Raw genomic sequence first — 57,671 nt, forward strand, 5'->3', positions numbered from 1 at the left:
CACCGGATCCTGTGTCGCGACGCCCGTCGGGCAGCGGCCGGTGTGGCACGTTTGGGCCTGAATGCAACCGACCGCGAACATGAAACCGCGCGCCGCGTTGACCCAATCCGCGCCGATCGCCAGCGTCCTGGTGATATCGAATGCCGTAATCATCTTGCCGCTTGCGCCGATGCGGATACGCTGACGCAAGCCGATGCCGACCAGTGTGTTGTGCACCAGCAGCAGGCCTTCCTGCAACGGCACGCCGACGTGATCGGTGAACTCCAGCGGCGCCGCGCCCGTGCCGCCTTCCGCACCGTCGACCACGATAAAGTCCGGCAGAATGCCCGTCTCCAGCATCGCCTTGGCAATGCCGAAAAATTCCCACGGATGCCCGATGCACAGCTTGAACCCGGTCGGCTTGCCGCCGGACAGCGTGCGCAAGCGGTCGACGAATTCGAGCAGGCCGCGCGGCGTCGAAAACTCGGAATGGGTGGCGGGCGAGATGCAATCGCGGCCCATCGGCACGCCGCGCGTTTCCGCAATCTCGGGCGTGATCTTCGCGGCCGGCAGCACGCCGCCGTGGCCGGGCTTCGCGCCTTGCGAGAGCTTCACCTCGATCATCTTCACTTGCGGCTCGGCGGCCTGCTTGGCGAATTTCTCCGCGCTGAAGGTGCCGTCGTCGTTACGGCAGCCGAAGTAGCCCGAGGCGATTTCCCAGATGATGTCGCCGCCGTGCTCGCGGTGGTATTTCGACATCGAGCCTTCGCCCGTGTCGTGCGCGAAGTTGCCTTTCTTCGCGCCGAGGTTCAGCGCCATGATCGCGTTCGCCGACAGCGAGCCGAAGCTCATCGCGGAGACGTTGAAGATCGACATCGAATAAGGCTGCGCGCGGTCGGGTCCGACGACGATACGGAAGTCGTGGTTGTCGAGCGTGGTCGGCGCCAGCGAGTGGCTGATCCATTCGTGCGCGACGGCTTTGACGTCGAGCTCGGTGCCGTACGGGCGGCTGTCCACGTCGTTCTTCGCGCGCTGATAGACGATGCTGCGTTGCGCGCGCGAGAACGGCTTCTCGTCGGTATCGTCTTCGACGAAATACTGGCGGATTTCCGGGCGGATGAATTCGAACAGGAAACGGAAGTGGCCCCACAGCGGGTAGTTGCGCAGAATCGCGTGGTGCTGTTGCGTCAGGTCGAACAGGCCGAGCGCGACGAGCGCCACCGGCACGACGATCCAGAACCATGAAATGTGCTGCGTTGCGCCAAGCACAGCACAGGCTGCGAGCAGAATGACTGCGCACCACATCGCCAGATAACGTCGAGAAAACATGGGGACTCCAGTGCAGTGAGGATCGTCGCGGAGGGATCGTCGACGCTGTCGGCGCAGACGGAATCCGCCGCGAAGGGAAACGAACACCTGCTTGTTATGGTGAAGCTAGCTGCGGCTCGAAGATGAAACGCGTGGGTGAAGCGTGAAGTATGAAGCTTGAAGATGCGGTGTGAAGGTACAGCACGTGCGGCGGCGCCAAGGCGTTGCCGCACGATCGGATTCACGGTTCAACGGGCGGTGAGCAATGCTGCCTGTTGCGGCTGGCGCGCCGCTGGCTGCGCGGTTACCGCGTGTTCGATGATGCCGCCGCCGAGACACACGTCGCCATCGTAGAGCACCGCAGATTGCCCTGGTGTGACAGCCCATTGGGCGGCGTCGAAATTCAGCTCGAAGAGGCCTCCGCCGACACCTGCCTCACCGGTCACCGCATTTGCCGCCGCGCTTGCAGCCGCACTTGCAGCCGCACTGAACGTGCACGGTGCATCCGCTTGCCGGTAACGGGTTTTCGCGCCGCAGGCAAAACCGTCGGCCGGCGGTTCGCCCGCCACCCAGCTCGTATTGCCGGCGGAGAGCGTATGGCTCAACAGCCACGGATGTTCGTGGCCTTGCGCGACATACAGCGTGTTCGACGGAATATCCTTGCCGGCGACAAACCACGGTTCGCCGCTGCCGTCCTTGCTGCCGCCAAGGCCGATGCCCTTGCGCTGCCCGAACGTATAGAACGCGAGGCCGATATGTTCGCCGACCACGTTGCCGTCGGTGGTTTTCATCGGGCCGGGTTTGGTCGGCAGATAGCGGTTCAGGAAGTCGCGGAACGGCCGTTCGCCGATGAAGCAGATGCCGGTCGAATCTTTCTTCTTCGCATTCGGCAGCGCGATCTGCTCGGCAATTTCGCGGACTTTGGTTTTCGGAATTTCGCCCAAAGGAAACAGCGTCTTCGACAACTGCGCCTGGTTCAGCCGATGCAGGAAGTACGACTGATCCTTCGTATGATCGAAGGCCTTCAGCAGTTCGAAGCGGCCGTTGTTCTCGCGCACGCGCGCATAGTGGCCGGTCGCGATGGTTTCCGCGCCCAGCGACATGGCGTGATCGAGGAAGGCCTTGAACTTGATCTCGGCGTTGCACAGCACGTCCGGATTCGGCGTGCGGCCGGCCGAGTATTCGCGCAGGAATTCGGCGAACACGCGGTCTTTGTATTCGGCGGCGAAGTTGACCGCTTCGACGTCGATGCCGATCAGGTCCGCGACCGAGACGACGTCGATCCAGTCCTGCCGCGTCGAGCAGTACTCGCTGTCGTCATCGTCTTCCCAGTTTTTCATGAACAGGCCGACCACGTCGTAGCCCTGTTCCTTCAGCAGCCACGCGGTAACCGACGAATCGACGCCGCCCGACATGCCTACTACGACTTTCTGCTTGCTCATAAGGTGCTCACACTGGGTACTGCATGACTTCATTGATCGTGGGTTGACCGTGTTGTCCGGTCGCCTGGTTGGCCGCTCGTGGCGGATCAGGCTCGTTTATGACGGGTTAGGCCCGCTTACGTCTGCTTATGCCTGCTTACGCCCGACCGAATGCGTGTGCACGAAGTCGAGCGGGAAACGCCGCCCCGCGAGGTAATCGTCGAGACATTGCATGACGAGCGGCGTGCGATGCCGTTCAGGGCAGGCGCGCAATTCGTCGGCGCTCATCCACAGCGTGCGGACGATGTCGGGATCGAGCGCGCGTTCCGTGCTCGTTTTGCCGCTCGTGCCGCAATAGGTGAAGCGCAAATACGTCACGCCTTCGCTGCCGGGCCGCTCGAAATGCGTCATATACATGCCGACCAGCGCCTCGGGCGTGAACGGATGGGCGGTTTCCTCGAGTGTTTCGCGGATCACCGCTTCCAGCAGCGTTTCACCCGCCTCCAGATGGCCGGCGGGCTGGTTCAGGCGCAGGCCGTCGACGGTATGTTCCTCGACCACGAGAAAACGCCCGTCACGCTCGACGATGGCCGCGACGGTGACGTGCGGCAGCCAGGATTCCGGTTTCATGGGTGCGCATTTTACCGTTTATGGGCCTGGGCTGCCGGGAGGCGGGCGAGTGGTGGCGTGGGCCTCCCGGCGCGGCCAACGAGCCGCCCCGTCCGCCGGGCACCCCCGGATTGTCCCCGATTTCGGCGCACCCCCCGGTTTCGGTTAAAGTGACGCGGTTAGCCGTTGCACTTGCAAGCCGGCGTGCCTCGTCGGCGCATCTGTCGTAAAACAGGAAGTCGAGGAGGAACAACGATGCACATCGGAGTGCCAGCCGAGACGCGCGCGCACGAAACCCGCGTCGCCGCGACGCCCGAAACGGTCAAGAAATACGTGACCCAGGGCCACCGGGTCACGATCCAGAGCGGCGCCGGCACCGGCGCGAGCTTTCCTGACGATGCCTTTACAGCGGCCGGCGCGGAAATCGTCGACGCGGCCACTGCTTTTGGCGCCGATCTTGTCCTGAAGGTTCAGTCGCCGACCGATGCCGAACTGCCGCTGCTCAAACGCGGCGCGACGCTGGTCGGCATGCTCGATCCGTTTAATACCGAAAACTCATCAAAGCTCGCCGCGGCCGGCGTGACCGCGTTCGCACTCGAAGCCGCGCCAAGAACCACGCGCGCGCAGAGTCTGGACGTGCTGTCGTCGCAGGCGAACATCGCCGGATACAAGGCGGTGTTATTGGCCGCCACGCTGTACCCGCGCTTCATGCCGATGCTGATGACGGCTGCCGGCACCGTGAAAGCGGCGCGCGTGCTGATCCTTGGCGCGGGCGTGGCCGGCTTGCAGGCGATCGCGACCGCCAGGCGTCTGGGCGCGGTGATCGAAGCGTCCGACGTGCGTCCGGCGGTAAAGGAGCAGATCGAATCGCTCGGCGCAAAGTTTCTCGATGTCCCGTATGAAACCGACGAGGAGCGCGAAGCCGCGCAGGGCGTCGGCGGCTACGCGCGGCCGATGCCGCCTTCGTGGCTTGCGCGGCAGTCCGCACTGGTTCACGAACGGGCCAAACAGGCTGATGTCGTGATCTCGACCGCCCTGATCCCGGGCCGTGCGGCACCGACGCTGATCTCGGTGGAAACGGTGCAAGCGATGAAGCCCGGCTCCGTGCTGGTCGACCTCGCGGCAGGACGCGGCGCGGAGTACGAAGGCCGGCGCGGCGGCAACTGTCCGCTGACCGAAGCGGACCAGGTTGTGTTGAAGCATGGCGTGACGATCGTCGGCTATACGAATCTGGCTTCGATGGTGCCCGCCGACGCCTCGTCACTCTACGCACGCAACCTGCTCGACTTCCTGAAGCTGATCATCACCAAGGAAGGCGCCTTGAACATCGATCTCGCGGACGACATTGTCGCGGCCACGCTGCTGGCCCGTGACGGCGAAGTCACGCGCAAGAGCTGAGCAACCCATTGCATGGGACCAGAGTAAGTGCTGAAGCAAAGCGCTAACTCTGGCCGACATCGAATTAATACATAGGAGAACGGCGATGGAAGTCATCAATCACACCGTCATCAACCTGATCATCTTCGTGCTGGCGATCTACGTTGGCTACCACGTCGTCTGGAACGTCACGCCCGCGCTGCATACGCCGCTGATGGCCGTGACCAACGCGATCTCGGCGATCGTGATCGTCGGCGCGATGCTGGCCGCGGGCCTGACTCTGGGCACGCCCGGCAAGTTCTTTGGCACGCTGGCCGTCGCGCTCGCGGCGGTCAACGTGTTCGGCGGCTTTCTCGTGACGAGGCGAATGCTGGAGATGTTCAGGAAGAAAGAGCCGAAGAAGCTCCCTGCAGCAGCTAAGGAGAACGCGTAATGAGTCTGAACGTCGTCACGCTGCTTTATCTGGTCGCGTCGGTCTGCTTCATTCAGGCGCTCAAAGGGCTGTCGAATCCGAAGACGGCGCGCACCGGCAATACCTTCGGCATGGTCGGGATGGCGATTGCGATCCTCACCACCATCGCGCTGATCGTCAAACAGGCGAATGCGCTCGGCTCGAATCTCGGGCTGGGGCTCGGTTTGCTGCTGGTCGCGCTGGTGATCGGCGGCGCGATCGGCGCGTTCGTCGCGGCGCGCGTCGAGATGACCAAGATGCCGGAACTGGTCGCGGCGATGCACTCGCTGATCGGTCTTGCGGCCGTGTGCATTGCGTATGCGGTGGTGTCGGAGCCGGCCGCGTTTGGCCTCGTCGATCCGGAGAATGCGATTCCAGGTTTCCTGCCGTACGGCAATCGCGTCGAACTGTTCATCGGCACGTTCGTCGGCGCGATTACGTTCTCCGGTTCGGTGATCGCGTTCGGCAAGCTGTCGGGCAAGTACAAGTTCCGGCTGTTCCAGGGCGCGCCTGTGGTCTACGCGGGACAGCACCTGATCAACCTGTTCCTCGCGCTCGGGATGCTCGGCTTCGGCGTGATCTTCTTCCTCACGCAATCGTGGCTGCCGTTCATCATCATGACGATCATCGCGTTCGTGCTCGGCGTGCTGATCATCATCCCGATCGGCGGCGCGGATATGCCGGTGGTCGTGTCGATGCTCAACTCGTACTCGGGCTGGGCGGCGGCGGGCATCGGCTTCTCGCTGAACAATCCGATGCTGATCATCGCGGGCTCGCTGGTCGGCTCGTCGGGTGCGATCCTGTCGTACATCATGTGCCGGGCGATGAACCGCTCGTTCTTCAACGTGATTCTCGGTGGCTTCGGTAACGAGGCGGGTGCGGCTGCTGCGGGTGGATCGGCGGAGCAGCGTCCGGTGAAATCCGGCTCGGCCGACGACGCTTCGTTCATGCTCGGCAATGCGGAAACCGTGGTGATCGTGCCGGGTTATGGTCTTGCCGTGGCGCGCGCGCAGCATGCGCTGAAGGAGCTGACCGACAAGCTGATCGAGAAGGGTATCGAGGTGAAGTATGCGATTCACCCGGTGGCCGGGCGGATGCCGGGGCACATGAACGTGCTGCTCGCCGAAGCCGAAGTGCCGTACGACATGGTCTATGAAATGGACGACATCAACGGCGAGTTCGGCCAGGTCGACGTGGTGCTGGTGCTCGGCGCGAACGACGTGGTGAATCCGGCGGCGAAGAACGATCCGAAGTCGCCGATCGCGGGCATGCCGATCATCGAGGCTTATAAGGCGCGCACGGTCATCGTGAATAAACGCTCGATGGCAGCAGGCTACGCGGGCCTCGACAACGATCTGTTCTACATGGACAAGACGATGATGGTGTTCGGCGATGCGAAGAAGGTGATCGAGGATATGGTGAAGGCGGTGGAGTAACGCACCTCGGCGCCCCGGCGGTTCGCGGCTTGCCTGTTGCGGACCGCCGGTCATACAGCCTGGATGCAGGTGCGAAATCCAGCCGGTACAGGGCGTTTCGTGATTCGCCGCCCGGGACCGTCCGTTCTTAAAACTCAGGTAGATTCCGTGACCGGTACGTGAGGTTGGGTGTTAAATCCTGGGCGTGCGCTCGCATCTCATCACAGCATCCTCATTCACATCTTCACCGCGGCTTCGCATTCACGTGCCGCAGTAAATCCGCCAACCGTCGTCCTTCCTGATCCGGATACGGTTCGAGCACCTGAAGCGCCTGGATTTTCTCCAGCCCGAAATTGCGGAAATCGCTGCGCAATTCGCACCACGCGCCGAGCGTCCAGCGCGCCCCCCAATAAGCCAGCGCCAGCGGCCAGACGCGCCGCTCGGTCGCCGCGCCGTTTGCATCGGTATAGGCAAAGCTCACCACGTGACGTGCATCGATTGCCCGATGCAGCACGTCCACTTTCGCTGAAAATTCCGCCTTGATGTGAAACGACGGCGCGAAGATCGCCAGACGTTCGAGCGTTGCGCGCTTGTCGGCGGGCATCGCCGAGGCGATCTTCGCCAACGCCCCGCGCGCGCCGCTCGCGAAGCCGGCGCCGCCCCACGATTCGAGCATGCGCGCGCCCGCTGCGAGCGCGGCCAGTTCGTCGGCGGTGAAGGTGAGCGGCGGCAAACTCGCCGCGCGGCTCAACCGGTAGCCGATACCCGCTTCGCCCTCGATCGGCACGCCCGATAGTTGCAGATCGCGCACGTCGCGATAGACGGTGCGCAGCGAGATATTCAGCCAGTCGGCGAGTTGTTGCGCGGTGGTCAGACGCCGTCCGCGCAACAGTTCGGCGATCTGGAACAGGCGGTCGGCGCGGCGCGTCATCGTAGGCGTCTTGTAGAAAAGGACGGGGACAGTCCCGCGATGATAGCGCCGCATGCCGCGCTCCGGTCAGCGTTCCGCGCGTTGCCGGACGGCCGCCGCGCTTGTGCGCCGCGTCGCAAGTTAGCCGTTGGTCCGCGAGTGCAGGCCGAGGCGGTTGCCTTCCGTGTCGGTGAAGAACGCGATGTAGCCGATGTCCTGCGGCAGTTTGATCACCGGACCGTCGGTCTTGCCGCCGGCCTGCTCGACCCGGGCGAGCACGGTGTCCACGTTGGGTTGCGCGTTCAGATAGACGAGCACGCCGTCGTTGGTCGGTTTCGTCGACGGGTTATGGACGATCGCGCCGCCGGTGGCCGGTTCCTCGTAGCCGAAGATAGCGATCGGCTGGCCGCCGATTTCCTGGCGGTTCAGTTTGATGTCGAAGGTGGTTTCGTAAAAGCGGACAGCGCGGTCGAAATTGACGGACGGGATTTCAAACCATGCAACAACTTTGGATGATGCGGACATGACACTCTCCTGTGGATGGCGGTAAGCCGTGCAAAGCGCCGGATGGCGTGAGAAGGAGTGTGCGTGGGGGCTGCTGACAGCGTAGTGTCAGTAGGGAGTGGCGGGTGTAGCGAAAGGATGTGGTGGGCGCGGAGGACGAATCGCGGAGGACGAATAAGTCGAGGTGGCAACGGATGAGCCCCGACTCCGGTTGATTACCGAAGGTACCGGCGAAAAAAACCGCGGACTGGATCCGCGGTTTTTTCGATGCTGCCCTACGCCTGCTTAGGCTGCCGGCGTGTCGTTGTTCTGCGGCCGCTGACGAACGCTGCCCGCGATCAGGTCGAAGCGGAACAGCCGGCATTCGAGCGCGCCGTTGAAGAGCGGCGTCTTGGTCGATTCGCGCAGACGCAGCTGGCCCGGCAACTTGCGATCCGACGTCAGGATGAACGCGTGCCAGCCGGTGAAGCGCTGCTTCAGCGCATCGCCGAGGGACTGGAAAAACTCGCTGTCAGGCGCTTCTTCCTGAGCCCGGTGGAAGCTGTCGTCGTCGCGGCCTTCACGCGTGGCGCGGCCTTCGCGGATTTCGCCCCGGGCGTTGCGGCCGCGCACTTCGATCCGCTCGCCATACGGCGGATTGGCGACGAGGATGCCCGCTTCCGACGAGGGCGCCGTCATTCCGCGCGCATCGACCTGCTTGAGCGGGATCGACGGCAGACCGGCGCGCTGGAAGTTCGCACGCGCCTTGTCGAGCATGTCGCCGGAAATATCGCTGCCGAAGATCTGCAGATCGGCGCGCGAATTGCGCGCGGCGTGCTTCGCGTCGAGCGCGGCGGCCTTCAGCGTTTGCCAGGTCTTGGCGTCGTATTGCTTGAGCTTTTCGAAGCCGAAGCGGCGCTCGGCACCTGGCGCGATATTCAGCGCCACTTGCGCGGCTTCCGCGAGGAAGGTGCCGCTGCCGCACATCGGGTCGTACAACGGCGTGCCGGCGATCCAGCCCGTCAGACGCAGGATGCCCGCCGCGAGGTTTTCGCGCAGCGGCGCCGCGCCCTTGTCGAGGCGCCAGCCGCGTTTGAAGAGCGGATCGCCTGAGGTGTCGAGGTAGAGCGTGCAATCGGTGGCAGTGAGGAACGCGAACACGCGCACGTCGGGCATGGCGGTGTCGATGCTCGGGCGCGCGCCGCTCACTTCGCGCAGACGGTCGCAGATCGCGTCCTTGACACGCAGCGTTGTGAATTCGAGGCTGCGCAGCGGCGATTTGATTGCGGTGACGTCCACGCGCAGCGTTTCGTTGGCGGAGAACCACTGCTCCCAACGTTGTTCGACTGCGAGCGCATAGATGTCCTGTTCGCTGCGATACGGCCGATGCGCGATTTTCATCAGCACGCGGCTCGCGAGGCGCGAGTGCAGGTTGGCGGCCATGCCGGCGGCCCAGCCGCCGCGGAAATGCACGCCGCCGGGCACTTGCGCGCCGGCCGTGAACGGCGCGCCGTTCAGGTGCTTCGCGGCTATTTCGGCGAGCTCGGTGGCGAGCGAGGCTTCAAGACCGCGCGGACAGGGGAGGAAGAAATCGAAGGACATTGAGGTTGCCGGAAGGCGTTAGATAAGGCGCTATTGTACGCGGTCGGGGTGCGGCGCCGCTTTGGACGGCCATACCAGTTCCAGCGGATGCCGGAATACCCGTTGCCAGACCGCGCCACGCAGCGAGCGCACTGCATTGCGCCGCAAGTCGCGCGATTTCACGGCCATGTAGAAGGCGAGCGCGAAACTCACGGCCACGTTGAGGATCGCCATGCTGCCGACGCCCGCCACCGCCCACCACAGCTCCGGCAATTTCAATGCGTCCGTACCGAGCACGCCGAGCGCCACGCCGATCGAGCCGGCGCTGAGCGTCACGTGACGCACCTCGAAGGTGAAGGCAAAAGCGGTGAGGATGGCCGGTACGAGCCCGAGCATCAGGCCGAGCGTGATATTGCCCACCACGCCCGCCACATTCGAGCGGCAAAACGCGGCGAGCCGGGCGGCGCCGGCCGCGCCGAGCGTCATGCGCAGGCGCCGGTTGTAGGCGAGCGCATCCGCCACGCGATGCAGGACGAACCAGTTGTCCGCCCAACCTGACAGCAAACTCGACGACCACAGCAACACGCCGGTCAGCGCGGCATAGAACGGCGTCGGTCCCATCAGCGAGAACGAGTGCAGTGTGGCGTGCGCTTTCTCGGGCGAAATGATGTCGGCGTTGAACAGCGCATGCCACAACAATTGCACGCCCAGGCACACGGGAAAGACCAGCAGAACGTTGCCGAGCACCGCGGCTGCCTGCGTGCGCATCAAAGCGGTCACCGAACTCACGAAACTGTCGACGCCCGCCGGCGTGCCGACGCCGTCCAGTTCGCGGGCGAGCGTGGGCGCGGTCATGGCCGGTTGCTTGGTGGCGAGCGAGAAGTGCAGGAAGTGTATGAGCAGGAAGCTGGCCGCGTAGTTGATGCCGGCGAGCAGCCCCTCGAACATCGATTGCAGATGCACGCCGGTGATGGCGAATTTCATGCAGACCGTGACGACGGTCACGAGCCCGCCGCCGGCTGCCATACGCATCATCTTCAGATATTCGGCGCGATCGCGCGCGATGTAGTGCTCGCCGGTATCGGCGCTGTACTCCACGACCTTGCGCGCCAGCAACGAGAAATTGCTGCGCACGAGATACGCGACGCTCTGGCTCGCGTGATTCGCGTTCACGAGTTCGGCGGTGAGACGCGCGCCGGCGTGCGGATCGTCCTGTGTCATCCAGGCGTTCAGCAGATGTTCCGCGCGCACGATGCGCATCCGCATCCGTTCGACCTGGAACACGATATCGACGCTGACGCCGTTACGGTAGAGATGGGCGAAGACGTTGTCGGTGGCGCTGCGGCATTCGTCGAGCAGCGCGCGCAGATAGTTGACCTCATGCAGCAGCTTGTCTTGCGGGGCGCCCGCGCTGACTGCCTGATGAGCCGCTTCGACGGCGAGCATGGCGCGCGTGAGCCGGTAGAACGGCTGCTTTTCCATGGCGACGCGGACATCGCCGGTATCGCGGATGTCGTTAATATCGACTTCGCCGAGGCGGCTGCGGACGGTTTGCGACAGACCGGTTGAACTGATCTGGCAGGTGAGGTTGTGCAGAGCGGCCAGCAGGTCGAGCGAGAACGGCGTTGCGTCGTGCTGTTCGCTGTCGTCCTGTTCGTAGTCGAAGAGGGCGCGGATACGGGTGAGCAGATCGGTCGGCAGATTGGCGATCCATTCGACATCGCGTTCCTCGGCGAACATCAGTGTGACGATCGCTCTCAGGTCGCGCCGGTTCGGCGCGGGCGGGATCAGTGAGGCTTCGAGGCGCTCGAAGAGTGCGCCGAAGAAGCCTGAATGCACGGGCATGCCTGCATCGCAGAGAAGCGAGAGGCCGTCGCTTTCGCGGAGCAGCGCGCGGAGAATGCCGGCGACGTTGGCCTTCCAGGCCGGGTTACGGTCCAGCACGTGGAGGAGATAGCGGATTCTCGTGTGCGCCGGCGTTGAGCGTGACGGGGTGTTGTCGACGGTGGGGTCGAGTGCGTCGGGTTGGACTGCGCGGCCGCGCTGGATCCAATGGGCGAGTTCGATCAGCCATTCGCTGCGGTCTGCATAAGGGGCGGTTTTGTCGGCGATTGCTAGCAGCGCGTCTAGTTGGTGACCGCTGTCGCGGGAGGCGCGCCATTTTTTTATGAGTCGGTTGATTGAGGTGAGCATTTGGGGTTTTTTTGCCCTAATGGGGTTGGTGCCTGCGGCGCTGGGGTTTTGTTGAGTTGGGTTTGTTTGCCTGCGTGGCGCTTGTTTGTCTGTGTGCCTGTGGTGTTGGTTTTTGTTTGATCTGGTTGTTTGTGCGACGCTTTCTTGTTTGTGTTTTTAGGGTGTTGGCCTTTCCTTGTTTTCTTCGTGGTCTATTAGCGTTTGCCCCTGTGCGGGGCAGGCACTTACTTTCTTTGCCGCCGCAAAGAAAGATAAGCAAAGAAAGCGGCTCAAACCGCCAGCTTAGAAGCGGGTCCCCCGCACAGTCACGGTAGTGGCGCATCTGGAATCCGTGTTCTCGCACATTGGGTGTTTGTGACAAAGCACTCATCAGCTCCCACTCCGCACTGCGTGCGTCGCGGACGGGTTTGCTAAGGAAACCCAAGGTTTCGTTTGGGCGCGGTGGGGGCCATCGGCTTCGCCTCGCCACGGAGCCCCCGCACTTATTGGCGAACCCCCGCTTCAAATGAAATGATGATGTACCGCACCAGCACCAGCACCAGCACCAGCACCAGCACCAGCACCAGCACCAGCACCAGCACCAGCACCAGCACCAGCACCAGCACCAGCACCAGCACCAGCACCAGCACCAGCACCAGCACCAGCACCAGCACCAGCACCCGCACCAGTACCAGTACCAGCACTTGCCACAGCCAGTTCAACTGCAACTGCAACTGCAACTGCAACTGCAACTGCAACTGCAACTGCAACTGCAACGGCGGTTGCGATGTAATGACGCGCTATAGGGCTGGGTAAAACGCGAAAGCCAAAACGTAGCGAGTGGTTCTGGGAAATGCGTTTCGGCGCGCGCAGCGCCGCTGGAGGTATGACTGCCTGGTCACGAAGGCCGAATGTGCGAGGGCACGGATTCCAGATGCACCACTGCCGCGACTGTGCGAGGGACCCGCTTAAGAACTAGCGGTGTGAGCCGCTTTCTTTGCTTATCTTTCTTTGCGGCGGCAAAGAAAGTAAGTGCCTGCCCCGCACAGGGGCGAACGCTAATAGACCAATATCAATTCAAGGAAAGGCCAACGCCCCAAAAACACAGACAACGGCAAGGCCAACACCCCAAAAACACAAACAACGGCAAGACCAACCCCACAGGCACCCAACAATAAGCGCGCGCGAGCAAACAAATCAAAGAAAGCCCAAGGCACCCAGATCAAGGAAAAGCCAACACCACAAAGCCACAACAGAAAACCAACAACCCAAACCCCACCCCGCGAAGCGCCCCAAAACAACCAAGCGCCTGCAGGGCAAAAAAAACCTTAACTACCCACACCACCAGAAGGACACACCGGCACAACACCCCCACCCCCCTTACCGGCGGAGCCCCCCTTAGCCCTAATAGCAGCCATAGCCTGCACAGCCCCGGCAACCTGCGAAGCAATCTGCTGCAACGCCGCCCGATGCCCATTAACAAGCGCGTCATAGCCGCCGCTAACCGGCTCACTCACCACACTCCGGCAGGTCATCACAGCAGTACTCCGTACAGCCCTCACACTCCACACCGCATCGATCAACGCGTGCGACCCCGGCCATGACTCGAACCGCTGCACATTCATGCTGACCCGATACACAGGTGTCGCATCCGGATACGCCGTGCCATACACATCGATCGTACCCAACTGCTGCGTGAGACTGGTAGACAAAGCCCGGCGAATCTCATCGCCCGGTAACGACGCCCAACGCTCCTGTTCGAGCACCTGAACCTGCGTAGGCCCCGTCTGCACGACAAGCTGATTCTTCGCCACTTGCGGCGGGACATCGATCGGCGCGACTTCGATCAGCCACGCCGGTGCGGCCGCCGTCCGGGCGCTAACCGGCGCCGCGGAGCCGGCCGGCGCCCCATCCGCGCCGAGCGTATAAAAGCGGCTGCTCGGCGACGAACACGCCGCCATCGCCACCAGTCCGGCCAGAGCGCCGACATAAACAGCGCTGCGCACAAGCCCGCGCGGCGGGCGGGGGAGCCGGGCAAACATCATGGTTTATCTCCTGTTTTACCGCGCAACAGCGATTCCGGATGACGCTCCAGATAATCCGACAGCGCATTCAGCGACTGCAACGTGCGCGTCAGTTCCTGCAACGCCTGATGAACATCCGACTGCAACGGCGAGTCCTGCTGCAACGTCGCTTCGGCCGAACCGAAGGTCTGCTTCGCCGCGGCGAGAGTGTCGCGCGCCTCCGGCACGACTTCCTTGTCGAGTCGCGCGAACAGCTGGTCGGCGTTCTTCAACGCGCTGTTCAGGTTCGTCCCGATCTGATCGAACGGCACCTTGTCGAGCTTCTTCGCAATGTCGGCAACCTGCACCTGCAGTTCGTCGAGCGAGTTCGGAATGGTCGGCAACTCGAGCGGGTCGCCCGTGACGTCAACCGTGGCCGGCGGCGCTTTCGGGAAGATATCGAGCGCCACGTACAACTGGCTCGTAATCAGGTTGCCGGTGCGCAACTGGCCGCGCAAACCATGCTTGACGAGCTGTTGCAGCAAGGTCTGACCCGCGAGGCTGCCCGGCGTCGGCGCGGTTTCGCGGAAGCGTTTGCCAAGGCGATCCGGGTACAGGTCCATCGTTACCGGCATCGTGAAGCTGCGCGTTTTCGGATCGTAGTCGATGCCGATGTTGGTCACCTGGCCCAGTACGATGCCGCGGAAATCGACCGTCGCGCCCACCGACAACCCACGCAGCGACTGATTGAAGTTCATGACGACACGCAACGGCACGCCGTCCGGTTCGCGCATCGCATCCTGTTCATCCGAGGCGAGGCGGAACGTCATGTTGTTCGGCGCCTGCGCGCCCACGCTCTGGCCGGGCGGCGACTGGAACGACAAGCCGCCGACGATCACCGTCGCAAGCGACTGCGTATTCAGCTTGAAGCCGCTCGAGTCGAGCCGCAGATCGACGCCGCTCGCATGCCACCAGCGCGAATTGGTGCCGACGTACTGGTCGAACGGCGCCGACACGAACACCTGCATCGTCACGCCGGTACCGTCCTTGTCGAGCGAGAAGCCGACCACCTGACCGACCTGCACGCGCCGGTAGAAAATCGGCGAGCCGATGTCGATCGAGCCGAGCGATTCGCCGTGCAGAACGAACTGGTGGCCCTTCTGGTCGCCCGTAATCGGCGGCGGCGTTTCGAGGCCGACGAAGTTTCTCTCGGTGTCCGGCGAATGGCCGGCGTCCGCGCCGATGTACGCGCCCGAGAGCAGTGTGGTCAATCCCGACACGCCGCTTGCGCCGACGCGAGGGCGCACCACCCAGAAGCGCGAATCCTTCACCGCGAAGTCTTCGCCTTCCTTGGTGAGCTGCACCTGAACCAGCACGTGCGAGAGATCCTTCGACAGCGTGATGGTCTTCACCGAGCCGACGTCGACGTCCTTGTACTTGACCTTGGTCTTGCCAGGCTCGAGGCCTTCGGCGCTCACGAATGTGATCGTGATGGTCGGGCCTCGTTCGGTCACCGACTTGATCACGAGCGCGAGGCCGATCAGCGCGGCGATCAGCGGAATCACCCAGACCAGCGAGGGCAGCCAGCGCCTGCGCGGCTCGATGTCGGGATCCGGCAGTTGGGGCGGCACCCTGGGTCCGTTCGAATCGTTGCGCGGCGCATCGGAGGCGGGCGTCGGTCCTTGCGGGCTAGTCATGGTTAAGGTCCTGTGGTTTTTGAGTGCTGCCTTCCACGTTGTCCCAGATGAGCCGTGGATCGAATTGCATGGATGCCATCATTGTCAGAATCACCACCGAACCGAAGGCGATTGCGCCCGGTCCGGCGGTGATCACAGCAAGCGACTTGAAACGGACCAGCGCGACGGTCAGCGTGACGACGAATACGTCGAGCATCGACCAGCGTCCGATCCGTTCGACCATCCGGTAGAGCGTGGTGCGTTGCTCGGGCCGCCAGCGCGAGCGGCGCTGCGCGGTGACCGTGAGCAGCACCAGCACGCTCAGTTTGAGCATGGGCACCATGATGCTGGCGATGAACACGATCACGGCCAGCGGCCAGTCGCCCGAGGTCCAGAAGTACACGACACCGCTCATGATGGTGTCGTCTTCCGAACCGAGCAGCGACGACGTGTGCATGACCGGCAGAAGGTTCGCGGGAATATACAGCAAGGCCGCCGCGATGAGCAGCGCCCAGGTGCGCATCAGGCTATCGGGGTTGCGCACGTGAAGAACGGCGCCGCAACGGCTGCAGTGCTGCGGCGTGACGGAGCGGATGCGCGGCTCGACGCGTCCGCACGCATGACAGGAGACCAGGCCTGCGCGCTTCGCGGTGACGTATTTCATCGTGCGCTCATCCCTGATGCGGCGCCGGCGGCGCGCCTGGCGGCGATGCGGATTGCACCGCAGGGTCGTCAAGTGAACTGACTGTAACCGCCGTACTGTCCGCCGAGGTTCGCGGCAGCGGTCTCTGGTTGCGCTCGCCCAGTTCGTCGGCGAGGTCCCACAGAATGCGCGGGTCGAAGGTGACGACCACGGCGAACATCAGCGTCAATACGCCGAAGGCGAACAGCGCTGCTTCGGGAATCACGCGCGCGAGACTCACCATCTTGACGATGGTGATCAGCACACCGAGCATGAACACTTCGATCATGCCCCACGGCCGCACGAATTGAACGGCGCGCAACACACGGTTGAAGGCGGGCGGCACGTAGCCGGCGCGCAGCGGGATCAGCACGTAAAGCAGCGCGACCAGCTCGGTCAGCGGGAACAGGATGGTCGAGCAGAACACCATGACCGCGACGATCTGCATGTCTTCGCCCCACAGCGCGACGAGCGCGCCGAACAGCGTGGTCTGCGAGGTGATGCCGTTGGTTTCGAGTTCGACGATCGGGAAGCCCTGGGCGATCAGGAAGGTGATCAGCGCAGCCAGCGTCATCGAACAAATACTGTCGAGCTTGCGGGAGACACCGCGATAGAGCGTTGCGCCGCAGCGCGGACAGCGCGCGACCGCTCGCCCGACAAGCCGGGGCTTGCGGAACAGCGTGTCGCATTCATGGCACGCGATCAGGTTGTCATGTTCCATACGGCAGAAGGGCTAACGACATGGGGGAGGCGTGCAATGCCGGTTTTAGGGCCGTGCTGGAGAAAGCGTGGAGCAATAGTACCAAACGCGCTTCGCCGCTGGGCTGGCCATTGCGCCTGATGCCGCCGTGGGGCAGGTGGCACCGGCGTTGGAGCTAGTCTTACACACAATCAAGAGGTTCAGACAGCTTCGGTCCCCTATTGTTCAATACTGCTCTGCGGGCGGGCTAAAGCGCTAACTTGGGTCGGCAGCCTTGCATGGGATCAGAGTAAGCGCTAAAGCGCTAACTCCGGTCGACACAGCCAGCTTTTTCCGCTTGCGGTAGCATGGCGGCCTTGGCGTGTGCCGCAGCCGCCATGCTTTCTATCGCATTGCACGATGCTGCATGCATTGGCGGGGTGGAATAGCAGGGCCGGCTGCGCCGTTAACCTCTCTTCACTTGCGCTGACCTGTCATGGCACTCAATCCTTCTTTCGGTGGCCGGGAGTCGTACACGCGGACTGCCATCGCCTTTCACTGGCTGATCGCGCTGCTGATCGTGTGCGGCTTCGCGCTCGGTTGGGTGATGACCGACATCCCGGGCTTCACGCCCACCAAGCTGCGCTACTTCTCCTGGCATAAATGGATCGGTTGTACGGTGTTCGCGCTCGCCGTGTTGCGCATTCTATGGCGCGCGACCCACGCAGCCCCACCGATGCCGCGCCGCATGCCCGCCTGGCAGCGTGGCGCCGCGCATCTCACGCATCTGCTGCTCTACGTGCTGATGATCGTGATTCCTGTCTCCGGGTACCTGTATAGCTCAGCGGCCAATGTGCCGGTGGTGTACCTCGGACTGATTCCGCTGCCGCGCCTGATCGCGCCGGACCCGCATCTCAAGGAGTTGCTGAAGAACGTGCATATCGTGCTGAATTACACGCTGCTCGTACTGGTCGCGTTGCACGTCGCGGCGGCGCTCAAGCACCAATGGTTGGACCGCGACGGCCTGCTGTCGCGCATGCTCCCTTTCATCAAATAAGGATAACCATGAAAGTTTCGTTTTATCGCTACATGCTCGCCGCGTTTGCGGCGGCTTCGCTGACCGCGTCCGGCAGTGCGCTTGCGCAGGTCGACGTTTCGAAGAGCTCGGTGACGGCAACGTCGAAACAGATGAACGTGCCGGTGGAAGGCAAATTCGGCAAATTCACCGCGCAGGTGAAGTTCGATCCGGCAAAGCCGGCTGACGGCAGCGCGCAGCTCAGCATCGACGTCGGCAGTTACGATCTCGGCGACGAAAGCTACAACGATCAGGTGCGCGGCAAGGACTGGTTCGACGCGAAGACCTATCCGACCGCAACGTTCGTCTCGAGCGCAATTGCGCCGGCCGGCGGCAACCAGTTCAAGGTGACCGGCAAGCTGACCATCAAGGGTAAATCGCAAACGGTGGTGGTGCCGGTCACGGTCACCCAGCAGGGCGCGACGCAAACCTTCGACGGCTCGCTGTCGATCAAGCGTTCGCAATTCGACATCGGCACCGGCGAATGGAAAGACACCTCGGTGGTCGCCGATGACGTGGTGATCAAGTTTCATATCGTTGCAGCACGCAAGTGACGTACGCTGCGCCGCTGTTCGGGCGCAGCCGCTTTCCTTCCAGAACAAAGGAGCATGAATTGAAAACTTCCCTGTTGATCGCCGTCGGCGCACTGGCTTCCTCTTTCTCGCTCGGCGCGTTTGCCGCGGCCGATACCTATCAGCTCGACCCGACTCACACTTATCCGAGCTTCGAAGCGGATCACCTCGGCGGCCTTTCGGTGTGGCGCGGCAAGTTCACCAAGAGCTCCGGCACGGTCACGCTCGACCGCGCGGCGAAAACCGGCACGGTGGACGTCACGGTTGACCCGGCTTCGGTCGATACCGGTAACAGCAAGCTCGACGAGCATCTGAAGACGGATGCGTTCTTCGACGTCGCCAGGTATCCGTCGGTGACCTATAAGGGCACCGATATCAAGTTCGACGGCGACAAGCCGGTCGAAGTGGTCGGCAACCTGACGATTCGTGGCGTGACCAAGCCGCTGAATCTGACGATCGATTCGTTCAAGTGCATGCAGCACCCGGTGCTCAAGCGCGAAGTGTGCGGCGTGGAAGCAAGCGCTCATTTCAACCGGGCCGACTACGGCATGGATTTCGGCGCGAAGTACGGTTTCAGCATGGATACCAAGCTGCATATTCAATCCGAAGGCATCAAGCAATAAGCGCTTTAACGAGCGTTTTACGTACTCGTATTTAAGGCTGCTTACGGCGCTGCCGTTGCGGCGCAACAAAAAAACCGCTTCATTCGCGTTTGCGATGAAGCGGTTTTTTATCGCCTGCCCGGTGCGCCGGAAGCCTTGTGCCGCCGTCATCGCCTATTTGTCGCTCGCCTCGTTTTAATTTTTCAGGTACATAGAGCGCTGACGCCATATTGGCTGTGCGCGCATCCAGTTTGGCAAGGTCGGCGCGTCAAACCCACGTCAATAATATTTCGCGCGTATTGGAGATCTGCATGAATGCAACGACAGCGGCAAACCTGGCGGGGAGCCGGCAGAATTCGTGGCGCGCGGTGGTCGCCGCCTCGATCGGCAACGCGCTGGAATGGTTCGATCTGGTGGTGTACGGGTTTTTCGCGGTCATCATCGCGAAGCTGTTTTTCCCGGCGGGTAACGACACGGTCTCGCTGCTGCTCACGCTCGTCACTTTCGGCGTGTCGTTCTTCATGCGGCCGCTCGGTGCGATCGTGATCGGTGCTTATGCCGACCGCGCCGGACGCAAGGCAGCGCTCACGCTGTCGATCCTGCTGATGATGTGCGGCACGCTGATCATCGCGGTTCTGCCGACGTATCAGAGCATCGGCATTGCCGCGCCGGCGATTCTCGTGGCGGCGCGTCTGATGCAAGGCTTTTCGGCCGGCGGCGAGTTCGGTAGCGCCACGGCTTTTCTCGCGGAACACGTACCGGGGCGGCGTGGTTTCTTCGCGAGCTGGCAGGTCGCGAGCCAGGGGCTTACCACGCTGCTCGCGGCCGGTTTCGGCGTGCTGCTGACCGGCAAGCTTTCGCCGGAGCAGATGGGTTCGTGGGGGTGGCGCGTGCCGTTCTTCTTCGGTCTTCTGATCGGACCGGTGGCGTGGTACATCCGCACCAAACTCGACGAAACGCCGGAGTTTCTCGCGGCGGAAACCACCACGACGCCGCTGCGCGACACCTTCACCAGCCAGAAGCTGCGCCTCGTGATTGCGATCGGCGTGGTGGTGCTCGGCACGGTGTCGACCTATCTGGTGCTGTTCATGCCGACCTACGGCGTGAAGCAGTTGGGTTTGGCGCCTTCGGTTGCGTTCGCGGCGATTGCGCTGACCGGTTTGATCCAGATGGTGTTTTCGCCGTGGGTCGGCCATCTGTCGGATCGTCACGGGCGCACCACGATCATGCTGATATCGGCGCTGCTGCTTCTCGTGCTGATCAATCCGGCGTTCGTGTATCTGGTCGCGCATCCGACCTTCGGTACGCTGATCGTGCTGCAGATCGTGTTCGGCTTTCTGATGACGGGTTACTTCGCGGCGCTGCCGGGTTTGCTTTCCGAGATGTTCCCGGTGCAGACGCGTACGACCGGCATGTCGCTGGCCTATAACATCGCCGTGACGATCTTCGGCGGCTTTGGACCGTTCATTATCGCGTGGCTGATCAGCTTCACGGGGTCGAAGGCAGCGCCGAGCTATTACATGATTTTTGCGGCGGCTGTTAGCCTGGTGGCGCTGATGGCGGCGCGGCGCAAGCTCGGGTTTCGTTAATACGTTGCCGCTTTATCCCGCTGCGCGACAGGGTTTCACGAACGCGTAGGGCGGGAGGCAGCGAGAGAACAGCGCTGTGCAGCAGGACAGCGAGGCAAGACAGTGCAGCAGGACAGTGAAGCAGAGCAGTGCGGCAAGACAGCGAGACAGGGCAGTGCGGCACAGGCAGTAAACGTAAAAGGCCGGTTCGAGAGAACCGGCCTTTTTTCATGACAACGCTGTCGACGGCAAGATCAGACTTGCGCGCCTGCGTTTGGATCGTCCGGATCGACGCGTTCCTTCTTGTCCTTAATCAGATCTTCGCGCTTCACGCCGAACCACATGGCGAGCGCCGCGGCCACGAACACCGACGAGTAGATACCGAACAGAATACCGACCGTCAGCGCCAGAGCGAAGTAGTGCAGCGTGGGGCCGCCGAACAGGAACATCGACAGCACCATCATCTGCGTACAGCCGTGGGTGATGATCGTGCGCGACATGGTGCTGGTGATTGCGTGGTTGATCACTTCGATCACGGTCATCTTGCGTTCGCGGCGGAAGGTCTCACGAATCCGGTCGAAGATAACGACGGATTCGTTCACCGAGTAGCCGAGCACCGCGAGCACCGCGGCCAGCACCGACAGCGAGAACTCCCACTGGAAGAACGCGAAGAAGCCGAGAATGATGACCACGTCGTGCAAGTTCGCGATCACGCCGGCCACCGCGTACTTCCATTCGAAGCGGAACGACAGGTAGATCACGATGCCGATCACCACGCAGGCGAGCGCGAGCAGGCCGTCGGTAGCGAGTTCCTTGCCGACCTGCGGCCCGACGAATTCGACGCGCTGCAACTGCACTTCCGGCGTGTCGGCCTTCAGCGCGCCCATCACCTGATCGCTCTGTTGAGCAGACGTGAAGCCCTGCTTGAGCGGCAGACGGATCAGCACGTCGCGCGAGGTGCCGAAGTTCTGCACTTGCGCGTCGGCATAACCGAGTTTGCCGAGCGTGCCGCGCACCGGTTCAAGCGGCGCCGCGCCCGGATACTGCACTTCGATGACGGTACCGCCGGTGAATTCCACCGACAGATGCAGCCCACGATGCAGCAGGAAGAACACGGCGGCAAGGAACGTCAGCAGCGAGATTGCGTTGAAAATCAACGCACGCTGCATGAACGGGATGTCTTTGCGAAAACGGAAAAATTCCATGGTCTTGTTCTCCGGGGTTCAGCGGGATGAACCCGGTTTCTGCGGCGGGTTCGACGAACCCGACGCGTCGCGGCGGCGCACGGTCGGCTTGGCGCGCGCCTGGGCCCCGGCTTTGGCCTTGGGCTTGGCGCTTGCCGCAGCGACGGCTCGTGCCGTGTCGGTCGCAGCATCTTCGTTGCCGAGGTAGGCAGCGGCGCCGTCGATACCTTCCGGTTGCGGACGCCACACCTGACCGATGGCCAGCGACTTGAGTTTCTTCTTGCCGCCGTACCAGAAGTTCACCACGCCGCGCGAGAAGAACACGGCCGAGAACATCGAGGTCAAGATGCCGATACAGTGGACCATCGCGAAGCCGCGCACCGGGCCGGAGCCGAAGGCGAGCAGCGCGAGGCCGGCGATCAGCGTGGTGACGTTCGAGTCGAGAATCGTCGCCCATGCATGCGCGTAGCCGTTCTGGATCGCCAGTTGCGGCGGCGCGCCGTGGCGCAGTTCTTCGCGCACGCGCTCGTTGATCAGCACGTTCGCGTCAATTGCCATACCGAGCGCCAGCGCAATAGCGGCGATACCCGGCAAGGTGAGCGTGGCCTGCAACATGGACAGCACGGCGATCAGCAGCAACAGGTTGACCGAGAGGCCGATCATCGAGATCACGCCGAACAGCATGTAGTACGCGATCATGAAGACGGCGATCGCCACGAAGCCCCACACCACCGAATGGAAGCCCTTCTTGATGTTGTCCGCGCCGAGGCTCGGGCCGATCGTGCGTTCTTCGATGATGTCCATCGGCGCGGCCAGCGAACCGGCGCGCAGCAGCAGCGCGAGGTCGGCGGCGCCTTGCGGCGTGGCCTGGCCGGTGATCTGGAAGCGGTCGCCCAGTTCCGACTGGATGGTCGCCACCGTCAGCACTTCGCCCTTGCCCTTTTCGAACAGCACCATGGCCATCGGCTTGCCGATGTTGTCGCGCGAGACGCTGCGCACCGCGCGGCCGCCCGCCGAATCCAGACGGATGTTGACCGACGGGCGCTGATGTTCGTCGAAGCCTGCCGACGCGTCGATGATGCGGTCACCCGTAAAGATGATCTGCTTGCGCAGCAGCACCGGCGTCTGGTTGCCTTGCGTGAACAGCTCGTCGCCAGGCGGCACCGGATCCGACGGATTCGGATGCGTGTTCACCGGATCGGCGAGGCGCGCTTCGAGCGTTGCCGTGCGGCCGATGATGTCCTTCGCCTTCGCCGTGTCCTGCACACCCGGCAGTTCGACGACGATACGGTCCGAGCCTTGCTGCTGGATCACCGGCTCGGCCACGCCGAGTTCGTTCACGCGGTTATGCAGCGTGGTGATGTTCTGCTTGAGCGCGGCGTCCTGCACGGCTTTCTGCACGGCCGGCGTGAACGTGCCGACCAGTTGCACACCGCCGTCAGGACTCGCTTGCGAGGCCCACTGGAGTTCGCTGATGCCGCGGCCCAGCTGCTTTATCGCGGCGTCCGCCGTGGCCTGGTCGGCGAAATTGATCACCACCGTCTGGTTGACGCGGTTCACGCCGCCGTCGCGGATGTTGTTGTCACGCAGCATGGTGCGTGCATCCGAAGCGTCGGAGTCGAGCTTCTTGTTGAGCGCACCGGCCATGTCGACCTGCAGCAGGAAGTGCACGCCACCGCGCAAGTCCAGGCCCAGGTACATCGGCAGTGCATGCAGGGCGGTCAGCCAGCGCGGCGACGCGCTTTGCAGGTTCAGCGCAACGATGAACTGCGGGTCGGTCGGGTCGCTGTTCAGCGATTTCTGCAGCAGGTCCTTCACGCGCAACTGCGTGTCGGTATCCAGCAGGCGTACGCGGATGTTCGCGTTGGTCGACGAGTTGTCGAACGTGACTTCGTCAGGCTTGATCTGATTGGCGGCGAGCGCCGCTTCGACTGCCGACAGCGTGGTCGAGTCGAGCTTGACCGTTGCCTTGCCGCTCGACACCTGCACCGCCGGCGCTTCGCCGAACAGATTGGGCAGCGTGTACACGAGGCCGATGACCAGAGCCACCAGCATCACGGCATATTTCCAGAGGGGGTAGCGATTCATGAGTGGTCCAACGGGAAGGTTGGCTTGGAAGCGATGCGTCCGGCGATGAGCGCGGGCAGTTCAGCGTTGTTCTGCGAGAACCGCCGGCGAGGCCGCGCCGGACGCGAGAGAGCAGGCCTTACAGCGACTTGATCGTGCCCTTCGGGAGAATCGTCGTAACCGACGCCTTTTGCACGGTGATTTCCGTGCCTTCCGAGATTTCGACGCCGACGTAAGCTTCACCCACCTTGGTCACCTTGCCGACGATGCCGCCATTCGTCACCACTTCGTCGCCCTTGGCCATGGCGGCGAGCATGTTGCGGTGTTCCTTCTGGCGCTTCATTTGCGGGCGAATCATGATGAAGTACAGCACGCCGAACATCAGAATCAGCGGCAGGAAGCTCATCAGGTTCGATTCAATGCCACCTGTTGCTGTGCCTTGGGCGAAGGCATCGGTAATGAACGACACGTTGGTCTCTCCGTTATAGATCGAAACAATCAAAAAAATCAGCCGGTTATTCTACCACCGGCCTGACAGGGGTCGAGGCGGCGAATCGGCTTTACGATCAACCGTTTAAAGCCTTTTTTTGCTGCGCTCGAAAGTTAATTGTAAGGTTTTCTGCGCGACGCCGACGAATTCCTCCAGCAAATTTGTCGGCTGATTACGGATCGCCGGCTAGTCGATGCCACGCGCGCGGTTCTCGTGGAAGCGTTTGCGGAAAGGCTCGAACAGTTTCGCGTCGATTGCGTCGCGCATTTCCTGCATCAACTCCAGGTAGTAATGCAGGTTGTGGATCGTGTTCAACTGCGCACCGAGGATTTCCCCTACACGATGCAGGTGATGCAGGTAGCCACGGGTGAAATTTCGGCAGGTGTAGCAACCGCACTGCTCATCGAGCGGGCGCAGTGAATTCTTGTGCGCGGCGTTGCGGATCTTGATGTCGCCGAAACGGGTGAAGAGCCAGCCGTTGCGCGCGTTGCGGGTCGGCATCACGCAGTCGAACATGTCGACGCCGGCCGCTACGCCTGCCACCAGATCTTCCGGTGTGCCGACGCCCATCAGGTAGTGCGGCTTGTCGGCCGGCAGCTTGGGGCCGATGTGGTTCAGCACGCGCATCATGTCTTCTTTCGGCTCGCCGACCGAGAGGCCGCCGATGGCGAGGCCGTGGAAATCCATTTCCGCGAGACCCGCCAGCGATTCGTCGCGCAGGTCTTCGAACATGCCGCCCTGAACGATGCCGAACAACGCGTTCGGATTGCCGAGGCGGTTGAATTCGTCGATCGAGCGTTTGGCCCAGCGCATCGACATACGCATCGAATCGGCCGCCTCCTGATGCGAGGTCGGCACGTTGTTGGTCGCGTACGGCGTGCATTCGTCGAACTGCATGACGATGTCCGAGTTCAGCACCTTCTGGATCTGCATCGACACTTCCGGCGACAGGAAGAGCTTGTCGCCGTTGATCGGCGAGGCGAACGTGACGCCATCTTCAGTGATCTTGCGCAGATCGCCGAGCGAAAACACCTGAAAACCGCCTGAATCTGTCAGGATCGGTTTCTTCCAGCCCATGAAGCCGTGCAGGCCGCCATGTGCCTCGATCGTTTCCAGGCCCGGGCGCAGCCACAGGTGAAACGTATTGCCGAGGATGATCTGCGCGTGCATTTCTTCGAGCTCGCGCGGCTGGACCGCCTTCACCGTGCCGTAGGTGCCGACCGGCATGAAGATCGGCGTTTCGACCACGCCGTGATTCAGCGTGACGCGACCGCGGCGGGCCTGGCCGTCGGTGCCGAGCAGTTCGAATTTGAGGCCGTTGTCAGGGCGCTCGGGCGTGCTCGCGCAGGTGTTGCAGGTACCGCTTGTATCGTGGGTATGACCTTCGGTCATGGGGACTCCTGTGCCACCGGAGAACAGTCCGGCGCAAATGATGAACGCCGCCGGGTAGACCACGGCGGCACGGTAAAAAATTCGAGATGCTGTGCCGACCAGCCGCTGCACGTGGGCGCAGGAGAGGTCGGCAACGACTGCCGCTACATCAACGTAGCAAGGAGCGGCAGACTACCGCGCGCGCTGCCGGCGCGCAACGCTATCGCACGGGATATTGCCGTGCGACACGAAACGTGTCAGATGTCGCGCCGCGTCAGCAGCATCGCGTCGCCATAACTAAAGAAGCGGTAACGCTGTTCGATCGCGTGGCGGTAAGTCTCGCGAATCGTTTCGACGCCCGCGAATGCCGACACCAGCATCAGCAACGTCGACTTCGGCAAATGGAAATTGGTCACGAGCCGGTCGACCACGCGAAACTTATAACCCGGTGTGATGAAAATGTCGGTTTCCGTGCTGGCTGCGCCGAGCGGACGTCCGGCGGCATCCGCATCGCGCGCGGCGGCTTCGAGCGCGCGCATCGATGTCGTGCCCACCGCGATCACGCGGTTGCCGCGCGCACGCGTTGCCGCGATCTTGTCGGCGAGCGATTGCGGTAGGTGGTACCACTCGCTGTGCATCTTGTGCTCGGCCAGGTTTTCCACCCGCACCGGCTGGAAGGTGCCCGCGCCGACGTGCAGCGTCAGCGTCGCGCGTTCTACTCCGCGAGCATCGAGCCGCGCGAGCAGTGCGTCGTCGAAATGCAGACCGGCGGTGGGCGCGGCCACCGCGCCCGGATTTTGCGCGAACACCGTCTGATAGCGGGTTTCGTCGGTCGCGTCGGGGTCATGTTCGATGTACGGCGGCAACGGCAGGCGGCCGAATTGCTCGATCAGCGTCAGGCCGTCGTCGGGGAAATGCAGTGTGTAGAACGGCTCGACGCGTTCGCCGATCGTGACGTCGAAGGCATCGGCGAGGCGAATCGTTGTGCCCGGCTGCGGGCTCTTGCTCGCGCGGATCTGCGCGAGCGCGGTGCGCTCGCCGGTCAGGCGCTCTACCAGCACTTCGACCTTGCCGCCACTGGCCTTCTGGCCGAGGAAGCGCGCCTTCAGGACTTTGGTATCGTTGAAGACCAGCAGATCGCCGGGCGCGATGCACTCGGGCAACTCGGCAAAGCGGCGATCGATCAGGCGCGCCGTGCCGGTGGCGTCGGCCGGGTTGACCACTTCGAGCAGACGGCTGGCGCTGCGCTCTGGCAGCGCTACTTGCGCGATCAACTCGGGTGGCAGATCGAAATCGAAATCGGAAAGCGTAAACATGCGGACGACTGGAAGCGAATTGGGACTGAATTGAGCCGAAGCCGGAGCCGGGCGGCTATGATTGCGGGACGCCAGAGCGGCCCGCGAGCCCGCGCGCTGATTGGCGGCGACACCTTTGACAGCCGATATTGTACTTGCGAAGCAACCCATGCCTTTGTCCGAACGCCGATCGCCCTCCGCTACCGATGAAGTGAGCGCCGAGCCGAAGCGCCGCGTCTCGCGGGGCAAAGCAGCGGCGGCCGATCTGAGCGACCCCGGCGCGGGTGTCGCGCCGGAGAGCGGCAAGGTCGCGCGTGAGGGTGAATTTGCTGACCCGTTCGGTGACAAACCCGCCGGCAAACCCGCGGGCAAAGCCACGAGGAAACCTGCTGCCGGGGTCGAAGCCGGCTCCGGCGCCGGCGCCAAGCCCGCAGCCAAACCCGTCGACAAGCTCGCCAAACTCGGTCTTACGCGCGATATCGATCTGGTGCTGCATCTGCCGATGCGCTACGAAGACGAGACCTCACTGACGCCGATCGGGCATCTGCTGCCGGGTGGCATCTCGCAAACGGAAGGCGTGGTGTTCGACAACGAAATTGCCTATCGCCCGCGCCGCCAGTTGCTGGTGAAACTGCGCGACGATGCCGGCGACGAACTCGTGCTCCGCTTTCTGAATTTCTACGGCTCGCAGGTCAAGCAGATGGCGATCGGCGCGCGGCTGCGCGTGCGCGGCGACGTGCGTGGTGGTTTCTTCGGCATGGAGATGGTGCATCCGGCGGTGCGCGTGGTCGACGAAGACACGCCGCTGCCGCAGGCGCTGACGCCGGTCTATCCGAGCACCGCAGGCGTGACGCAGGCGTATCTGCGCAAATCGATCGACAACGCGTTGTCGCGCACGTCGTTGCCGGAACTGCTGCCCGAGCCGATCGCGCGCGCTTATATGCAGCCGCTCGGCGTGCCGGCGCTGATGGACGCGGTGCGCACGCTGCATCATCCGGGCGTGCAGGCCGATGAAACAGCGCTGATGGACGGTACGCATCCGGCGTGGGTGCGGATCAAGTTCGAGGAGTTACTGGCGCAGCAGATGTCGTTGAAGCGCGCCCATGACGAGCGCCGCACGCGTGCGGCGCCGTCCATGCCGCGTCGCAAGTTGGGCGACGAAGCGGCGCTGGTGGCGCGTTTGCTGAAGGCGCTGCCGTTTTCGCTGACGGCGGCGCAAGAGCGCGTGGGCGGCGAGATTGCGCTCGATCTGACGCAGCCTCATCCGATGCAGCGGCTGTTGCAGGGCGATGTGGGCAGCGGCAAGACGATCGTCGCCGCGCTGGCAGCGGCGCAAGCAATCGACGCCGGCTACCAGGCCGCGCTCATGGCGCCGACCGAAATCCTCGCCGAACAGCACGCGCGCAAATTGCGCGGCTGGCTGGAGCCGCTGGGCGTGAGCGTCGCGTGGCTCGCCGGCAGTCTGAAGACGAAGGAAAAGCGCGCCGCGATCGAAGCGGCGGCGCTCGGCACGGCGCAGCTTGTGATCGGTACGCACGCGATCATTCAGGACGCGGTTGAATTCGCGCGGCTGGGCTTGGTGATTGTCGACGAACAGCATCGCTTCGGCGTGGCACAGCGTCTCGCCTTGCGCGCCAAGGCGCAAAACGCCGCCGACGGCGCGCGCGATTTCCAACCGCATCACTTGATGATGTCCGCCACGCCGATTCCGCGCACGCTGGCCATGACCTATTACGCCGACCTCGACGTCTCGACCATCGACGAATTGCCGCCTGGGCGCACGCCGATTCTGACCAAGCTCGTTTCCGATGCACGGCGCGAAGAAGTGATCGGCCGCGTGCGCGAGGCTGCGTTGACGGGACGCCAGGTGTACTGGGTGTGTCCGCTGATCGAGGAAAGCGAGACATTGCAGTTGCAGACCGCGGTGGAAACTTACGAGACGCTGGTGGCCGCGCTGCCCGAATTGAAGGTCGGGCTGGTGCACGGGCGTCTTGCGCCGGCGGAGAAGGCCGCGGTCATGGATGCGTTCACGCGCAACGAAGTGCAGTTGCTGGTGGCGACGACGGTGATCGAAGTGGGTGTGGATGTACCGAATGCCTCGCTGATGGTGATCGAGCACGCCGAGCGGTTCGGTCTCGCGCAATTGCACCAGTTGCGTGGACGGGTGGGGCGTGGGAGTGCGGCTTCAGTGTGCGTGCTGCTCTATACCGGACCGCTGTCGATGACGGCGCGGGCGCGCTTGCAGACCATGCGGGAAACCACGGACGGCTTCGAAATCGCCCGGCGCGACCTTGAGATTCGTGGCCCAGGAGAGTTTCTGGGCGCGAGGCAGTCGGGCGCGGCCATGTTGCGGTTTGCCGATCTCCAGAATGACCAATGGCTCATCGAGCCCGCCAGGGAGGCCGCCGCGGCTTTGCTCGAGCGCTATCCCGAGGTGGTGATGCAGCATCTGGCCCGCTGGCTGGGGGCTCGGGAGCAATATCTGAAGGCCTGAGGCCGTGCTGCTGGCGGCGCTAGAGGACCAAAAGGTTGGCGAACCGACCCTATAGGTGTATAACTAGAACCTATCGAACTCATCGCACTGATTGGTCCCCCAATGACGCTCACCGAATTGAAATACATCGTCGCGGTTGCCCGCGAGCGGCACTTCGGCCGGGCCGCCGAAGCGTGTTTCGTTAGCCAGCCGACGCTGTCGGTGGCCATCAAAAAGCTCGAAGACGAGCTCAACGTCCAGATCTTCGAGCGCGGCACCAGCGAAGTCAGTGTCACGCCGATCGGCGAACAGATTGTCACGCAGGCTCAGCGCGTTCTCGAACAAACGCTCGCCATCAAAGAGATCGCGAAACAGGGCAAGGACCCGCTGGTCGGGCCGTTGCGGCTCGGGGTCATCTACACGATCGGGCCGTATCTGCTGCCCACGCTCGTCAAACAGATGATCAAGCGTGTCCCGCAGATGCCGCTGATGCTGCAGGAAAATTACACGGTCAAGCTGATCGAACTGCTCAAGCAGGGTGAAATCGACGTCGCCATCATGGCGCTGCCGTTCCCGGAAACGGGCCTGATGCAACGCGCGCTCTATGACGAACCGTTTGTCGTCGCGCTGCCGTCAGGTCACGCGTGGGAAAACCGCGAGAAGATCGACGCCGAGGATCTCAAGCAGGAAACCATGCTGCTGCTCGGCAGTGGCCACTGCTTTCGCGACCACGTGCTGGGCGTGTGCCCTGAACTGATGCGCTTTTCGCAGAACGCGGACGGCATCCAGAAGACCTTTGAAGGGTCGTCGCTGGAAACTATCCGCCATATGGTGGCGAGCGGCGTCGGGATTACCGTGATGCCGCGTATGTCGGTACAAGAGGTCAAGCCTCATGCGGGCGGTATCGACTCGGGTCTGCTCAGTTACGTCGCTTTTGACGAGCCGGTGCCGGATCGCCGCGTCGTGCTCGCCTGGCGCAAGAGTTTCACGCGGATGCCTGCTATCGAAGCCATTTGCGACGCCATCAATGCCTGCGATCTGACGGGCGTCAAAAAGCTCGATCTGCCCGTCGCCGTCAATTAAGCGCGCTTCCCGCGCTCCAGACCGGCCCGCTGCGTACCGTCGGCGGCCGGTTCGGCGACTGCCCAGGCGCCGATAGTTGCAATCCCTATCGAATAGATAAAATTAATCAACCACGAAAATTCGATAGGATTGATATAGTTTCCTCCATGGATCGCCCGATCCCATAAGACCCGGAGGAAATCATGACGCAATCGAACTCGCAGCAAGTCCAAACCGTCGCCGCGCAAACTCCCCGCGTAATGGCCGGCACTTTCGCCGCCTCGATGCGCAGCATGCGCACGGTTGCGTTCTCCTTGCTGGTCGATCGGGCGCTGTCCGCTTGAGCCATAGGCATCAGCACGCCGCGCTTCTCCCCACATTCTGTTTCCGATAAAAGTCACTCAGGAGTCACGCATGTCCGAACGTAAGCTCACCAATGCAGCCGGCGCACCCGTCGCCGACAACCAGAATTCGATGACCGCCGGCGCGCGTGGTCCGGTCGTTCTGCAAGACGTCTGGCTGCTCGAAAAACTCGCTCACTTCGACCGCGAAGTGATTCCGGAACGCCGCGTTCATGCCAAAGGTTCGGGCGCATTCGGCACGCTGAAGGTCACACACGACATCTCGCGCTACACGAAGGCGAAGGTGTTCGCCCAGGTCGGCAAGGACACGCCGCTCTTCATGCGTTTTTCGACGGTGGCGGGCGAACGCGGCGCCGCCGACGCGGAACGCGACGTGCGCGGTTTCTCGATCAAGTTCTACACGGAAGAAGGTAACTGGGACGTGGTCGGCAACAACACGCCGGTGTTCTTCATTCGCGATCCGCTGAAGTTCCCGGACTTCATCCACACGCAAAAGCGCGACCCGTACACCAACATGCGCAGCAATGTCGCCGCATGGGATTTCTGGTCGCGTCATCCGGAATCGTTGCATCAGGTCACCATCCTGATGAGCGACCGCGGCATTCCGCAGAACTACCGCCAGATGCACGGCTTCGGTTCGCACACGTATTCGTTCATCAACGCGAACAACGAGCGTTTCTGGGTGAAGTTCCACTTCAAATCGCTGCAAGGCATTGAAAACTTTACCGATGCCGAAGCGGCGCAGGTCGTGGCGCAGGACCGTGAAAGCGCGCAGCGCGATCTGGTCGGCAACATCGACGCAGGCAATTTCCCGAAATGGCGTTTCGCCATTCAGGTGATGCCGGAAGCGGAAGCCGCGAACTATCGCTTCAACCCGTTCGACATCACGAAGGTCTGGTCGCAGAAGGACTACCCGCTGATCGACGTCGGCACGATCGAGTTGAACCGCAACGCGGCGAACTATTTCGCGGACGTGGAGCAGGCCGCGTTCACGCCGGCCAACGTCGTGCCGGGTATCGGCTTCTCGCCGGACCGTCTGTTGCAAGGTCGTTTGTTCTCGTATGGCGACACGCAGCGCTATCGCCTCGGTATCAATCACCATCAGATTCCGGTGAATGCGTCGCGTGTGGCGAGCCCGTATTCGTTCCATCGCGACGGCGCGATGCGCACGGATGGCAACCTCGGCGGTAACCTGAACTACGAGCCGAACCGCCTGGGCGACTTCGCGCAGGACACCAACGCGTCGGAGCCGCCGCTCGCAGCGGGTACGGTTGATCGTTACGATCATCGCGTGGACGAGGACTACTACACGCAGCCGGGCATGCTGTTTGCGCTGTTCGATGAAGCACAGCGTCAGCGTCTGTTCGGCAACATCGCGCGTCACATCAACGGTGTGCCGCAAGAGATCGTCGCGCGTCAGATCGAGCATTTCCGCCGCGCCGATCCGGCCTATGCGGAAGGCGTGATTGCCGCGATCGCCGCCCTCGCTGAAGGCGGCAAGAAGTAAGCAGTCGAAGTGAATTGATGCAGCAAGGCGGGGCGCATCGGCGCCCCGCCGGTATTGATACGAATCGGGAGAGCACGATCATGATCCAGATGATGATGTCCACCATTGGCGGCTCGTCTGCCGCACGCGGCGCGCAACAGCAGCAAGTCTTGATGCTGCGCAAGGTAGTGGGCTTCGCGATTGTCTCGAGCGGGCTGGTGGTGATTGTTGCGCAGGCCTTGCAACACGCGTTCGGCGCGTGATCGGGCTGATCGGACACAGGGCCGTGAGTGCGGCAAGCGGCCACGCGTCACACGAACGCAGCTGCTTTCTAAGATAAACTGGCGGGCGTTCGTTGTGCCGGGTTTGCTAGCGGCATACCGTCACTTTGCCGACCGGTTCGTATCACTCTTCAAAGGAGTCATCATGGCCAAGAAAGAAGCCGTACAGCACGTCAATATCGGGATCAGCGACAAGGATCGCAAGAAGATTGCAGAAGGCCTGTCGCGTCTGCTCGCCGACACCTACACGCTGTACCTGAAGACCCACAACTTCCACTGGAACGTGACGGGTCCGATGTTCAACACGCTGCATCTGATGTTCGAAACGCAGTACAACGAGCTGGCGCTCGCGGTCGATTCGATCGCTGAACGCATTCGCGCGCTGGGCGTGCATGCGCCGGGCAGCTACAAGGATTTCGCGAAGCTGTCGTCGATTCCGGAAGCGGACGGCGTGCCGGCTGCGGAAGACATGATCCGCCAGCTGGTGGAAGGTCAGGAAGCCGTGGTGCGTACCGCGCGCGCGATTTTCCCGTCGACGGAAGCCGCCAATGACGAGCCGACCGCCGACCTGCTGACGCAACGCATGCAAACGCACGAAAAGACCGCGTGGATGCTGCGCTCGATGCTGGCTTAAGCGTTCCGGGCGTTTCGCCTGGGTTCAACGCAGCGCATTGGCACTGGCGTTGAACTGAAACACAAACAAAGCCTCCCTTCGTGGGAGGTTTTGTTTTTGCGGCGCCGGTTTTGTACGCTAGTGTTGGCTTTGGCTTTGGCTTTGGCTTTGGCTTTGGCTTTGGCTTTGGCTTTGGCTTTGGCTTTGGCTTTGGCTTTGGCTTTGGCTTTGGCTTTGGCTTTGGCTTTGGCTTTGGCTTTGGCTTTGGCTTTGGCTTTGGCTTTGGCTTTGGCTTTGGCTTTGGCTTTGGCTTTGGCTTTGGCTTCGGTTTCGGTTTCGGCTTTGGCTTTGGCCCCGATCCCGGCCTGGTGTCGGCATCAGCCTCAGTTCGCGAGTTAGGCTTTTCGAGCCTCGCCCGCCCGGAGGCCGCTTGCCGCTCGCATCCCGTAAAATAGTCGCACCGCCTGCACTTCACCGAATTCGCCCATGTTCGCCCGACTTCCCCTGTATCTGCGCCTCGTCCGCATGGACAAGCCGATCGGCAGCCTGCTGTTGCTGTGGCCGACGCTCAACGCGCTGTGGATTGCGTCCGACGGCCACCCTTCGTGGCCGCTGCTAGTGATTTTCACGGTAGGCACGGTGCTGATGCGCTCGGCGGGCTGCGCGATCAACGATTACGCGGATCGCGACTTCGATCGCTACGTGAAGCGCACGGAAAACCGGCCGATCACGTCGGGCAAGATCAAGGCATGGGAAGCGGTGGCGCTGGCGGCCGGTTTGTCGCTGCTGGCCTTTCTGTTGATTTTGCCGTTGAACACGCTGACCAAGGAGCTATCGGTGGCGGCGCTGTTCGTCGCCGGTTCGTATCCGTTCACGAAGCGCTTCTTTGCCATTCCGCAGGCGTACCTCGGCATTGCGTTCGGCTTCGGCATTCCCATGGCGTTTGCCGCGATTCAGGATCACGTGCCGATGCTCGCCTGGGTCATGCTGCTGGCCAATGTGTTCTGGTCGGTGGCGTACGACACCGAATATGCGATGGTCGATCGCGACGACGATATCAAGATCGGCATCCGCACCTCGGCGCTGACCTTCGGCCGTTTCGACGTAGCGGCGATCGTGCTGTGCTATGCGGTGACGCTGGGAATTTACGCCGGCATCGGCGTGATGCTCGGCTTCGGCGTGTTGTATTGGCTCGGATGGGTGGCAGCGGCGGGCTGCGCGATCTATCACTACACGCTCATCCGAAACCGCGAGCGCATGGCGTGCTTCGCGGCGTTCCGTCATAACAACTGGCTGGGCGGCGCGTTGTTTGTCGGCATTGCGGCGCATTACGCGGCGGCTTCGTTGTAGTTCCAAACCGCCAACCGCGCTTACAGCTTGCCGAACTCGTCGCCCATTTCCTTGGCGCGCGCATCGGCGGCGAGCACACCGCGCACGATCGCGTTCTTGATTCCGCTAGCCTCGAACGACGTCAGCGCGGCTGCCGTGGTGCCGCCTTTCGACGTCACACGTTCGCGCAACAGGCTCGGCGGCTCGTCCGAGTTCGCGGCCAATTGCGCCGCGCCCGTGAAGGTCGCGACGGCCAGCGCGCGGCCTTGTGCTTCATCCATGCCGAGTTGGCGCGCGGCTTCCTGCAACGCCTCGATGAAATAAAACACGTAAGCGGGACCGCTGCCCGAGATCGCGGTGACGGCGTCGATCTTCGCTTCGTCGTCGAACCAGACGGTTTGGCCGACTGCGCCCAACACTTGCGACGCGAGCGCGCGGCCCGCTTCGTCGACGCTGCCGGTCGCCACAAGGCCCGTCACGCCCATGCCGATCAGCGCCGGCGTATTCGGCATCACGCGTACGATGCGCGCGTGGCCGTTCAGCCAGCGCGACATGTCATCCATGCGAATGCCCGCGACGATGCTGATTGCCAGTTGCGACGCGTTCAGATGGGGCGCCAGCGCTTCGGCGACGCTCTTCAGGATCTGCGGCTTCACTGCCAGCACGACGGCGTCGTACGACGCGAGTGCGGCGTCCGAGGCCGCACCGGTCTTGATGCCGAATTGCTGCTCATTGCGCTTGCGCGCGTCTTCGTTGGGATCGATCGCGTACAGGTCGGCGGGCGCGACGCCGCGCTTGATGAGGCCGCCGATCAACGCGGCTGCCATGTTGCCGCCGCCAATAAAAGCAATTTTCATGATGTTCCGAAGGAGGTCTCGTGAGGCGTCAGGAAAGGAAAGAAAGGCCCGAAACGGTCAGTTAGAGTAATCTCGCGCACCGAAGATCGCGGTGCCGACGCGCACGATCGTCGCGCCTTCCAGCACGGCGGCTTCGAGGTCGCTCGACATGCCCATGGAGAGCGTATCGAGTTCAAGTCCGTCGTTACGGAGCCGCTCGAACAGCTCGCGTAATTGTCGATGCGGCACACGCTGCTCTTCGATATTGCCGGCGGGTTCCGGAATCGCCATCAGGCCGCGCAGATTCAGCTTCGGCAGCGCGGCGATTGCCTGCGCGACCTCGACGGCCTCGGGAATGCTCACGCCGCTTTTCGATGCTTCGCCGCTGATGTTGACCTGCAGGCAGACGTTCAACGGCGGCAGGTTGTCCGGGCGCTGCTCCGACAGGCGCTGCGCGATCTTCAGGCGATCGACCGAATGCACCCAGTCGAAGCTTTCGGCGACCGGCCGCGTCTTGTTCGATTGCAACGGTCCGATGAAATGCCATTCGAGCGACGCGCGCAGATCCGCTAACGCTCCGATTTTGGTGATGGCTTCCTGCACGTAGTTCTCACCGAACGCGCGTTGGCCGGCTGCGTAGGCGGCGCGCACGTCTTCGGCGGGAAACGTCTTCGAGACGGCGAGCAGGGTGATCGAGCGCGGATCGCGTCCGGCCACTTGCGCGGCGAGGGCGATGCGCTGCTGCACCGCTTCGAGGTTGTGGATCAGATCGGGCATGGGACGGAACCGGAAGTCCGGCGAAAGGCGATGATCGAATTATACGGACGCCGCCACCTCGTGCCGCTTTATGCCGCGGCCGGAAAGGTGAGAGCGCTTGCGGCGATGCACCGCAAGCTACGTGCCGCGCTTCTCGTCAGAATCGATCGCCTCAGGCGGACAGCATATGCTCCACCAGTTCGATCCAATGCGCGACCGGCGTCGACGTGCCGCTTTGCAGATGCGCAATGCAGCCGACGTTTGCCGACACGATCACTTGCGGTTCCTGCGCCTGCAACTGTTCGAGCTTCTGATCGCGCAGTGCATACGAGAGCTTGGGCTGCGTCAGCGAATACGTGCCGGCCGAGCCGCAGCAGAGGTGATTGTCGGCGGGCAGGCGCACTTCCACGCCGAGCGCGGCCAGTAGATGTTCGACGTTGCCGCGTACCTGCTGACCATGCTGCAACGTGCACGGCGGATGAAACGCCACCGTATGGATCGCGCGGCGGCGTGTCACGGCGACGAGCGCTTCTTCGAACTCGGGCAGGATCTCCGCGACGTCGCGCGTCAGTTCGGTCACGCGACGTGCCTTCTCCGCATACGCGGGATCGTTGCGCAGCAGATGCGCGTATTCCTTGACCGTCGCGCCGCAGCCGGACGCATTCATCACGATCGCTTCGACACCCTGTTCGATATACGGCCACCACGCGTCGATATTGGCGCGCAGGTCGTCGAGCGCTTCGTCGTGGTAGCCCAGGTGCAGACGGATGGCGCCGCAGCAGCCTGCTTCGGGCGCGATCAACGTTTCTATGCCGAGTGCGTCGAGCACGCGCGCCGTCGCTATGTTGACGTTCGGCATCATCGACGGTTGCACGCAGCCCGCGAGCATGAGCATCTTGCGCGGATGTTTCGCGGTCGGCCATTCGAGCGGACGCTGCCGCGACGGCACCTTGTCGCGCAATTTTCTGGGCAGAAGCGGGCGGAAGTGCTGACCGAGTCGCATGACCGGCGTAAACAGCGCGCCGTTCGGCACGAAGCTCGCGAGTAGCCGGCGCACCATCCGCTGGCGGAGCGGACGCGTGACTTTTTCCTCGGTGATCTTGCGGCCAATCTCGACCAGCCGGCCGTATTGCACCCCGGACGGGCAGGTGGTCTCGCAGTTGCGGCAGGTGAGGCAGCGATCGAGGTGGACCTGGGTGCTGCGCGTGACCTCGGCGCCTTCCACCATCTGCTTGATCAGATAGATGCGGCCGCGCGGGCCGTCGAGTTCGTCACCCAGTATCTGATACGTCGGACAGGTCGCCGTGCAGAAACCGCAATGCACGCAATTGCGCAGGATGGCGTCGGCTTCGTCGCCATCGGGCGTGTTGCGAATGAAGTCCGCGAGGTTGGTTTGCATCGCGTCGCTCAGAAGTCGGGGTAGAGGCGGCCGCGATTGAAGATGCGGGCCGGGTCGAATGCGGTTTTCAGGCCGCGATGGATCTTCATCAGCGGTGCGGGCAGCGGCGTGAACACTCCGGCGCTGCGGTCGTAGCCATAGCCGGTGCGAAAGATGGTGGCGTGGCCGCCGGCCTGTTTGGCGCTCATACGTACGGTTTGCGCGTCGGTGTCGGTGATCCACCAGCGCTGGGCGCCGCCCCATTCCATGAGTTGCGCGCCGGGCAATTGCAGCGGCTCGGTAATCGATGGCAGCGCGAGGCGCCAGAGCGCGGCTTTCGGCGGGATGGCCGAAAAGAACGAGTCGGTCTGTTCACGCAGGCCGGCCCAGAAACGCTCGGCCTCCACGGCGTCGACGACTTCGCCGCCGAGCGCGGTGCGCGCCGTTTTGACGGCGGCTTCCGCGCCGGCCATGCGCACGGCCAGTGTGCCGTGACGCCAGGCGCTCGCCGTGATCGGCAGCGGCCGGCCGCCCCATTCGTTGAGCTTGCGGACCGCGTCGGTTCCGTTCATGTCGAATTTGAGCGTGGCTTCGGCCTGCGGCAGCGGCAGCACTTTGATCGATAGTTCGAGGATCAGCCCAAGGGTGCCCAGCGAGCCTGCCATCAAACGGGAGACGTCGTATCCGGCGACGTTCTTCACCACCTGGCCGCCAAAATGCAGCGCCTGGCCCTGGCCGTTCATGATGACGGCGCCCAGCACGAAGTCGCGCGCCGCACCGGCCGACGGGCGGCGCGGACCGGCGATGCCCGCCGCGATGCAGCCGCCGAAGGTGGCCTGCGGCCCGAAGTGCGGAGGCTCGAAGGCGAGCATCTGATGGTGTTCGGCCAGCGCGGCCTCGATCTCCAGCAGGGGCGTGCCCGCGCGCGCCGTGATGACCAGTTCGGCCGGATCGTAGGCGATGATGCCGCGATAAGCGCGCGTGTCGAGGATGTCACCTTCCAGCGTCTGACCGTACCAGTCTTTGGTGCCGCCGCCACGGATGCGCAGTGTGCGCCCTTCGGCGCTGGCTGAACGCACGCGTTCAGACCAAACGGCGACGATGTCGTCCTCTTCCATGGTGTCCTGCTTCGTTGTGTTTCGATTGATTGTACCGGGCGGCGGCGCGCTGGCAACCCGGAGCGGACCCGCATCGGGTAATCAGGGTGGGAGCCGGGAAGACGCAGCGGTGCGGGTTATGCGCGGTGCGTGCGATGCTGGTGTGACGGAGGAACGGCCAGCGGCGCTGCGTGAGTGCCGATGGTGCGTCCCGTTATGTGGACGGGTGTAAGGCGGTCAGCGGTCTGCTGTGGGAGGCGCAGGCCGCTGACCGCGTCATAGGCCGACAGTTGCGCGGCGCGTGGGCTAGTCCGCGGATGCTTTAGAACCGCGGCAGGTCGGGATGTGGCAACAAGCCGCCGCGCACATGCATCTTGCCGTACTCGGCGCAGCGGGCGCGGGTGGGAATACCCTTGTCGGGATTGAGCAGGCCCGGTGTGTCGAAGGCGCGTTTGACCGCGTGAAACGCGTCACGCTCCTCAGGCGAAAACTGCACGCACATCGAATTGATTTTCTCGATGCCCACGCCGTGTTCGCCGGTCACCGTGCCGCCCAGTTCGACGCACGTCTCGAGAATGTCGCAACCGAAGGCTTCGGCCCGGTGCCACTCGTCCATATCGTTGCCGTTGAACAGAATCAGCGGGTGCATATTGCCGTCGCCGGCATGGAATACGTTGATGCAACGCAGGCCGTATTTCTTCTCCAGCACTTCTATGCGTGCCAGCAGCGGTCCGATACTGCGGCGCGGCACGGTGCCGTCCATGCAGTAGTAGTCAGGCGAAATGCGGCCGGCCGCCGGGAACGCGTTCTTGCGCCCGGACCAGAAACGCAGCCGTTCGTTTTCCGAACGTGAAATCTGGATGCGCGTTGCGCCCTGTTCGCGCAGCACCGCGGTCATGCGCACGATTTCGTCGGCCACTTCTTCCGGTGTGCCGTCCGATTCGCACAGCAGGATTGCCGCCGCGTCGAGGTCGTAGCCGGCTTTGACGAACTCTTCGACGGCGCGCGTAGCCGGTTTGTCCATCATCTCCAGGCCGGCCGGAATGATGCCGGCCGCAATGATGCCGGCGACCGCGTTGCCGCCTTTCACGACGTCGTCGAAGCTGGCCATGATGACCTGCGCCGTTTGCGGTCTCGGGATCAGCTTGACGGTGACCTCGGTGACGATCGCGAACATGCCTTCGCTGCCGATCAGCACCGCGAGCAGATCGAGCCCGGGGGCGTCCGGCCCGAGCGAACCGAATTCGACGATTTCGCCTTCCATCGTTACGGCGCGCACACGCAGCACGTTATGCACGGTAAGGCCGTACTTGAGACAGTGCACGCCGCCCGAATTCTCGGAGACGTTGCCGCCGATCGTGCAGGCAATCTGCGACGACGGATCAGGCGCGTAGTAAAGACCATACGGCGCGGCGGCCTCGGAAATCGACAGATTGCGCACGCCCGGTTGCACCGTGGCGGTCCGGGCGTATGAATCGACTTCGACGATCTTGCGAAAGCGCGCGAGCGACACCACCACGCCGTGACGAATCGGCATCGCCCCGCCGGACAAGCCGGTGCCCGCGCCGCGCGGCACGATCGGCACGTCGAGCCGGTGACAGATCTGCACGATGCGCTGCACCTGCGATTCCGTCTCGGGCAAGGCGACCGCGAGCGGCAGACGCCGATAGGCGGCGAGGCCGTCGCACTCGTAGGCGACGGTGTCTTCTTCGCGGTACAGCAGACAGTGGGTCGGCAGCACGGCCATCAGTGCCTGCACGACTTCGCGCTGGCGCTGGGCGAGAACTTCGGCCGTCAGTTCGACGGGTGCGTTCATATGACTTGTCTCCTCGTGTCTTTCACCCTGCGTGCCCGGTCGAGCCTGGTGATGCGGCGGCACGCGTTGCCACTGCTTTAACCAGGTGTTGATGACGTCTCAAGCCGCCCAGGAAAAGATCTTGCCCGGGTTCATCAGATTGCGCGGGTCGAGCGCATGCTTGATGGAGCGCATCGTATCGACCGCGACTTCACCGTGTTCTTCGAGCAGGAAGTTCATCTTGTGCAGACCGACGCCGTGTTCGCCCGTGCAGGTGCCGTCCATACGCAGCGCGCGCTGTACGATGCGATGGTTCAGGCGCTCCGCTTCGGCGAGCTCTTCCGGCTTGTTCGGATCGATCAGGATCGCGACGTGGAAGTTGCCGTCGCCGACATGGCCGACGATCGGGCAGGGCAGCGGCGACTCCTTCAGATCCTGCTCGGTTTCCACCACGCATTCCGCGAGACGTGAGATCGGTACGCAGACATCGGTCGTGACGGCGCGGCAACCCGGCTTCAGTTGCAGCATCGCGAAATAGGCGTTGTGACGCGCGTTCCACAGGCGGCTGCGGTCTTCCGGCCGGGTCGCCCATTCGAAGTCTTCGCCCGCATTCTGCGCGGTGAGTTCCTGCACCAGTTCGGCTTGCTCTTTCACACCGGCCTCGGTGCCGTGGAATTCGAAGAAGAGCGTGGGCGCTTCGCGCAACGTCAGATTCGAATGGCGATTGATCGAGCGGATCGCGAGCGAGTCGACGAACTCGACACGTGCGATCGGCACGCCCATCTGGATCGTTTCGATGACCGCGCGCACCGCATCGCCCATCGACGGGAACGTGCAGACCGCGGCCGAGACCGCTTCCGGTTGCGGATACAGCCGGACGGTGATTTCGGTAATGACGCCGAGCGTGCCTTCCGAGCCGACGAACAGACGCGTGAGGTCGTAACCCGCCGACGACTTGCGCGCGCGCGTGCCGGTTTTGATCACGCGGCCGTCGGCGAGAACCACGGTCAGCCCGAGTACGTTTTCGCGCATCGTGCCGTAGCGTACAGCGTTGGTGCCCGAGGCACGCGTGGCCGACATGCCGCCGATGCTCGCGTCGGCACCCGGGTCGATCGGGAAAAACAGGCCGGTGTCGCGCAGCGCTTCGTTCAACTGCTTACGCGAGATGCCGGGTTCGACCGTGACGGTCAGGTCTTCGGCGTTGATCGACAACACGCGGTTCATTTCCGACAGATCGATCGACACACCGCCCTGCACCGCCAGCAGATGTCCTTCAAGCGACGAACCATTGCCGTAGGGAATGATCGGCACGTTGTACTGGCCGCACAGTTTGACGATGGTTTGCACGTCTTCCGTATTGCGGGCGAATACGACGGCGTCGGGCAGTTGGGGGTCGAACGGCGATTCGTCGCGGCCATGATGGGCACGCACGGCTTCTGCCGTGGACACGCGTTCGCCGAAAGCGGCTTTGAGTGCTGTCAGCAACTCGGCGGGAAACGGCCGGCGCAACGGGGCCGGCGGCACGGGATGATTCACGCATGTCTCCTGATATTGGGACGGAGCTGTTCTGCAGCTTGTGCTTCATTTTACGCCGATCGCCTCCGGACCGGCGTTGGAGGCGGCTGTCCGCTTTTATAATGGCGGCGGCCCCACGATGCGCGCAATATGGATAAACGCGGTGGCCAACCGGTGGCTTGCTTGCAGGATTCGCCGGATGGATTCGCCGGTACCGCGCTGACGCATCGTTACTGAATGAATGGATGGATCGGAGACACCATGGGCAACCGCTTGAGCAAGATCGCCACCCGCACGGGCGACGACGGCACCACCGGTCTCGGCGACGGCCGCCGCGTGCGCAAAGACAGCACGCGCATTGCCGCAATCGGCGACGTCGATGAACTCAATTCGAATCTCGGCGTGTTGCTGTGCGAAAAGTTGCCCGACAACGTGCGGGTCGCGCTGGTTGCGATTCAGCACGATCTGTTCGATCTTGGCGGCGAGCTCTGCATCCCCGGCCATACGATGATTACCGACAAGCATCTCGCCCAACTCGACGACTGGCTGGCCGATTACAACGCGACCCTGCCACCGTTGAAGGAATTCATTCTGCCGGGCGGCTCCCGCGCGGCCGCGCTTGCGCATGTGTGCCGTACGGTGTGCCGGCGGGCGGAGCGGTCGATCGTCGCCCTCGGTGAAGGCGAGGCGGTCAATGAGGCGCCTCGCCAGTATGTGAACCGGCTGTCCGACCTGCTGTTCGTGCTCGCACGCGTGCTCAATCGCGCGGACGGCGGCAGCGACGTGTTATGGCAGCATGATCGTGGCGCCGGCTAACCCCGCGCTTTAGTCCCGGTTTAGTCTCTTTAGACACTGCGACAATCTGTCCGGGGCAAAACTTCTCCTTAAAAAGGTATCGTAAATGCATCTTTAAGGAGAAGTAGTTATGACCGCTCTCACCGCCGACCAGATCGCCCGCGTCAAAGCCACCGTTCCCGTGCTCGCTGTACACGGTACGACCATCACCAAACATTTCTACAAGCGCATGTTCGCGCACCATCCTGAGTTGAAGAACGTGTTCAACCAGACTCATCAGAAGAGTGGTAATCAGCCGGAAACGCTGGCGAAGGCGGTGTATGCGTATGCCGCCAATATCGATAACCTCGGCGCACTGGGGCCGACCGTCTCGCGGATCGCTCATAAGCACGTGAGTCTGAATATCCGGCCCGAACAGTATCCGATCGTGGGCCGCCACCTGTTGGGCGCAATTGTCGATGTGCTCGGAGACGCAGTCGATCAGGAGACGCTCGGCGCATGGGAAGCCGCTTATGGGCAACTCGCGGATATTTTCATCGGCACGGAGGCGAAGCTTTACAACGGCGCGGCCTGGAGCGGTTTCCGGCCGTTCAGGATTGCGCGCAAAGAAGTGGAGAGCGATGAAATCACGTCCTTCTATCTGACACCCGCCGACGGCTCGCCGGCCTGCGGTTTCGAACCCGGCCAGTATCTGAGCGTGAAGCGTTTCGTCGATGAACTTGGTGTCGATCAGCCCCGGCAGTACAGCTTGTCGGATGCGCCGAATGGTAACTGGCTGCGAATTTCGGTGAAGCGCGAGGCCGGACACGAAGACGCGGCGCCCGGCCATGTATCGAATCTTCTGCACGATGACGTGGAAGTGGGCGCGGTGGTACACGTTAGCGCCCCAATGGGCGATTTCACGCTGGACCGCAGCAAGACAACGCCCGTGGTGCTGATGAGCGGCGGCGTAGGCGTGACCCCGATGACTTCGATGCTGTCCACGTTGCTCGCCGATCGGAGCGAGCGTCATGTGACCTTCGTGCATGCCTGCCGAAATGGACGCGTGCATGCGTTCCGACAGTGGTTGAACGATACGGTCGCAGCGCATCCCAACGTCGCGCGTGCGGTGTTCTACGAAGCTATTGAAACCGGTGACCGCGCCGGTATCGACTACGACTTCGAAGGCCGCCTCGATCTCGCGAAAATCGCCGACAAGGTGATCGTTGCCGATGCGGATTACTACATCTGTGGGCCGGTGCCGTTCATGCGCGCGCAATGCGAGGCGTTGGCCGCGCTCGGTGTGGATGCGGCGCGGATTCATACCGAAGTGTTCGGCTCAGGCGCGGTGCAGTGAAGCGAGGGCGCATGGCAAGCCGGGTGTGAAAGCACGCCGAGGTGCGCCGTGCGCCTTACCCAACCGCGAGCGTGACCGGCTTGCCGATCCGGCTCATCATTTCGACCAGCGTATCGATAGTGAACTTGGTGGTCTTCTTGTTGACCACGTCTGACACGCGCGGACGCGACACCATCAAAATCTCAGCCGCTTCGGCCTGCTTCAGATGATGCTGTTCGATCCAGCTGGACAGCTCGGTCATCAACTGCTCCTTGAGCAGCCGCGTGTCGTTGATCTGTTTTTGCGACGCCGCGTGTAAACGCTTCGCCTCTGCGGCGGAGAAGCCGAGTTCGAGGAACAGGTTTGCGCCGGGTTTGGTTACGTGACGGATTTTCGTGTCGATCGTCATTTGTTAAGTTTTCCTATCATTGATAATGGCGCGGTACCGCATCTCGGCAATCTTTCTATCCAGCGGCCCCAGCTTCTGCGTTTTCTTCTGAAAGCAATGCAATACGTACAGTGCTTCCACAAACTTGGTGACATACATCACGCGGTAAATACCGTCAGTTTCCTTGATGCGAATCTCGCGTGTTCCGGCGCCGATCGAATCGAACGGCTTCCAATCGTCGGGATCCAGTCCTGCCTGAATCTTGCCAAGCTGAAATCCGGCCCGACGACGCGGTTCTTCGGGAAAAGCGAGTAAATCGCGATAGCTGGAGCCCATCCAGCGAATTTCTTTTTCCTGCGTCATAGCCGCCTTTCATGTACAAAATCTTATACATAACATCCAGCCTGGTCAAGTGGTATCCGACCCGGCAACGAGTTGTTACGGTACAGAGGCGGCGCACGGAGCACCATTCGTCCGTTCGGCTAACAAAAAACCCGGCTGCATGAGCCGGGTTTTCGTTGAGCCAATTTCAGCAAGCGCGCAAAGGCGCGTAGCGGCTTTAGTTGCCGCTGCCGCGCGCCACGCGCCGTTGCTTGACCGCTTCGGCGAGACCTTCCAGCACGGCGACGCTCTCGTCCCAGCCGATGCACGCATCGGTGATGCTCTGGCCGTACGTCAGCGCGCAGCCTTCCTGCAGATCCTGACGGCCCGCGATCAAGTGCGATTCCACCATCACGCCGACAATCCGTTCGTCGCCCGAAGCAATCTGGCGGCCGATGTCCGCGCACACCGGAATCTGGTTCTCGTGCTTCTTCGAGCTGTTCGCATGGCTCGCGTCGATCATCAGACGCGCCGCGAGTCCCGCTTTGCCGATGTCGGCGCATGCGGCATTGACGCTGTCCGCATCGTAGTTCGGCGTCTTGCCGCCGCGCAGGATGATGTGGCAGTCCTCGTTGCCGGCGGTCGAAACGATCGCCGAGTGACCGCCCTTGGTGACCGACAGGAAATGGTGCGGCTGCGAGGCGGCCTTGATCGCGTCCACCGCGATCTTGACGTTGCCGTCCGTGCCGTTCTTGAAGCCGACCGGGCACGACAGTCCCGAAGCCAGTTCACGGTGCACTTGCGATTCGGTCGTGCGTGCGCCGATTGCACCCCACGAGATCAGATCGGCGATGTACTGCGGGCTGATCATGTCGAGGTATTCGGTGCCGGCCGGCAGGCCGAGTTCGTTGATACGCAGCAGCAATTCGCGCGCGGTGCGCAGGCCGTCGTTGATCTTGAAGCTGTTGTCCATATGCGGGTCGTTGATGAGACCCTTCCAGCCCACCGTCGTGCGCGGCTTTTCGAAGTACACCCGCATCACGATTTCGAGCTCGCCGGCGAAGCGCTTGCGTTGTTCGACGAGACGCCCGGCGTATTCCATTGCCGCCTTCGTATCGTGAATCGAGCACGGTCCGATGATGACGATCAGACGGTCTTCCATGCCGTGCAGGATGCGATGCATCGCATTGCGCGAGTTGTAGATCACGTCGGACACCGTTTCGTCGCAGGCGAATTCGCGGATCAGGTGAGCGGGTGGCGTGAGTTCTTTCAATTCGCGGATACGGACATCGTCGGTGTTGTGCGGGGGCATGTTTATTCTCCTGAATCGGTCGTAGCGTGTTCGCGCGGGCGATGAAGGCTGCGATCAGACGGCAATCAGGCAGCGATGCCACGGCGAACAACAATCAAAAAGATTTCAACGGCAAAAGTTTCAAAGGCGTGAGGCGAAAAAAAACCGCCAGGCTAGCTGGCGGTTTTCGTGAATTCTGGGTGTCTTGCGTGCACTAACACCCCTCTCGATCCGCCAGCGGTCTGAGATGCCAAAAAAAGTAAAAGTAAAACTTGGCGGACATGGCGAAATAGGTCGCTGGTCAAAAAGGGTGAGTGACTTTATAACCCGTGCAAGCTCGGCTGGCAAGCCGCAGGGTGCAAAAATGCGGTAAATCCGCATACTTCGCGCATTGCGTGCGCGAAGTATGCATCTACATCAAAATCAGGCGGTACCGCCGACCGTCATCTTGTCGATACGCAGCGTCGGCTGACCGACGCCCACCGGCACGCTCTGGCCTTCCTTGCCGCACACGCCGACGCCCGAATCGAGCTTCATGTCGTTGCCGATCATGCTGACGAATTTGAGCGATTCCGGGCCGCTGCCGATCAGCGTCGCGCCCTTGACCGGGTAGGTGACCTTGCCGTTTTCGATCATGTAGGCCTCGGACGCCGAGAACACGAACTTGCCGTTCGTGATGTCGACCTGGCCGCCGCCGAAGTTCACCGCGTACAAGCCGTTTTTCACGGACGCGATGATTTCCTGCGGGTCTTTGTCGCCGTTGAGCATGTACGTGTTGGTCATGCGCGGCATCGGCAGCGCGGCGTACGATTCGCGACGCGCGTTACCCGTGACCGGCATCTTCATCAGCCGGGCGTTCAACGTGTCCTGGATGTAGCCCTTCAGGATGCCGTCTTCGATCAGCGTCGTGCACTGGGTCGGATTGCCTTCGTCGTCGATGTTCAGCGAGCCGCGGCGGTTCGGCAGCGTGCCGTCGTCGACCACGGTCACGCCCTTGGCCGCAACCTGCTCGCCGATTCGACCCGCGAACGCCGACGATCCCTTGCGGTTGAAGTCGCCTTCGAGGCCGTGGCCGATCGCTTCGTGCAGCAGTACGCCGGGCCAGCCCGGTCCGAGCACGACGGTCATCGCGCCGGCCGGCGCCGGGCGGGCGTCGAGGTTCACCAGTGCCGCATGCACGGCGTCGTCGACATAACCCGACAGCACTTCGTCAGTGAAATAGCCGTAGTCGAAGCGGCCGCCACCGCCGCCGCTGCCGATTTCGCGGCGGCCGTTCTGTTCGGCGATCACCGTGACCGACACGCGCACCAGCGGACGGATATCGGCTGCAAAGCCGCCGTCGCTGCGCGCCACCAGCACCACGTCGTATTCACCGGCGAGGCCCGCCATCACTTGCTGGATGCGCGGATCGCGGCCGCGCGCCATCTGTTCGATGCGCTCGAGCAGCTTGACCTTGGCGGTCGCGTCGAGCGAATGCAGCGGATCGGACGGCAGGTACAGATCGCGCCCGGCAATGCCGGTCAGCGACGAGGCCACCTTGATCTTCTGCTTGCCGCCGCCTGCCTTGGCAATCGAACGGGTGGCGAGCGCCGCCTGGCGGATCGCTTCGGGCGACAGATCGTCCGAATACGCGAAAGCCGTGCGATCGCCCGACACGGCGCGCACGCCGACGCCCTGATCGATGCTGAAGCTACCCGACTTCACGATACCTTCTTCGAGACTCCACGCTTCGCTGCGCGTGTACTGGAAGTACAGGTCGGCGTAATCGATCTTGTGCGTGAAGATTTCGGCGAGCGTGCGGGTGAGCAGGGATTCGTCGAGACCGTAGGGCGTCAGGAGGATGTCCTTGGCGGTGGCGAGATTACGGATACCGGGTTCGATGATATTCATGCGAAGTATGTTCTGCTCGATACGAAGGATTCGGTTAGCGCTTCTATCACCCTTATATGAGTGACGGGCGCCGCACTTTCAATGTCAGGTAATACGTCAGCAGCTCAGCACGCGGTGACGCCAGGCGGGCAGGCTCTGCCGCACTTCGTCGATGCGCGCACGCTCGAGATTGCCGCTCACCACGCCGGCGCCTTCGTCGCGCACTGCGACGATTTCGCCCCACGGGTCGATCAGCATGCTGTGGCCCCATGTCCGGCGGCCGTTTTCATGTTTGCCGCCTTGCGCGGCGGCCAGCACGTAGCACTGGTTTTCGACCGCCCGGGCGCGCAGCAGCATTTCCCAATGCGCGCGGCCGGTGGTGTAAGTGAACGCCGACGGCACCACGATCAGCGCGCAGTCGCCCATGCGCCGGTACAGCTCCGGAAAGCGCAAATCGTAGCAGACCGACAGGCCGACCCGGCCGAACGGCGCCTCGAAGGTGCGGACTTCGCCGCCGGGGCAGATGGTGCGTGCCTCGTCGAACGACTCCTCGCCCTTTTCGAAGTTGAACAGATGGATCTTGTCGTAGCGCGCCGCCTCGTTGCCTTGCGGGTCGAACACCAGCGTGGTGTTCAGCACGCGCGCCGGCTCCTGCGACATCAACGGCAAGGTGCCCCCGATTACCCACAGCTTGTGGTGGCGCGCGGCGTCGGCGAGAAAGCGCTGGATCGGGCCGTCCTGGTAGGGCTCGCGCACGGCGAGCTTGTCCGTGTCCTTGAAACCCATGAAGCAGAAGTACTCGGGCAGCAGGACGAGTTGCGCGCCGCCGGCGGCGGCTTCGGCGATCAGGCGCTCCGCTTCGGCCAGATTGCGCTCGCGATCCGGCGTGCTCACCATTTGCAGCGCGGCAACCCGGAATGCGCTTTCGGAAGACCCGCTGGACGCCGCGTGGGGCGAGGCGGTGGACGAGGATGAAAAGACGTGTGTTTCGCTCATGAGCGTTTCGAAAAACTCCCGGCAAGGCGGCGGCGCGAACCGCTGGCGCCGCATACGTCGTTCAAGGCTGGCTTGGGCCGGCGGCGCGCCACGGCGCTCTTCTGATCAAATACAGGATCGGATCGAGCTCAGTGCGCTTCCACGGTCGAAGCCGGAGCGTCCATCTTACCGCGATCGCTCTTCACCCGCTCGATGTGCGGTTTCGACCACGGACCGGTGATCGCATACTCGCGCGCAAACGCCGTGGAGACCGATTTGCTGAACGCCAGATCGGCCACCAGCGCGCCCAGGCCGATCAACGGATTGATCACGGTCGCGGCGATCACGGCGGCGCCGGCGCTGACAGTCGGCACGATCTGCACGTGCAGGTCCTGGGTTTCCTGCGCCAGATCCACCGAGCCCTTCATTTCAGCGCGAGCCGGCGCCGTCACCATCTCGAAGTTCTCGGTGCGGCCAATGCCATTGTGGATCTGGCCGGTGCCGGTGACGCGCTCGAACGGCAGCCCTTCGCCGACCACGTCGCGGAAATTGAGTGTGGCGAAGCGCTCGAGGCTCTGCAGGCTAAGCACGCCGAGAAGTTTCGCGACGCCCGGGTCGACCTTGAGAATCTGCCCATGGCGCAGGTCGACGGCCAGATTGCCGTTGAGCGTGGGGTAGTCGATCGCGGTCGGGCCGCCGCGCCACACCACCTTGCCCGACAGCGTGCCGTTGCCGGCCTTGAGCGTGTGCGGCTGGCCGAAACGCTCCAGCAGCCCGCCGGCGTCCTTGATGTCGAGTTTGAAATCGAACACGGTACGGCGCGGCGTCGCTTCGTCGGCGGTGTTGCCGAGGCCCGACGACGTACGCCAGTTCGCGGTGGCGGTCAGGGTGGCGGCGGGGTTGGTGATGTCGAGCTTGTCGAGTTGCCAGACCGGCACGCCATCTTCTTCGAAGTTGTGCGCGGCCACTTCGAGCCGGCCTATGTCGCGATCGCGCAAGATCAACTCGTTGACCACCAGATCGATTGACGGCATGTTCTGCGCGGGTGCCGACATGGCCTGGCCGAGCAGGTCCTTGTCGGTGGCCGAGGGAATCACCACTCGGGCAAAGCGCGCCTGCAGCGTGCCGGGAGATTCCTTGTTCGCGCCCGGCAGCCAGGAAACGTGACCCGACACCTGGTTCGACGCAATATTGGCCTGCCATTTACCGTCCGCATGCGACGCGCCGACGATCACGCTGTCCCAGTGACGCTTGAGCAGCGTCAGCGTGCCGATGTGCAGTGCGAAGCGGCTCGGCAGGAATTGCGCGAGGGTCGGGTTTGGCGTGGCCGGCGCGGCTGCGGTGGGTGCCGGCGTTGGCGCGTCCTTGTTGCGCATCTGCGTGACGAGCTCGCGCCAGGCATCGGCGTCGAACGCTTCGACGTCGACGGCGGCGATCACGCCGTCGGACGGCAAGTCGGCGGGCTTGTTGACGCCGATCGCGCCGCGCACGACCGTCGGCGGCGTTTTCGGCTGGTAACGCAGCAGATAGGCGGCAGCGATCGGGCCGAAAGTGAGGTCGGCGCGTTCCAGACCCGCTTCGCTCGCGTCGGTGGACGGACTGACTGCGAAGTGCAGCGGCATCGGCGTGCCGACCGGTTTGTCGAACGGCGCCGGGAAGTCGAGCGCGAGGCCGGTCAGATCGGAGTTCGCCGTGACCTCCGGCAAGCGCCCCTTGGCGCCGCGCACGTTGAGCGCGTAGGGCGCGCTGCCGCTCATGCGGGTCAGCACCTGCGCGGCCGAACCATGCAGATTCAGGCCGCGCGCGGCATCGACGGCGATGTGGCCGCCGAGGTCGAGTGCATACGTGCCGTCCTGCTTCAGGCCGCCATTCGCGTGTACGTCGCCGCCGAGGAACTGGCCCGAGAGCCGGTCGAGCTGCGCCGTGTGTTCGGTAAAGCGCACCTTGCCGTTCAGTTGCGACAACGGCGGCACGTTATCGACCGTCAAACGATTGTTCTGGAAGCCGACCGCGCCTTCCACGCCGATGTGCGGCTGCGGCGTGCGCGGCACGGTGAGTTTGAGCGCCAGCGACGCAGGCCCTTCGGCCCGCACTTTTTCGGTCTCATGTTTGGCCATGATGCCGAGCGAGCTTTCGTTGACGTAGTCGAGCATGTCCGCAAGCGGCCCACGGCCGTTGCCGGCGATGACGAGGTTGGACGCCTTGGTGCCGAGATCGTCGATCTTGCCGTTCACCTTGTTTAAGGCGACCCGCTTGTAACGGGCCCGGTCGATATCGAAGCGCAACAGGTTCTGCTTGAGTTCGAACACGCCGTCGATGTCATCGAGCGGCGGCCACACATTCGGCGTGCCGTTCTTCATCTTGCGCGGCGGGTACGGCGAAGGGTCGAACTTGCCGCCCTTGAACGGCGCGACGATATGGAAGATGCCGGCATCCGGCGCGCGGGAGTACGGGAATTTGGTCAGATCGCCGTGTATTTCGATCGACGCGCCGCGCGATACGCCGGCTTGCAGTCCATGTCCCAGGTAGATGCGCAGCTTTTCGCTGATGCTGGTCGGCAGGTAGCGGACGATGCGCGCGACCTGGGCGCGCTGGAAGTCGGCTTTCAGGTCGAGCGAGCCGCGCCCATGGCCCGGGTTGCTGTAATTGGCCGTGGCGGTGGCATCGGCGTCCGCGTTCGAGACGCCGAAGTCGTCCAGCTTGACGGTGAAGGCACGGTGATTTTCCCCCGGCGCCTTCGGCGTGATGGTCCAGGCTGCCCGGCCATGCAGACGGTCGAGTTTCAGGCGAGGGTCGTCGAACACGCCCGGCAGCGTAATCGCGACGTTGGAGGTGTCGAGCAGGGCGCTGCCGTGATTTTCGTCGGCGTCGACGCTGCCCCACAGATTTTCGATGCCGGGAATGCCCGCGCGGGGGTGATTCAGCGGGGTGAGCCCCGGCGGCGGTTCCTGTGCGGCGACGCTGATGCCCTGCAGGTCGCCCTTGAAACGATAGCGCTCGATCGGTTCGGCGCCGCTCGGCGGATGCTCGACGCCCGCTTCGCCCGACTCCGGTTTGCCGCGCTCGACCTCGATCACATAGTTCGCCACCAGCCCGCGTGGATTGAAGCGCACGAGACTGTTCAGCAAACGCGGCGGCAAAGGCAGCGCGCGGCTGAATTCGGCGAGGATGCCCAAGTCGACACGATCGCCGCTGACGCTGACGAGTTGCCCATGCTGCAGCGAGGCCGTCCGGTAGCGGCCGCTCAGCGTGGATAGCGCAAGGGTGCGGGTGAGCGGTGTGCCGTCGTCGAGCGGCGGCTGGCCCAATTCGGCGTGCAAGTCGTTCAGTTGCAGCTTGTAGTCGCCCTGATTGGCTTCGAGGCGCCACAGGAAATTGGCGATCGGCACGACCAGCTTGGGCTGGGTGGGGCGTACCCGCATCGAGACGTCCATGCCGGCCAGTTGGCCGGTTGCCGACTTCATGCGGCCATCGGCGAAGTCGCCCCAGATCGCATTGTCGATGCGGCCGGCGAACATCTCGATCGGGAAATTGATATAGCGCGCGAGGGTCGGCAGATCGACCGGACCGGTCGACATATAGACCTGGCCGGCCCAGTTGACCGGCTTGCCGATCGCGGAGAGCCGCGCGTGTTTGAAATGCGTACGGAAGTCGATCGGGCCGTGCAGGACCTGGCCGTCGGCGGGCGCCTGTAATGCGAGCCGGTGATCGTAGCCGTCGTTGAGAATCGCGATCCGGATGTCGCGCAGCGCGAGTTCCGGCGCGTCATGCTGGGCATCGCGCCAGCGCAGCACGCCGCCGCGCACCACGATCGCCTGTTGCCGCAATAGCCATGTGGAGAGGGTGTCGTTGCCGCTGTGCCGGGTCGGCACCGGCACGCCTGCCACCGAAATCACGCCGTCGCTGCTGCGCGACACCAGCACGTCGGGCTGATCGACAATCAGGCTGGACAGCGCGGGGTGGAACTGCCAAAGCGACTTCCACGAGAGCGTGGCGGTGGCGTGCGGAATGGTCAGCGCCGCTTTGCCTTCAGCGTCGCGAATGACGATATCGGTGGCGTCGAGTCCTGGCTGAAAGCCGCTCCAGTGCGGCGCCAGCTTGCCGATGGTGAACTGTGTGTGCAGCTTGCCGGAAACGGTGGCTTCGATACGCGGCCGGAATGAATCGATGCGCGGCAGCACCACGTAACGTAAGCCGAGAAACAGACCCGCCGCGATAAAGTAGAAGGCGAGCGCTAACGCCATCAACACATGGGAGGTCCGATGCAGCACCACATGGGCGCTTCCGCTCGCGGGCCGGACCTGCCTGGTTTCGTGCGGGTCGGCGGATTCGTTTCGCTCGGACATGCTGCGGCGGGTGGGCGTATGGTAGTTTTGCGAATTAACGACGAAATGTAACACACGGGAAAGCGTCGGCGAACTTCCGGCAAACCCTTTCTACATGCCGTCTCGCGACCTGTGCGAGGCCACCCGACCCGTGTGTTGCGGCGAACTGAACAACGCTGATAAAGCAACGAGCGAGCCAGACCCTTGATGACCGACGCCACTCTCCTGAGTTCCAGCTATTCACATTACGCGGCACGCGCCGCGGCGGCTCGTCCGCAAATCGTGGCGCATGTGGCGGCGCTTGCGTCCGCTCCCCTCACGCGTGACCGGATCGACGCGCGCTTTGACGTGCTGTGCGCCGAGGCGGCCGGCGCGGGCGGTGGTCCATTGAGCGAGGATGCACTCAAACGGGCGTTGCGTCAGTTGCGCACCGAGGTATTTTGCGCCGTGATGGAGCGCGACCTGGCAGGCGAGGCGGATGTCGCCGAGGTCACCGGCGCGATGACCGATCTGGCGGAGACGACAATTCAGCGTGCGCTGGCTGTCGTCTCCGCCGAGCTCGAAACGCTCTACGGCGAACCGCGTGGCCCGCAAGGCGAGCGGCTCGCGCTCGGCGTGGTCGGGATGGGCAAGCTGGGTGGCCGCGAGCTGAATGTATCGTCGGATATCGACCTGATCTTCATCTATGAAGAGGACGGTGAGACCGCAGGCGGTCAGCGCTCGCCGATCGCGACGCAGGACTTTTTCACGCGCGTGGGTAAGCGCCTGATCGGCGCATTGGCAGAAGTGAGCGCGGATGGTTACGTGTTCCGGGTCGATATGCGCTTGCGGCCGAATGGCGATTCCGGGCCGCTCGTGTGCAGCCTCGGCATGCTCGAAGAGTATTTCTACGTGCAGGGCCGTGAGTGGGAGCGCTATGCGTGGATCAAGGGCAGGCTCGTGTCCGAAGCCGCGAGCGAGGCGGCAGTGCGGTTGCAGAAGCAGCTCGACGCGATTGTCACGCCGTTCGTCTATCGACGCTATCTGGATTTCGGCGTGATCAGCGCGATTCGCGCGCTGCATCTGCAGATCCGCCAGGAAGCGCAGCGGCGCGCCTCGATGCGGCCCGACAAGGCCGACGACATCAAACTGGGCCGCGGCGGCATCCGCGAAATCGAATTCAGCGCGCAGGTCTTTCAGCTGATCCGCGGTGGCCAGGATGCCGGCTTCCGGGTACGTCCGACGCTCGCCGTTTTGCGGCACGCGGCCACGCATGGGCTGATCGACCCCTCGGTCTGCGTGAAGCTTTCACAGGCGTACCGCTTCCTGCGCGAACTCGAGCACCGCCTGCAATACCGTAACGACGCGCAAACCCACGCGATGCCGGTCGACCCCGAGGAGCGTGTGGCGCTCGCGCACGCCATGGGTTGCGACGACTATGCCGAGCTGATGCTCAAGCTCGACATGCATCGCGAGTTCGTCGAACAGCAGTTCGACCAGATTTTTGCCGATAAGGTGAGTGGCCGCGACGGTTGCGGCGCGCCGGAAGACGGTGCGGCGGCGTGGGTATGGAGCAGCGCGCTCGCCGACGACAGTGCTGAGGAAGCGCTTCACGCACGCCTGATCGAACTGGGTGTGACCGAGCCGGACGAGCTGCTGGCGCGCCTGCGCGCGATATGGCAGTCGTCGCGTTACGCGGGGCTTGCCGAGCGTAGCCGGCAGCGCTTCGACATCGTCGCGCAACGTGCGCTGGAAGCCGCGCGTACGCTGGAGCCGCCCGAGCGGCGCGGCGATACGGTGGCGCGCTTCTTCGACCTGCTCGAAGCCGTGAGCCGGCGCGGCGCGTACCTTGCGCTGCTGACCGAGTATCCGCAAGCGCTGCATCGGGTGCTCTCGGTGCTGGGTGGTTCGCGCTGGGCCGCCGGCTATCTGATTCGCCACCCGCAATTGCTCGACGAACTTCTCGACGACGAGGCGATGGACAGCCCGTTCGACTGGCCTGAATTCAAGCGCACGCTGCGCTTGCGTCTGGCCGCGGCGGATGGCGTCGAGCAACAGATGGATCTGCTGCGCCACGCGCACCAGGCCGAGGTGTTCCGCATTCTGCTGATCGATCTGGCCGGCAGGCTGAGTGTCGAGCATGTGAGCGACCGCCTGTCCGAGCTCGCCGACGCGGTGCTCGACGTCACGCTCGAAGCCGTCTGGAAGCAACTGGCCAAACGTCACCGCGAGGTGCCGAAGTTTGCGGTGATCGCATACGGCAAGCTGGGCGGCAAGGAGCTCGGTTACGCGTCCGACCTCGACATCATCTTTCTCTACGACGATCCGGACGATGCCGCCGCCGATGTCTACGCCACCTACACGCGCCGCCTCATTAGCTGGCTGACGACGGCGACCGGCGCGGGCACCTTGTTCGATGTCGACCTGCGGTTGCGGCCGAATGGCGAATCGGGTTTGCTCGTCACCGATCTGGATGCATTCCGCCGTTATCAACTGCGCGAAGGCGATGCCGCGAATACGGCGTGGGTGTGGGAGCATCAGGCCCTGACCCGCGCGCGCTACTGCGCGGGAGACGCCGAAATCGGCGCGAAATTCGAGCAGATTCGTGAACAGGTGCTGACCACGCCGCGCGAGGCCGCGCCGCTCGCGAAGGAAATCGTCGAGATGCGCGAGCGCGTCGAGGCGGGGCATCCGAACCAGACCGCGCTGTTCGACCTGAAGCATGACCGTGGCGGCATGGTCGATATCGAATTCACCGTGCAGTACTGGGTGCTGCTGCATGCGGCGAGCGATCCCGAACTGATCCGCAATACCGGCAACATCGCGTTGCTGCGTGAAGTGTCGCGCTTCGGCTTGATGAGCGAGGGAGAAGCGGAGACCGTCGGCGCGGCTTATCGGACCTACCGGAAGTTGCAGCACACGCTGCGGCTCGACGGGATGGAGAAGGCGCGCGTCGATCCGGCGCTGGTGGTGACTGAGCGGGAGGCTGTGCTGGGGCTTTGGGAGCGGGTGTTTGGGTGAGGCCTTGAGGGCGGGAGGTGTGAGGGCATCGCGCACGTCATGCGCGTCGCGCAGCCCGCCGACTGTGCCTTGCTTTCGCGGATGACGGCGATAACGCCCAACCCGGGTTCCTACGCCGCCAACATTTCCTTCGCATGCTTGCGGGTAGTCGCGGTGATCTCCAGCCCGCCGAGCATCCGCGCGACTTCTTCGATGCGGCTCGCGCGGTCGAGCGAAGTTACGCTGCTCACCGTGCCACCCTTGCCGTTGCCCGCCTTCGCGACCTGGAAATGATGGTCGCCACGCGCGGCGACCTGCGGCAAGTGCGTGACGCACAGCACCTGACGTGCTTGTCCCAGTTGATGCAGCAGCCGTCCAACCACTTCGGCGACGCCGCCGCCGATCCCCGTATCCACTTCGTCGAAGATCAGGGTGGGTGTCGGACTCGCGGCGCTCGCAATCACAGCCAGGGCGAGGCTGATCCGCGCCAGTTCTCCACCTGAAGCAACCTTCGCGAGTGGCCGCAGCGGTACCCCGGCATGACCGGCGACGCGGAATTCAACCTGCTCGAGTCCGTGTGCACCGCCCTCCGGCAACGGCACCAGCGCCACTTCAAAGCTGCCGCCTTTCATCGACAGTTCCTGCATGCCGGTAGTCACCGCGGCGCCCAAAGCCTTGCCGGCCTTGGCGCGCGCCTTCGACAGTTTTTTCGCTTCGGTGAGGAACGCTTCTTTAGCTTTGGCAACGGCCGCATGCAGGCTGTCGAGATCGGCCGCGGCGTCGAGCGCGGCAAGTTGCGCGCGACGCGCTTCGTGTTCTTCAGGCAGCGTCTCGGGCTGCAGGCGGAATTTGCGCGCGGCCGAGTGCAGTGCGTCGAGACGCTTTTCGACCTGGGCGAGCCGGTCAGGATCCAGTTCGAGTTTCTGCGCGTAGTGGCTGAGCGAATAGGCCGCTTCCTGCAACTGGATCTCGGCCGGTTCCAGCGCCGCCAGCACGTCGTTCAGCGCCGGGTCGATCTCAGCCAGGTCGCGCACCTTCGACACGATCGAGGAAAGATGCGTGATCATCGCCTCGTCGGATTCGGATAGCGCGCCGAGCGCGCCTTGAACGCCGTCGATCAGATTGGCTGAATGCGACAGGCGGCGGTGCTCGGTGTTGACCTCTTCCCATTCGCCCGGTTGCGGCGAAAGTTTATCCAGTTCGGTGAGTTGCCAGGCGAGGCGCTCACGCTCCAGTTGCAGTTCGCGGTCGCGTGTTTGCGCATGCTCGACGGCCTGAACCTTTTCGCGCCACGAACGCCACGCACGCGTGACGGTTGCTGCGGTTTCCGTGAGGCCGGCATGGGTGTCGAACAGTTCGCGTTGCGCGTCCGGGCGCATCAGCAACTGGTGCGCATGCTGCCCGTGAATATCCACCAGCATTTCGCCGACTTCGCGCAACTGCGCAAGTGTCGCCGCCGT

48 protein-coding genes (2 of these 48 only partly in view) are annotated in these 57,671 nt (G+C 63.1%); 18 read left to right on the forward strand and 30 right to left on the reverse strand.

The features are described 5' to 3' along the window. The 3 genes from ACOSV0_RS02480 to ACOSV0_RS02490 all read right to left on the reverse strand — a co-directional run. Positions 1-1,308, reverse strand: the 5' portion of a protein-coding gene (locus ACOSV0_RS02480; protein WP_434108535.1) for an FMN-binding glutamate synthase family protein. Its footprint begins 303 nt before the window's first position; only the first 1,308 of its 1,611 coding nucleotides appear in the window; the start codon lies at positions 1,306-1,308; its stop codon lies beyond the left edge, outside the window. A 227-nt stretch (positions 1,309-1,535) separates the two neighbouring features. Then, positions 1,536-2,729 carry a tRNA 2-thiouridine(34) synthase MnmA gene (gene mnmA / locus ACOSV0_RS02485; RefSeq protein ID WP_434108536.1) on the reverse strand — a complete coding sequence of 398 codons (1,194 nt, stop codon included), beginning with the start codon at positions 2,727-2,729 and terminating at the stop codon, positions 1,536-1,538. Between the two features lie 126 nt (positions 2,730-2,855). Beyond that, complete coding sequence (locus ACOSV0_RS02490; protein WP_434108537.1) at positions 2,856-3,338, reverse strand: NUDIX hydrolase; 483 nt, start codon at positions 3,336-3,338, stop codon at positions 2,856-2,858. Positions 3,339-3,572: 234 nt separating this feature from the next. On the opposite strand from ACOSV0_RS02490, the gene ACOSV0_RS02495 reads away from it, so the two are divergent. The 3 genes from ACOSV0_RS02495 to ACOSV0_RS02505 all read left to right on the forward strand — a co-directional run bounded on the left by ACOSV0_RS02495 (position 3,573) and on the right by ACOSV0_RS02505 (position 6,581). Next, a complete protein-coding gene (locus tag ACOSV0_RS02495; RefSeq protein ID WP_434108538.1) occupies positions 3,573-4,715 on the forward strand; it encodes a Re/Si-specific NAD(P)(+) transhydrogenase subunit alpha in 1,143 nt (380 codons plus the stop codon). A gap of 85 nt (positions 4,716-4,800) precedes the next feature. Continuing rightward, on the forward strand, positions 4,801-5,127 hold the full coding sequence (locus ACOSV0_RS02500) for an NAD(P) transhydrogenase subunit alpha (protein WP_012431753.1): 327 nt from the start codon (positions 4,801-4,803) through the stop codon (positions 5,125-5,127). Further along, complete coding sequence (locus tag ACOSV0_RS02505; RefSeq protein ID WP_434108539.1) at positions 5,127-6,581, forward strand: NAD(P)(+) transhydrogenase (Re/Si-specific) subunit beta; 1,455 nt, start codon at positions 5,127-5,129, stop codon at positions 6,579-6,581. Before ACOSV0_RS02500 ends, ACOSV0_RS02505 begins: the two co-directional genes overlap by 1 nt. 223 nt (positions 6,582-6,804) lie before the next feature. Here the strand turns inward: ACOSV0_RS02505 and ACOSV0_RS02510 are convergent, their stop codons facing one another. The 9 genes from ACOSV0_RS02510 to ACOSV0_RS02550 all read right to left on the reverse strand — a co-directional run bounded on the left by ACOSV0_RS02510 (position 6,805) and on the right by ACOSV0_RS02550 (position 16,788). Further along, on the reverse strand, positions 6,805-7,545 hold the full coding sequence (locus tag ACOSV0_RS02510) for a helix-turn-helix transcriptional regulator (protein WP_434108540.1): 741 nt from the start codon (positions 7,543-7,545) through the stop codon (positions 6,805-6,807). A 66-nt stretch (positions 7,546-7,611) separates the two neighbouring features. Continuing rightward, positions 7,612-7,995: a VOC family protein gene (locus tag ACOSV0_RS02515; RefSeq protein WP_434108542.1), complete on the reverse strand. Its 384-nt coding sequence runs from the start codon at positions 7,993-7,995 to the stop codon at positions 7,612-7,614. Positions 7,996-8,259: 264 nt separating this feature from the next. After that, positions 8,260-9,555, reverse strand: coding sequence for a THUMP domain-containing class I SAM-dependent RNA methyltransferase (locus ACOSV0_RS02520; RefSeq protein WP_434108544.1), 1,296 nt, complete (start codon positions 9,553-9,555; stop codon positions 8,260-8,262). Between the two features lie 30 nt (positions 9,556-9,585). Beyond that, entirely contained in the window at positions 9,586-11,727 is a 2,142-nt protein-coding gene (locus ACOSV0_RS02525) for a site-specific recombinase (RefSeq protein ID WP_434108545.1), read from the reverse strand. A gap of 482 nt (positions 11,728-12,209) precedes the next feature. Further along, positions 12,210-12,482: a hypothetical protein gene (locus ACOSV0_RS02530; RefSeq protein ID WP_434108546.1), complete on the reverse strand. Its 273-nt coding sequence runs from the start codon at positions 12,480-12,482 to the stop codon at positions 12,210-12,212. A gap of 552 nt (positions 12,483-13,034) precedes the next feature. Next, the gene (locus ACOSV0_RS02535) at positions 13,035-13,751 is read right to left on the reverse strand and encodes a PqiC family protein (RefSeq protein ID WP_434108547.1); all 717 of its coding nucleotides are present in this window, start codon (positions 13,749-13,751) and stop codon (positions 13,035-13,037) included. Beyond that, a complete protein-coding gene (locus ACOSV0_RS02540; RefSeq protein WP_434108548.1) occupies positions 13,748-15,406 on the reverse strand; it encodes an intermembrane transport protein PqiB in 1,659 nt (552 codons plus the stop codon). Before ACOSV0_RS02540 ends, ACOSV0_RS02535 begins: the two co-directional genes overlap by 4 nt. Continuing rightward, positions 15,399-16,049, reverse strand: coding sequence for a paraquat-inducible protein A (locus ACOSV0_RS02545; protein WP_434108550.1), 651 nt, complete (start codon positions 16,047-16,049; stop codon positions 15,399-15,401). Before ACOSV0_RS02545 ends, ACOSV0_RS02540 begins: the two co-directional genes overlap by 8 nt. A gap of 7 nt (positions 16,050-16,056) precedes the next feature. Next, positions 16,057-16,788 (reverse strand): paraquat-inducible protein A, encoded by a 732-nt coding sequence (locus ACOSV0_RS02550; protein ID WP_434108551.1) that lies wholly within the window; start codon positions 16,786-16,788, stop codon positions 16,057-16,059. A 454-nt stretch (positions 16,789-17,242) separates the two neighbouring features. Between ACOSV0_RS02550 and ACOSV0_RS02555 the strand changes: the two genes are divergently transcribed. The 4 genes from ACOSV0_RS02555 (at position 17,243) to ACOSV0_RS02570 (ending at position 20,584) form a co-directional block, all read left to right on the forward strand. Next, positions 17,243-17,803, forward strand: a complete 561-nt coding sequence (locus ACOSV0_RS02555) for a cytochrome b (protein WP_434108553.1) — start codon at positions 17,243-17,245, stop codon at positions 17,801-17,803. A gap of 8 nt (positions 17,804-17,811) precedes the next feature. Beyond that, positions 17,812-18,375: a YceI family protein gene (locus ACOSV0_RS02560; RefSeq protein ID WP_434108555.1), complete on the forward strand. Its 564-nt coding sequence runs from the start codon at positions 17,812-17,814 to the stop codon at positions 18,373-18,375. A 71-nt stretch (positions 18,376-18,446) separates the two neighbouring features. Continuing rightward, positions 18,447-19,016, forward strand: a complete 570-nt coding sequence (locus ACOSV0_RS02565; protein ID WP_434110374.1) for a YceI family protein — start codon at positions 18,447-18,449, stop codon at positions 19,014-19,016. A gap of 290 nt (positions 19,017-19,306) precedes the next feature. Continuing rightward, positions 19,307-20,584 carry an MFS transporter gene (locus ACOSV0_RS02570; RefSeq protein WP_434108556.1) on the forward strand — a complete coding sequence of 426 codons (1,278 nt, stop codon included), beginning with the start codon at positions 19,307-19,309 and terminating at the stop codon, positions 20,582-20,584. A gap of 233 nt (positions 20,585-20,817) precedes the next feature. On the opposite strand, the gene secF is transcribed toward ACOSV0_RS02570, so the two are convergent. The 5 genes from secF to queA all read right to left on the reverse strand — a co-directional run bounded on the left by secF (position 20,818) and on the right by queA (position 26,991). Beyond that, positions 20,818-21,768, reverse strand: a complete 951-nt coding sequence (gene secF / locus ACOSV0_RS02575) for a protein translocase subunit SecF (RefSeq protein ID WP_434108558.1) — start codon at positions 21,766-21,768, stop codon at positions 20,818-20,820. Between the two features lie 18 nt (positions 21,769-21,786). Then, positions 21,787-23,835 carry a protein translocase subunit SecD gene (gene secD, locus ACOSV0_RS02580; RefSeq protein ID WP_434108559.1) on the reverse strand — a complete coding sequence of 683 codons (2,049 nt, stop codon included), beginning with the start codon at positions 23,833-23,835 and terminating at the stop codon, positions 21,787-21,789. A gap of 118 nt (positions 23,836-23,953) precedes the next feature. Then, entirely contained in the window at positions 23,954-24,283 is a 330-nt protein-coding gene (yajC, locus tag ACOSV0_RS02585) for a preprotein translocase subunit YajC (protein WP_175052113.1), read from the reverse strand. 207 nt (positions 24,284-24,490) lie between these two features. After that, positions 24,491-25,696, reverse strand: a complete 1,206-nt coding sequence (gene tgt, locus ACOSV0_RS02590) for a tRNA guanosine(34) transglycosylase Tgt (protein WP_434108560.1) — start codon at positions 25,694-25,696, stop codon at positions 24,491-24,493. A gap of 236 nt (positions 25,697-25,932) precedes the next feature. Beyond that, positions 25,933-26,991, reverse strand: coding sequence for a tRNA preQ1(34) S-adenosylmethionine ribosyltransferase-isomerase QueA (gene queA / locus ACOSV0_RS02595; RefSeq protein ID WP_434108562.1), 1,059 nt, complete (start codon positions 26,989-26,991; stop codon positions 25,933-25,935). Between the two features lie 148 nt (positions 26,992-27,139). Here queA and recG point away from each other — a divergent pair, with 148 nt between their 5' ends. The 8 genes from recG (at position 27,140) to ubiA (ending at position 34,597) form a co-directional block, all read left to right on the forward strand. Beyond that, positions 27,140-29,464, forward strand: a complete 2,325-nt coding sequence (gene recG, locus ACOSV0_RS02600) for an ATP-dependent DNA helicase RecG (protein ID WP_434108564.1) — start codon at positions 27,140-27,142, stop codon at positions 29,462-29,464. Positions 29,465-29,566: 102 nt separating this feature from the next. Next, the gene (locus ACOSV0_RS02605; protein ID WP_434108565.1) at positions 29,567-30,526 is read left to right on the forward strand and encodes a hydrogen peroxide-inducible genes activator; all 960 of its coding nucleotides are present in this window, start codon (positions 29,567-29,569) and stop codon (positions 30,524-30,526) included. A 182-nt stretch (positions 30,527-30,708) separates the two neighbouring features. Beyond that, positions 30,709-30,849: a hypothetical protein gene (locus tag ACOSV0_RS02610; RefSeq protein WP_434108566.1), complete on the forward strand. Its 141-nt coding sequence runs from the start codon at positions 30,709-30,711 to the stop codon at positions 30,847-30,849. A gap of 70 nt (positions 30,850-30,919) precedes the next feature. Further along, complete coding sequence (locus tag ACOSV0_RS02615; protein ID WP_434108567.1) at positions 30,920-32,374, forward strand: catalase; 1,455 nt, start codon at positions 30,920-30,922, stop codon at positions 32,372-32,374. A gap of 80 nt (positions 32,375-32,454) precedes the next feature. Continuing rightward, complete coding sequence (locus tag ACOSV0_RS02620; protein ID WP_434108569.1) at positions 32,455-32,616, forward strand: hypothetical protein; 162 nt, start codon at positions 32,455-32,457, stop codon at positions 32,614-32,616. A 163-nt stretch (positions 32,617-32,779) separates the two neighbouring features. Next, positions 32,780-33,268, forward strand: a complete 489-nt coding sequence (locus tag ACOSV0_RS02625; protein ID WP_434108571.1) for a Dps family protein — start codon at positions 32,780-32,782, stop codon at positions 33,266-33,268. Between the two features lie 80 nt (positions 33,269-33,348). Then, on the forward strand, positions 33,349-33,702 hold the full coding sequence (locus tag ACOSV0_RS02630) for a hypothetical protein (RefSeq protein WP_434108573.1): 354 nt from the start codon (positions 33,349-33,351) through the stop codon (positions 33,700-33,702). 31 nt (positions 33,703-33,733) lie between these two features. Continuing rightward, positions 33,734-34,597, forward strand: a complete 864-nt coding sequence (gene ubiA, locus ACOSV0_RS02635) for a 4-hydroxybenzoate octaprenyltransferase (protein ID WP_434108574.1) — start codon at positions 33,734-33,736, stop codon at positions 34,595-34,597. A gap of 20 nt (positions 34,598-34,617) precedes the next feature. Here the strand turns inward: ubiA and proC are convergent, their stop codons facing one another. The 6 genes from proC to ACOSV0_RS02665 form a co-directional block, all read right to left on the reverse strand. Further along, positions 34,618-35,433, reverse strand: coding sequence for a pyrroline-5-carboxylate reductase (proC, locus tag ACOSV0_RS02640; protein WP_434108575.1), 816 nt, complete (start codon positions 35,431-35,433; stop codon positions 34,618-34,620). Positions 35,434-35,490: 57 nt separating this feature from the next. After that, on the reverse strand, positions 35,491-36,189 hold the full coding sequence (locus tag ACOSV0_RS02645; RefSeq protein WP_434108576.1) for a YggS family pyridoxal phosphate-dependent enzyme: 699 nt from the start codon (positions 36,187-36,189) through the stop codon (positions 35,491-35,493). Positions 36,190-36,340: 151 nt separating this feature from the next. Further along, positions 36,341-37,567 (reverse strand): glycolate oxidase subunit GlcF, encoded by a 1,227-nt coding sequence (gene glcF, locus ACOSV0_RS02650; protein WP_434108577.1) that lies wholly within the window; start codon positions 37,565-37,567, stop codon positions 36,341-36,343. Positions 37,568-37,575: 8 nt separating this feature from the next. Continuing rightward, complete coding sequence (gene glcE, locus ACOSV0_RS02655; RefSeq protein ID WP_434108578.1) at positions 37,576-38,664, reverse strand: glycolate oxidase subunit GlcE; 1,089 nt, start codon at positions 38,662-38,664, stop codon at positions 37,576-37,578. A gap of 301 nt (positions 38,665-38,965) precedes the next feature. After that, positions 38,966-40,459, reverse strand: coding sequence for an FAD-linked oxidase C-terminal domain-containing protein (locus tag ACOSV0_RS02660; protein WP_434108579.1), 1,494 nt, complete (start codon positions 40,457-40,459; stop codon positions 38,966-38,968). A 99-nt stretch (positions 40,460-40,558) separates the two neighbouring features. After that, positions 40,559-41,974, reverse strand: a complete 1,416-nt coding sequence (locus tag ACOSV0_RS02665; RefSeq protein ID WP_434108580.1) for an FAD-linked oxidase C-terminal domain-containing protein — start codon at positions 41,972-41,974, stop codon at positions 40,559-40,561. A 240-nt stretch (positions 41,975-42,214) separates the two neighbouring features. Here ACOSV0_RS02665 and ACOSV0_RS02670 point away from each other — a divergent pair, with 240 nt between their 5' ends. Both ACOSV0_RS02670 and hmpA read left to right on the forward strand, forming a co-directional pair. After that, positions 42,215-42,769, forward strand: a complete 555-nt coding sequence (locus tag ACOSV0_RS02670; RefSeq protein WP_434108582.1) for a cob(I)yrinic acid a,c-diamide adenosyltransferase — start codon at positions 42,215-42,217, stop codon at positions 42,767-42,769. Between the two features lie 109 nt (positions 42,770-42,878). Then, complete coding sequence (hmpA, locus tag ACOSV0_RS02675) at positions 42,879-44,084, forward strand: NO-inducible flavohemoprotein (protein ID WP_434108584.1); 1,206 nt, start codon at positions 42,879-42,881, stop codon at positions 44,082-44,084. Between the two features lie 55 nt (positions 44,085-44,139). Here the strand turns inward: hmpA and ACOSV0_RS02680 are convergent, their stop codons facing one another. The 6 genes from ACOSV0_RS02680 to ACOSV0_RS02705 all read right to left on the reverse strand — a co-directional run bounded on the left by ACOSV0_RS02680 (position 44,140) and on the right by ACOSV0_RS02705 (position 53,253). Continuing rightward, positions 44,140-44,472: a helix-turn-helix domain-containing protein gene (locus ACOSV0_RS02680; RefSeq protein WP_325046909.1), complete on the reverse strand. Its 333-nt coding sequence runs from the start codon at positions 44,470-44,472 to the stop codon at positions 44,140-44,142. 3 nt (positions 44,473-44,475) lie between these two features. Then, the gene (locus tag ACOSV0_RS02685) at positions 44,476-44,814 is read right to left on the reverse strand and encodes a type II toxin-antitoxin system RelE/ParE family toxin (RefSeq protein WP_434108586.1); all 339 of its coding nucleotides are present in this window, start codon (positions 44,812-44,814) and stop codon (positions 44,476-44,478) included. Between the two features lie 196 nt (positions 44,815-45,010). Then, complete coding sequence (gene aroG, locus ACOSV0_RS02690) at positions 45,011-46,084, reverse strand: 3-deoxy-7-phosphoheptulonate synthase AroG (RefSeq protein ID WP_172175315.1); 1,074 nt, start codon at positions 46,082-46,084, stop codon at positions 45,011-45,013. 402 nt (positions 46,085-46,486) lie between these two features. Then, positions 46,487-47,953 carry a metalloprotease TldD gene (tldD, locus tag ACOSV0_RS02695; protein ID WP_434108587.1) on the reverse strand — a complete coding sequence of 489 codons (1,467 nt, stop codon included), beginning with the start codon at positions 47,951-47,953 and terminating at the stop codon, positions 46,487-46,489. 96 nt (positions 47,954-48,049) lie between these two features. Next, complete coding sequence (locus tag ACOSV0_RS02700; protein WP_434108588.1) at positions 48,050-48,928, reverse strand: carbon-nitrogen hydrolase family protein; 879 nt, start codon at positions 48,926-48,928, stop codon at positions 48,050-48,052. 128 nt (positions 48,929-49,056) lie between these two features. Beyond that, positions 49,057-53,253 (reverse strand): YhdP family protein, encoded by a 4,197-nt coding sequence (locus ACOSV0_RS02705; RefSeq protein ID WP_434108589.1) that lies wholly within the window; start codon positions 53,251-53,253, stop codon positions 49,057-49,059. 186 nt (positions 53,254-53,439) lie between these two features. Between ACOSV0_RS02705 and glnE the strand changes: the two genes are divergently transcribed. After that, positions 53,440-56,232: a bifunctional [glutamate--ammonia ligase]-adenylyl-L-tyrosine phosphorylase/[glutamate--ammonia-ligase] adenylyltransferase gene (gene glnE / locus ACOSV0_RS02710; protein ID WP_434108590.1), complete on the forward strand. Its 2,793-nt coding sequence runs from the start codon at positions 53,440-53,442 to the stop codon at positions 56,230-56,232. 110 nt (positions 56,233-56,342) lie between these two features. On the opposite strand, the gene recN is transcribed toward glnE, so the two are convergent. Further along, positions 56,343-57,671 carry the 3' portion of a DNA repair protein RecN gene (gene recN / locus ACOSV0_RS02715; RefSeq protein WP_434108591.1) on the reverse strand. It continues 342 nt past the right edge of the window, so 1,329 of the gene's 1,671 nt are visible here — the last part of the coding sequence; its start codon lies off the right edge, out of view; the stop codon is at positions 56,343-56,345.

The sequence above is a fragment of the Paraburkholderia caffeinilytica genome (assembly GCF_051027425.1).
Lineage (GTDB): Bacteria > Pseudomonadota > Gammaproteobacteria > Burkholderiales > Burkholderiaceae > Paraburkholderia > Paraburkholderia caffeinilytica_A.

What these genes read in the sequence shown, in the direction of transcription:
- mnmA (WP_434108536.1), bottom strand. Translation starts at nt 2,729, where the DNA reads ATGAGCAAGCAGAAAGTCGTAGTAGGCATGTCGGGCGGCGTCGATTCG.
- ACOSV0_RS02490 (WP_434108537.1), bottom strand. Translation starts at nt 3,338, where the DNA reads ATGAAACCGGAATCCTGGCTGCCGCACGTCACCGTCGCGGCCATCGTC.
- ACOSV0_RS02495 (WP_434108538.1), top strand. Translation starts at nt 3,573, where the DNA reads ATGCACATCGGAGTGCCAGCCGAGACGCGCGCGCACGAAACCCGCGTC.
- ACOSV0_RS02500 (WP_012431753.1), top strand. Translation starts at nt 4,801, where the DNA reads ATGGAAGTCATCAATCACACCGTCATCAACCTGATCATCTTCGTGCTG.
- ACOSV0_RS02505 (WP_434108539.1), top strand. Translation starts at nt 5,127, where the DNA reads ATGAGTCTGAACGTCGTCACGCTGCTTTATCTGGTCGCGTCGGTCTGC.
- ACOSV0_RS02510 (WP_434108540.1), bottom strand. Translation starts at nt 7,545, where the DNA reads ATGCGGCGCTATCATCGCGGGACTGTCCCCGTCCTTTTCTACAAGACG.
- ACOSV0_RS02515 (WP_434108542.1), bottom strand. Translation starts at nt 7,995, where the DNA reads ATGTCCGCATCATCCAAAGTTGTTGCATGGTTTGAAATCCCGTCCGTC.
- ACOSV0_RS02520 (WP_434108544.1), bottom strand. Translation starts at nt 9,555, where the DNA reads ATGTCCTTCGATTTCTTCCTCCCCTGTCCGCGCGGTCTTGAAGCCTCG.
- ACOSV0_RS02525 (WP_434108545.1), bottom strand. Translation starts at nt 11,727, where the DNA reads ATGCTCACCTCAATCAACCGACTCATAAAAAAATGGCGCGCCTCCCGC.
- ACOSV0_RS02535 (WP_434108547.1), bottom strand. Translation starts at nt 13,751, where the DNA reads ATGATGTTTGCCCGGCTCCCCCGCCCGCCGCGCGGGCTTGTGCGCAGC.
- ACOSV0_RS02540 (WP_434108548.1), bottom strand. Translation starts at nt 15,406, where the DNA reads ATGACTAGCCCGCAAGGACCGACGCCCGCCTCCGATGCGCCGCGCAAC.
- ACOSV0_RS02545 (WP_434108550.1), bottom strand. Translation starts at nt 16,049, where the DNA reads ATGAAATACGTCACCGCGAAGCGCGCAGGCCTGGTCTCCTGTCATGCG.
- ACOSV0_RS02550 (WP_434108551.1), bottom strand. Translation starts at nt 16,788, where the DNA reads ATGGAACATGACAACCTGATCGCGTGCCATGAATGCGACACGCTGTTC.
- ACOSV0_RS02555 (WP_434108553.1), top strand. Translation starts at nt 17,243, where the DNA reads ATGGCACTCAATCCTTCTTTCGGTGGCCGGGAGTCGTACACGCGGACT.
- ACOSV0_RS02560 (WP_434108555.1), top strand. Translation starts at nt 17,812, where the DNA reads ATGAAAGTTTCGTTTTATCGCTACATGCTCGCCGCGTTTGCGGCGGCT.
- ACOSV0_RS02570 (WP_434108556.1), top strand. Translation starts at nt 19,307, where the DNA reads ATGAATGCAACGACAGCGGCAAACCTGGCGGGGAGCCGGCAGAATTCG.
- secF (WP_434108558.1), bottom strand. Translation starts at nt 21,768, where the DNA reads ATGGAATTTTTCCGTTTTCGCAAAGACATCCCGTTCATGCAGCGTGCG.
- secD (WP_434108559.1), bottom strand. Translation starts at nt 23,835, where the DNA reads ATGAATCGCTACCCCCTCTGGAAATATGCCGTGATGCTGGTGGCTCTG.
- tgt (WP_434108560.1), bottom strand. Translation starts at nt 25,696, where the DNA reads ATGACCGAAGGTCATACCCACGATACAAGCGGTACCTGCAACACCTGC.
- queA (WP_434108562.1), bottom strand. Translation starts at nt 26,991, where the DNA reads ATGTTTACGCTTTCCGATTTCGATTTCGATCTGCCACCCGAGTTGATC.
- recG (WP_434108564.1), top strand. Translation starts at nt 27,140, where the DNA reads ATGCCTTTGTCCGAACGCCGATCGCCCTCCGCTACCGATGAAGTGAGC.
- ACOSV0_RS02605 (WP_434108565.1), top strand. Translation starts at nt 29,567, where the DNA reads ATGACGCTCACCGAATTGAAATACATCGTCGCGGTTGCCCGCGAGCGG.
- ACOSV0_RS02610 (WP_434108566.1), top strand. Translation starts at nt 30,709, where the DNA reads ATGACGCAATCGAACTCGCAGCAAGTCCAAACCGTCGCCGCGCAAACT.
- ACOSV0_RS02615 (WP_434108567.1), top strand. Translation starts at nt 30,920, where the DNA reads ATGTCCGAACGTAAGCTCACCAATGCAGCCGGCGCACCCGTCGCCGAC.
- ACOSV0_RS02620 (WP_434108569.1), top strand. Translation starts at nt 32,455, where the DNA reads ATGATCCAGATGATGATGTCCACCATTGGCGGCTCGTCTGCCGCACGC.
- ACOSV0_RS02625 (WP_434108571.1), top strand. Translation starts at nt 32,780, where the DNA reads ATGGCCAAGAAAGAAGCCGTACAGCACGTCAATATCGGGATCAGCGAC.
- ubiA (WP_434108574.1), top strand. Translation starts at nt 33,734, where the DNA reads ATGTTCGCCCGACTTCCCCTGTATCTGCGCCTCGTCCGCATGGACAAG.
- proC (WP_434108575.1), bottom strand. Translation starts at nt 35,433, where the DNA reads ATGAAAATTGCTTTTATTGGCGGCGGCAACATGGCAGCCGCGTTGATC.
- ACOSV0_RS02645 (WP_434108576.1), bottom strand. Translation starts at nt 36,189, where the DNA reads ATGCCCGATCTGATCCACAACCTCGAAGCGGTGCAGCAGCGCATCGCC.
- glcF (WP_434108577.1), bottom strand. Translation starts at nt 37,567, where the DNA reads ATGCAAACCAACCTCGCGGACTTCATTCGCAACACGCCCGATGGCGAC.
- glcE (WP_434108578.1), bottom strand. Translation starts at nt 38,664, where the DNA reads ATGGAAGAGGACGACATCGTCGCCGTTTGGTCTGAACGCGTGCGTTCA.
- ACOSV0_RS02660 (WP_434108579.1), bottom strand. Translation starts at nt 40,459, where the DNA reads ATGAACGCACCCGTCGAACTGACGGCCGAAGTTCTCGCCCAGCGCCAG.
- ACOSV0_RS02670 (WP_434108582.1), top strand. Translation starts at nt 42,215, where the DNA reads ATGGGCAACCGCTTGAGCAAGATCGCCACCCGCACGGGCGACGACGGC.
- hmpA (WP_434108584.1), top strand. Translation starts at nt 42,879, where the DNA reads ATGACCGCTCTCACCGCCGACCAGATCGCCCGCGTCAAAGCCACCGTT.
- ACOSV0_RS02680 (WP_325046909.1), bottom strand. Translation starts at nt 44,472, where the DNA reads ATGACGATCGACACGAAAATCCGTCACGTAACCAAACCCGGCGCAAAC.
- ACOSV0_RS02685 (WP_434108586.1), bottom strand. Translation starts at nt 44,814, where the DNA reads ATGACGCAGGAAAAAGAAATTCGCTGGATGGGCTCCAGCTATCGCGAT.
- aroG (WP_172175315.1), bottom strand. Translation starts at nt 46,084, where the DNA reads ATGCCCCCGCACAACACCGACGATGTCCGTATCCGCGAATTGAAAGAA.
- tldD (WP_434108587.1), bottom strand. Translation starts at nt 47,953, where the DNA reads ATGAATATCATCGAACCCGGTATCCGTAATCTCGCCACCGCCAAGGAC.
- ACOSV0_RS02700 (WP_434108588.1), bottom strand. Translation starts at nt 48,928, where the DNA reads ATGAGCGAAACACACGTCTTTTCATCCTCGTCCACCGCCTCGCCCCAC.
- ACOSV0_RS02705 (WP_434108589.1), bottom strand. Translation starts at nt 53,253, where the DNA reads ATGTCCGAGCGAAACGAATCCGCCGACCCGCACGAAACCAGGCAGGTC.
- glnE (WP_434108590.1), top strand. Translation starts at nt 53,440, where the DNA reads ATGACCGACGCCACTCTCCTGAGTTCCAGCTATTCACATTACGCGGCA.